The organism is Mesorhizobium sp. UC74_2, from assembly GCF_042701485.1.
GTDB lineage: Bacteria > Pseudomonadota > Alphaproteobacteria > Rhizobiales > Rhizobiaceae > Mesorhizobium.
Window position 1 is genome coordinate 2,710,855 of sequence record NZ_CP170562.1, and the last position, 54,744, is coordinate 2,765,598.

56 protein-coding genes, 1 tRNA gene and 3 pseudogenes (2 of these 60 cut by a window edge) are annotated in these 54,744 nt (G+C 60.4%); 15 read left to right on the forward strand and 45 right to left on the reverse strand.

Going from position 1 to position 54,744, the window contains the following annotated elements; genetic code table 11:
• Window positions 1-761, forward strand: the 3' portion of a protein-coding gene (glnA, locus tag ACFJIU_RS13100; protein ID WP_379072101.1) for a type I glutamate--ammonia ligase. 649 nt of this gene lie to the left of the window's left edge; 761 of the gene's 1,410 nt are visible here — the last part of the coding sequence; its start codon lies off the left edge, out of view; its stop codon occupies window positions 759-761.
• A gap of 259 nt (window positions 762-1,020) precedes the next feature.
• Here the strand turns inward: glnA and ACFJIU_RS13105 are convergent, their stop codons facing one another.
• Both ACFJIU_RS13105 and ACFJIU_RS13110 read right to left on the reverse strand, forming a co-directional pair.
• Window positions 1,021-1,860, reverse strand: coding sequence for an APC family permease (locus tag ACFJIU_RS13105; RefSeq protein WP_379073085.1), 840 nt, complete (start codon window positions 1,858-1,860; stop codon window positions 1,021-1,023).
• Window positions 1,812-2,426 (reverse strand): APC family permease, encoded by a 615-nt coding sequence (locus ACFJIU_RS13110; RefSeq protein WP_379072103.1) that lies wholly within the window; start codon window positions 2,424-2,426, stop codon window positions 1,812-1,814. The genes ACFJIU_RS13105 and ACFJIU_RS13110 overlap by 49 nt, the downstream gene beginning before the upstream one ends.
• 145 nt (window positions 2,427-2,571) lie before the next feature.
• Between ACFJIU_RS13110 and ACFJIU_RS13115 the strand changes: the two genes are divergently transcribed.
• The 4 genes from ACFJIU_RS13115 (at window position 2,572) to ACFJIU_RS13130 (ending at window position 7,475) form a co-directional block, all read left to right on the forward strand.
• A complete protein-coding gene (locus ACFJIU_RS13115; protein ID WP_379072106.1) occupies window positions 2,572-3,174 on the forward strand; it encodes a TetR/AcrR family transcriptional regulator in 603 nt (200 codons plus the stop codon).
• A 36-nt stretch (window positions 3,175-3,210) separates the two neighbouring features.
• The gene (locus tag ACFJIU_RS13120; RefSeq protein WP_379072109.1) at window positions 3,211-4,371 is read left to right on the forward strand and encodes a P1 family peptidase; all 1,161 of its coding nucleotides are present in this window, start codon (window positions 3,211-3,213) and stop codon (window positions 4,369-4,371) included.
• Window positions 4,372-4,587: 216 nt separating this feature from the next.
• Window positions 4,588-6,126 carry an undecaprenyl-phosphate glucose phosphotransferase gene (locus ACFJIU_RS13125; RefSeq protein WP_379072112.1) on the forward strand — a complete coding sequence of 513 codons (1,539 nt, stop codon included), beginning with the start codon at window positions 4,588-4,590 and terminating at the stop codon, window positions 6,124-6,126.
• Window positions 6,123-7,475, forward strand: a complete 1,353-nt coding sequence (locus ACFJIU_RS13130; RefSeq protein WP_379072115.1) for an O-antigen ligase family protein — start codon at window positions 6,123-6,125, stop codon at window positions 7,473-7,475. The genes ACFJIU_RS13125 and ACFJIU_RS13130 overlap by 4 nt, the downstream gene beginning before the upstream one ends.
• Before the next feature lie 190 nt (window positions 7,476-7,665).
• Here ACFJIU_RS13130 and ACFJIU_RS13135 read toward each other — a convergent pair.
• The 3 genes from ACFJIU_RS13135 to ACFJIU_RS13145 form a co-directional block, all read right to left on the reverse strand.
• A tRNA-Pro gene (locus tag ACFJIU_RS13135) sits at window positions 7,666-7,742 on the reverse strand.
• A 72-nt stretch (window positions 7,743-7,814) separates the two neighbouring features.
• On the reverse strand, window positions 7,815-8,129 hold the full coding sequence (locus tag ACFJIU_RS13140) for a hypothetical protein (RefSeq protein WP_379072117.1): 315 nt from the start codon (window positions 8,127-8,129) through the stop codon (window positions 7,815-7,817).
• A gap of 92 nt (window positions 8,130-8,221) precedes the next feature.
• Window positions 8,222-8,980, reverse strand: a complete 759-nt coding sequence (locus tag ACFJIU_RS13145; RefSeq protein WP_379072120.1) for a hypothetical protein — start codon at window positions 8,978-8,980, stop codon at window positions 8,222-8,224.
• Between the two features lie 783 nt (window positions 8,981-9,763).
• Here ACFJIU_RS13145 and ACFJIU_RS13150 point away from each other — a divergent pair.
• Window positions 9,764-10,051, forward strand: coding sequence for a hypothetical protein (locus ACFJIU_RS13150; protein ID WP_379072123.1), 288 nt, complete (start codon window positions 9,764-9,766; stop codon window positions 10,049-10,051).
• Window positions 10,052-10,325: 274 nt separating this feature from the next.
• Window positions 10,326-11,267, forward strand: coding sequence for a hypothetical protein (locus ACFJIU_RS13155; protein ID WP_379072126.1), 942 nt, complete (start codon window positions 10,326-10,328; stop codon window positions 11,265-11,267).
• 899 nt (window positions 11,268-12,166) lie between these two features.
• On the opposite strand, the gene ACFJIU_RS13160 is transcribed toward ACFJIU_RS13155, so the two are convergent.
• The 6 genes and pseudogenes from ACFJIU_RS13160 to ACFJIU_RS13185 all read right to left on the reverse strand — a co-directional run bounded on the left by ACFJIU_RS13160 (window position 12,167) and on the right by ACFJIU_RS13185 (window position 16,585).
• Complete coding sequence (locus ACFJIU_RS13160) at window positions 12,167-12,706, reverse strand: MerR family transcriptional regulator (RefSeq protein ID WP_379072128.1); 540 nt, start codon at window positions 12,704-12,706, stop codon at window positions 12,167-12,169.
• Window positions 12,707-12,901: 195 nt separating this feature from the next.
• Entirely contained in the window at window positions 12,902-13,225 is a 324-nt protein-coding gene (locus tag ACFJIU_RS13165; protein WP_054311518.1) for an integration host factor subunit alpha, read from the reverse strand.
• A 102-nt stretch (window positions 13,226-13,327) separates the two neighbouring features.
• Window positions 13,328-14,300, reverse strand: a pseudogene (locus tag ACFJIU_RS13170) (beta-ketoacyl-ACP synthase III).
• Between the two features lie 6 nt (window positions 14,301-14,306).
• Complete coding sequence (gene plsX, locus ACFJIU_RS13175) at window positions 14,307-15,377, reverse strand: phosphate acyltransferase PlsX (RefSeq protein ID WP_379072132.1); 1,071 nt, start codon at window positions 15,375-15,377, stop codon at window positions 14,307-14,309.
• A gap of 104 nt (window positions 15,378-15,481) precedes the next feature.
• Window positions 15,482-16,033 (reverse strand): YceD family protein, encoded by a 552-nt coding sequence (locus tag ACFJIU_RS13180; protein WP_379072135.1) that lies wholly within the window; start codon window positions 16,031-16,033, stop codon window positions 15,482-15,484.
• Between the two features lie 12 nt (window positions 16,034-16,045).
• Window positions 16,046-16,585, reverse strand: a complete 540-nt coding sequence (locus tag ACFJIU_RS13185; RefSeq protein WP_379072138.1) for a ubiquinol-cytochrome C chaperone family protein — start codon at window positions 16,583-16,585, stop codon at window positions 16,046-16,048.
• Window positions 16,586-16,707: 122 nt separating this feature from the next.
• Between ACFJIU_RS13185 and ACFJIU_RS13190 the strand changes: the two genes are divergently transcribed.
• Window positions 16,708-17,217, forward strand: coding sequence for an outer membrane protein assembly factor BamE (locus ACFJIU_RS13190; protein WP_379072141.1), 510 nt, complete (start codon window positions 16,708-16,710; stop codon window positions 17,215-17,217).
• Between the two features lie 105 nt (window positions 17,218-17,322).
• On the opposite strand, the gene ACFJIU_RS13195 is transcribed toward ACFJIU_RS13190, so the two are convergent.
• Entirely contained in the window at window positions 17,323-19,461 is a 2,139-nt protein-coding gene (locus ACFJIU_RS13195; protein WP_379072143.1) for a sodium-translocating pyrophosphatase, read from the reverse strand.
• Between the two features lie 241 nt (window positions 19,462-19,702).
• Entirely contained in the window at window positions 19,703-20,200 is a 498-nt protein-coding gene (locus ACFJIU_RS13200; RefSeq protein ID WP_379072146.1) for a DUF2165 family protein, read from the reverse strand.
• A gap of 73 nt (window positions 20,201-20,273) precedes the next feature.
• Here ACFJIU_RS13200 and ACFJIU_RS13205 point away from each other — a divergent pair, with 73 nt between their 5' ends.
• Entirely contained in the window at window positions 20,274-20,510 is a 237-nt protein-coding gene (locus ACFJIU_RS13205; RefSeq protein WP_379072148.1) for a hypothetical protein, read from the forward strand.
• A gap of 24 nt (window positions 20,511-20,534) precedes the next feature.
• Here ACFJIU_RS13205 and ACFJIU_RS13210 read toward each other — a convergent pair whose 3' ends face one another.
• The 12 genes from ACFJIU_RS13210 to ACFJIU_RS13265 form a co-directional block, all read right to left on the reverse strand.
• The gene (locus ACFJIU_RS13210; RefSeq protein ID WP_379072151.1) at window positions 20,535-21,284 is read right to left on the reverse strand and encodes an ABC transporter permease; all 750 of its coding nucleotides are present in this window, start codon (window positions 21,282-21,284) and stop codon (window positions 20,535-20,537) included.
• Window positions 21,281-22,219, reverse strand: coding sequence for an ABC transporter ATP-binding protein (locus tag ACFJIU_RS13215; protein ID WP_379072153.1), 939 nt, complete (start codon window positions 22,217-22,219; stop codon window positions 21,281-21,283). The genes ACFJIU_RS13210 and ACFJIU_RS13215 overlap by 4 nt, the downstream gene beginning before the upstream one ends.
• Window positions 22,216-23,382, reverse strand: a complete 1,167-nt coding sequence (locus ACFJIU_RS13220) for an ABC transporter permease (protein WP_379072156.1) — start codon at window positions 23,380-23,382, stop codon at window positions 22,216-22,218. The genes ACFJIU_RS13215 and ACFJIU_RS13220 overlap by 4 nt, the downstream gene beginning before the upstream one ends.
• A 67-nt stretch (window positions 23,383-23,449) precedes the next feature.
• The gene (locus ACFJIU_RS13225) at window positions 23,450-24,364 is read right to left on the reverse strand and encodes an ABC transporter substrate-binding protein (RefSeq protein WP_379072159.1); all 915 of its coding nucleotides are present in this window, start codon (window positions 24,362-24,364) and stop codon (window positions 23,450-23,452) included.
• 227 nt (window positions 24,365-24,591) lie between these two features.
• A complete protein-coding gene (locus tag ACFJIU_RS13230) occupies window positions 24,592-25,557 on the reverse strand; it encodes a DMT family transporter (protein WP_379072162.1) in 966 nt (321 codons plus the stop codon).
• A gap of 148 nt (window positions 25,558-25,705) precedes the next feature.
• Window positions 25,706-26,143: a DUF411 domain-containing protein gene (locus ACFJIU_RS13235; protein ID WP_379072165.1), complete on the reverse strand. Its 438-nt coding sequence runs from the start codon at window positions 26,141-26,143 to the stop codon at window positions 25,706-25,708.
• Window positions 26,144-26,217: 74 nt separating this feature from the next.
• Complete coding sequence (locus tag ACFJIU_RS13240; protein ID WP_379072167.1) at window positions 26,218-26,499, reverse strand: copper-binding protein; 282 nt, start codon at window positions 26,497-26,499, stop codon at window positions 26,218-26,220.
• A 50-nt stretch (window positions 26,500-26,549) separates the two neighbouring features.
• Window positions 26,550-27,014 carry a plastocyanin/azurin family copper-binding protein gene (locus tag ACFJIU_RS13245; protein ID WP_379072170.1) on the reverse strand — a complete coding sequence of 155 codons (465 nt, stop codon included), beginning with the start codon at window positions 27,012-27,014 and terminating at the stop codon, window positions 26,550-26,552.
• Window positions 27,015-27,027: 13 nt separating this feature from the next.
• The gene (locus ACFJIU_RS13250; protein WP_379073087.1) at window positions 27,028-28,437 is read right to left on the reverse strand and encodes a multicopper oxidase family protein; all 1,410 of its coding nucleotides are present in this window, start codon (window positions 28,435-28,437) and stop codon (window positions 27,028-27,030) included.
• A gap of 19 nt (window positions 28,438-28,456) precedes the next feature.
• The gene (locus tag ACFJIU_RS13255; RefSeq protein ID WP_379072173.1) at window positions 28,457-29,899 is read right to left on the reverse strand and encodes a TolC family protein; all 1,443 of its coding nucleotides are present in this window, start codon (window positions 29,897-29,899) and stop codon (window positions 28,457-28,459) included.
• Window positions 29,896-30,114 (reverse strand): hypothetical protein, encoded by a 219-nt coding sequence (locus tag ACFJIU_RS13260; protein ID WP_379072176.1) that lies wholly within the window; start codon window positions 30,112-30,114, stop codon window positions 29,896-29,898. The genes ACFJIU_RS13255 and ACFJIU_RS13260 overlap by 4 nt, the downstream gene beginning before the upstream one ends.
• Before the next feature lie 263 nt (window positions 30,115-30,377).
• Window positions 30,378-30,851, reverse strand: a complete 474-nt coding sequence (locus tag ACFJIU_RS13265; protein WP_379072179.1) for a hypothetical protein — start codon at window positions 30,849-30,851, stop codon at window positions 30,378-30,380.
• A gap of 392 nt (window positions 30,852-31,243) precedes the next feature.
• On the opposite strand from ACFJIU_RS13265, the gene ACFJIU_RS13270 reads away from it, so the two are divergent.
• The 4 genes from ACFJIU_RS13270 to ACFJIU_RS13285 all read left to right on the forward strand — a co-directional run bounded on the left by ACFJIU_RS13270 (window position 31,244) and on the right by ACFJIU_RS13285 (window position 35,534).
• Window positions 31,244-31,525, forward strand: a complete 282-nt coding sequence (locus tag ACFJIU_RS13270) for a hypothetical protein (RefSeq protein WP_379072182.1) — start codon at window positions 31,244-31,246, stop codon at window positions 31,523-31,525.
• Between the two features lie 521 nt (window positions 31,526-32,046).
• Complete coding sequence (locus ACFJIU_RS13275; RefSeq protein WP_379072184.1) at window positions 32,047-32,724, forward strand: response regulator; 678 nt, start codon at window positions 32,047-32,049, stop codon at window positions 32,722-32,724.
• Complete coding sequence (locus tag ACFJIU_RS13280) at window positions 32,711-34,069, forward strand: ATP-binding protein (RefSeq protein ID WP_379072187.1); 1,359 nt, start codon at window positions 32,711-32,713, stop codon at window positions 34,067-34,069. Before ACFJIU_RS13275 ends, ACFJIU_RS13280 begins: the two co-directional genes overlap by 14 nt.
• Before the next feature lie 397 nt (window positions 34,070-34,466).
• Window positions 34,467-35,534 (forward strand): porin, encoded by a 1,068-nt coding sequence (locus ACFJIU_RS13285; protein ID WP_379072189.1) that lies wholly within the window; start codon window positions 34,467-34,469, stop codon window positions 35,532-35,534.
• 43 nt (window positions 35,535-35,577) lie between these two features.
• Here ACFJIU_RS13285 and ACFJIU_RS13290 read toward each other — a convergent pair whose 3' ends face one another.
• From ACFJIU_RS13290 to ACFJIU_RS13310, 5 genes are read right to left on the reverse strand one after another with little or no spacing between them, the layout of a single operon-like run.
• Complete coding sequence (locus tag ACFJIU_RS13290) at window positions 35,578-36,351, reverse strand: amino acid ABC transporter ATP-binding protein (RefSeq protein ID WP_129416420.1); 774 nt, start codon at window positions 36,349-36,351, stop codon at window positions 35,578-35,580.
• A 26-nt stretch (window positions 36,352-36,377) separates the two neighbouring features.
• On the reverse strand, window positions 36,378-37,469 hold the full coding sequence (locus tag ACFJIU_RS13295; protein WP_379072191.1) for an amino acid ABC transporter permease: 1,092 nt from the start codon (window positions 37,467-37,469) through the stop codon (window positions 36,378-36,380).
• A 3-nt stretch (window positions 37,470-37,472) separates the two neighbouring features.
• The gene (locus ACFJIU_RS13300; RefSeq protein WP_379072193.1) at window positions 37,473-38,588 is read right to left on the reverse strand and encodes an amino acid ABC transporter permease; all 1,116 of its coding nucleotides are present in this window, start codon (window positions 38,586-38,588) and stop codon (window positions 37,473-37,475) included.
• 56 nt (window positions 38,589-38,644) lie between these two features.
• Window positions 38,645-39,679 (reverse strand): transporter substrate-binding domain-containing protein, encoded by a 1,035-nt coding sequence (locus tag ACFJIU_RS13305; protein WP_379072195.1) that lies wholly within the window; start codon window positions 39,677-39,679, stop codon window positions 38,645-38,647.
• Window positions 39,680-39,705: 26 nt separating this feature from the next.
• Complete coding sequence (locus tag ACFJIU_RS13310) at window positions 39,706-40,923, reverse strand: trans-sulfuration enzyme family protein (protein ID WP_379072196.1); 1,218 nt, start codon at window positions 40,921-40,923, stop codon at window positions 39,706-39,708.
• A gap of 79 nt (window positions 40,924-41,002) precedes the next feature.
• On the opposite strand from ACFJIU_RS13310, the gene ACFJIU_RS13315 reads away from it, so the two are divergent.
• The gene (locus tag ACFJIU_RS13315) at window positions 41,003-41,893 is read left to right on the forward strand and encodes a LysR substrate-binding domain-containing protein (protein WP_379072198.1); all 891 of its coding nucleotides are present in this window, start codon (window positions 41,003-41,005) and stop codon (window positions 41,891-41,893) included.
• Between the two features lie 70 nt (window positions 41,894-41,963).
• Here ACFJIU_RS13315 and ACFJIU_RS13320 read toward each other — a convergent pair whose 3' ends face one another.
• Genes ACFJIU_RS13320 through ribH form a run of 3 tightly spaced genes read right to left on the reverse strand, consistent with a single transcriptional unit; the run spans window position 41,964 to window position 44,151 of the window.
• Entirely contained in the window at window positions 41,964-43,172 is a 1,209-nt protein-coding gene (locus ACFJIU_RS13320) for an MFS transporter (RefSeq protein ID WP_379072199.1), read from the reverse strand.
• Window positions 43,169-43,660, reverse strand: coding sequence for a transcription antitermination factor NusB (gene nusB / locus ACFJIU_RS13325; RefSeq protein WP_054311506.1), 492 nt, complete (start codon window positions 43,658-43,660; stop codon window positions 43,169-43,171). The genes ACFJIU_RS13320 and nusB overlap by 4 nt, the downstream gene beginning before the upstream one ends.
• Window positions 43,657-44,151, reverse strand: coding sequence for a 6,7-dimethyl-8-ribityllumazine synthase (gene ribH, locus ACFJIU_RS13330; RefSeq protein WP_379072201.1), 495 nt, complete (start codon window positions 44,149-44,151; stop codon window positions 43,657-43,659). Before ribH ends, nusB begins: the two co-directional genes overlap by 4 nt.
• 285 nt (window positions 44,152-44,436) lie before the next feature.
• Here ribH and ACFJIU_RS13335 point away from each other — a divergent pair.
• Window positions 44,437-45,334: pseudogene (locus ACFJIU_RS13335) on the forward strand (pyridoxal-phosphate dependent enzyme).
• Window positions 45,335-45,401: 67 nt separating this feature from the next.
• Here ACFJIU_RS13335 and ACFJIU_RS13340 read toward each other — a convergent pair.
• The 12 genes and pseudogenes from ACFJIU_RS13340 to rplO all read right to left on the reverse strand — a co-directional run.
• Window positions 45,402-45,701 carry a DUF1905 domain-containing protein gene (locus ACFJIU_RS13340; protein WP_379072203.1) on the reverse strand — a complete coding sequence of 100 codons (300 nt, stop codon included), beginning with the start codon at window positions 45,699-45,701 and terminating at the stop codon, window positions 45,402-45,404.
• A gap of 29 nt (window positions 45,702-45,730) precedes the next feature.
• Window positions 45,731-46,348 (reverse strand): riboflavin synthase, encoded by a 618-nt coding sequence (locus ACFJIU_RS13345; RefSeq protein ID WP_379072205.1) that lies wholly within the window; start codon window positions 46,346-46,348, stop codon window positions 45,731-45,733.
• Window positions 46,348-47,427: a bifunctional diaminohydroxyphosphoribosylaminopyrimidine deaminase/5-amino-6-(5-phosphoribosylamino)uracil reductase RibD gene (ribD, locus tag ACFJIU_RS13350; RefSeq protein WP_379073089.1), complete on the reverse strand. Its 1,080-nt coding sequence runs from the start codon at window positions 47,425-47,427 to the stop codon at window positions 46,348-46,350. Before ribD ends, ACFJIU_RS13345 begins: the two co-directional genes overlap by 1 nt.
• A gap of 51 nt (window positions 47,428-47,478) precedes the next feature.
• Complete coding sequence (gene nrdR / locus ACFJIU_RS13355) at window positions 47,479-47,943, reverse strand: transcriptional regulator NrdR (protein ID WP_326895264.1); 465 nt, start codon at window positions 47,941-47,943, stop codon at window positions 47,479-47,481.
• A gap of 341 nt (window positions 47,944-48,284) precedes the next feature.
• Window positions 48,285-49,718, reverse strand: coding sequence for an alkaline phosphatase (gene phoA, locus ACFJIU_RS13360; RefSeq protein WP_379072208.1), 1,434 nt, complete (start codon window positions 49,716-49,718; stop codon window positions 48,285-48,287).
• Window positions 49,719-49,951: 233 nt separating this feature from the next.
• Window positions 49,952-50,377, reverse strand: a complete 426-nt coding sequence (rplQ, locus tag ACFJIU_RS13365; protein ID WP_129415647.1) for a 50S ribosomal protein L17 — start codon at window positions 50,375-50,377, stop codon at window positions 49,952-49,954.
• Window positions 50,378-50,480: 103 nt separating this feature from the next.
• Window positions 50,481-51,491, reverse strand: a complete 1,011-nt coding sequence (locus tag ACFJIU_RS13370; protein WP_379072212.1) for a DNA-directed RNA polymerase subunit alpha — start codon at window positions 51,489-51,491, stop codon at window positions 50,481-50,483.
• A gap of 100 nt (window positions 51,492-51,591) precedes the next feature.
• Complete coding sequence (gene rpsK, locus ACFJIU_RS13375) at window positions 51,592-51,981, reverse strand: 30S ribosomal protein S11 (protein ID WP_024924781.1); 390 nt, start codon at window positions 51,979-51,981, stop codon at window positions 51,592-51,594.
• 126 nt (window positions 51,982-52,107) lie between these two features.
• On the reverse strand, window positions 52,108-52,476 hold the full coding sequence (rpsM, locus tag ACFJIU_RS13380; protein ID WP_024924780.1) for a 30S ribosomal protein S13: 369 nt from the start codon (window positions 52,474-52,476) through the stop codon (window positions 52,108-52,110).
• Between the two features lie 197 nt (window positions 52,477-52,673).
• A complete protein-coding gene (locus tag ACFJIU_RS13385) occupies window positions 52,674-53,267 on the reverse strand; it encodes an adenylate kinase (RefSeq protein WP_379072216.1) in 594 nt (197 codons plus the stop codon).
• Window positions 53,264-54,603 (reverse strand): annotated as a pseudogene (gene secY / locus ACFJIU_RS13390) (preprotein translocase subunit SecY). The gene ACFJIU_RS13385 and the pseudogene secY overlap by 4 nt, the downstream one beginning before the upstream one ends.
• Before the next feature lie 128 nt (window positions 54,604-54,731).
• A protein-coding gene (gene rplO, locus ACFJIU_RS13395) for a 50S ribosomal protein L15 (protein ID WP_129415651.1) crosses the window boundary here: on the reverse strand, window positions 54,732-54,744 show its end. Its footprint extends 461 nt past the window's final position; 13 of the gene's 474 nt are visible here — the last part of the coding sequence; its start codon lies beyond the right edge, outside the window — the gene reads right to left on this strand; the stop codon is at window positions 54,732-54,734.

Genomic DNA, 54,744 nt, shown 5'->3' on the forward strand with positions numbered 1-54,744 from the left:
CCGCCCAGCACGAACTCGGCATCAAGTTCGACACCCTTGTGCGCAACGCCGACAAGATGCTGCTGTACAAGTACGTCGTGCACCAGGTTGCCAATGCCTATGGCAAGACGGCCACCTTCATGCCGAAGCCGATTTTCGGCGACAACGGCTCGGGCATGCATGTGCACATGTCGATCTGGAAGAACGGCAAGCCGACTTTCGCTGGCAATGAATATGCCGGCCTGTCGGAGAACTGCCTGTACTTCATCGGCGGCGTCATCAAGCACGCCAAGGCAGTGAACGCTTTCACCAACCCGCTCACCAACTCCTACAAGCGTCTGGTGCCGGGCTATGAGGCTCCGGTGCTGCTCGCCTATTCGGCTCGCAACCGCTCGGCATCTTGCCGCATTCCATTCGGCAATTCGCCGAAGGCCAAGCGCGTCGAGGTCCGCTTCCCCGATCCGGGCGCAAACCCGTATCTCGGCTTCGCGGCGCTGCTGATGGCCGGTCTCGACGGCATCAAGAACAAGATCCATCCCGGCCAGCCGATGGACAAGGATCTGTACGACCTGCCGCCGAAGGAACTGAAGAAGATCCCGACCGTCTGCGGCAGCCTGCGCGAGGCCCTGCAGAGCCTTGACAAGGATCGCGGCTTCCTGAAGGCCGGCGGCGTCTTCGACGACGACCAGATCGACGCCTTCATCGAACTGAAGATGGCCGAGGTGATGCGTTTCGAAATGACCCCGCATCCGGTCGAATTCGACATGTATTACTCGATCTAAGCTTCCCTATCCGCCTGACAAGAAGAACCCCGGTCGCAAGACCGGGGTTCTTTGCTTTTGACACACGGTCATACGGAAGCGCCAGCAGGCGCGGGTTGATCAGCCGCTTCGCTGGCATCGACCAGCCCGGGTCGCTGCCGCCTCAGGATCAACGACGCCTTCCCGCCTTGTAACAGCGAGGCCGAGGACGGGTGGTGGGCAAAAAAAAGACCCCGGCCTCGCGGCCGGGGTATTGCTGGATTTGTCGAAGGAGGACGACTTACCCGGCAATCTCTTCGATCTCTTCAGGTGCATGCATCGTCCAATCGGCACGACGCGCCAGGAACACCACATAGTAGACTGCCGCCACGGCCACGATCGCGAGCGTCGCGAGCAGGCTCGGCCTGCCGAAGGCGACGTCCAGCCAGTTCTGATAAGCGACATAGACAAGCGCAACGAAAGCAAGGATCGGCGGCAGCGGGAAAAGCGGCATGCGATAATGCCCCTCCGAGGTTGTGCCGTTGCGGCGCCCGGCAACAGCCGCCAGGCAGAGCAGCGCATAGATGACGACCAGCGACGTGCCGGACACCACCAGAAGCAGGCTGAGATCGATGAAACAGGCTGCGGCTGCGGCAATCGACACCACAATGGTCGCGACCCAGGGCGATGCATAGGTACCATGCACCGACGCGACCGCATTGTTGATCGGTCCGAACCGGGTTTTGTCACGGCCGGACGAAAACAGGAGACGAGACGCCTGCAGCACGATGGCGATCACCGCGTTGAAGATCGCAATCGCGATGGCAAGGCTGACGACCACCGTCAGCGCGTGCCCGCCCCGTGCCTCGAGGAAATATTCAATCTTCGCTGGTGCGGCGAGCAAGGCGGTGAGATCGGGCGAGCCGAGCAGGACAGCGGTCAGCGGGATCAGTTCCGCGGCGACCGTGATGACGAGCGCCCACAGCACGACCTTGCCGATGCTGCGCTTGGCGTCCTGTGTTTCTTCACCGAAATAGGCTGCGGCACCGTAGCCATTGTAGGCAAAGATGGCGACGGCGGTGGCGGCCAGGATCAGACCCGTTGAAGCCGGAACCAGCGAATTGGTTGCAGCGTCGAGAATTGTGGTGAGGTAAACAGGCTGGAAAGCGGCCGTTCGATGTTGATGAAACCGAGCGCAACCAGGACCAGCAGAGCCAGCATCTCGATGCCGAGGAAGATGCCGGTGACAAAAGCATTAAGCTTGATCCGCAATGCCGCGACGATGCCGGCCAGGATGATCGTTGCCACCCCGACCCACTGCGCATTGAGGTTGGGCAGAAGCACTCCAAGATAGGTGCCTACGCCTAGCGCCACCACCGCGATGATCAGCACGATGGAAATGAAGACGAGAACCAGCGTCACAAAACCCCAGAAACGGCCGAGCGTGCGACCGATCATGGTGTATTCGCCACCGGCTGTCGGGTACGCCGATGACAGCTCCGCATAAACGAACGCCATGAACAGGCCGATGATCGCGGCAAAGAGAAATGACAGGAACGAACCTGTGCCGGCCAGTGCGATAACACCGGGCACGATGATGAAAACCGATGACGCCGGCGTCACCGCCGACAGCACGATCATCAATGTGCCCAGTCCGTTGAGCGCGCGATCAAGCCCCCCGCTCGATGGCGTTTCCTGTGATGGCATCAAGCCCTCCCATTTTGATATTATTAAAATAATGCTCCCATCAAAACGCTACGCCCGACTCAGCAATTCGTCAATGAACTTCGGCTAAAATCGCTTGCAATGCTCACAGCATCGATTTTAATTTGAACATCATTCAGGAGAAAATATGAGCAGACCTGCTGCCCAGGCCGAACGTCGCCTCACCTTGATCAGCGCCGCCGAGACGATGATCGCCAAGCACGGCCTCGCTGGCGTGACCTTGCGTGCCGTCGCCAATGAGGCAGGCATGAGTTCGAGCGCCGCGCTCTATTACTATCCGGGCCTGAAAGACCTTCTGGACGACGTGCAGAAACAAGCTGTCGAGCGTTTCTGCACGGTAAGGGCCATGGCGATTGCGCAGATTTCGGACCCGCGCGAACGCCTGAAGGCGATGATCCGCTCCGGCATACCTGATGACCCCAGCGACCGGCTTTGCCGACTGCTGATGGAACTTGGTGCCTATGCCCGCTCCGATGCCGCCTATGCGGCGCGTCACATCACGCTGTTCGAGCGGCAGGTCGCCATCTATGTCGGCATCCTCGAGGCAGGCGCCATCACCGGCACGTTCAAACTTTCCGATACCAGCGACACGCTGGCTCGCAGCCTTGTCATTCTGGAAGACGGTCTCGGCCTTCACCTTCTCAACGTCGTACCCGCCGTCGACCATCCAACCGCGCTCCGCATCCTTACTGCCTACGCCGAGACTGCGACCGGCTGCCGCCTCTCCTGACCATTTCTCCAACCGTCAACCTTCAAGGAAGAACGTATGAGTGAGACCTCGCATGTCACGCCCGCAGGCAAACCGCGCGCCCGGGCGCTAGGCATTCCCTTCACCGGCAATCCAGGTCGATTGAACGCGATCACCGACGTGCCTGGGGTCGAGGTCGGCTACACTACGCTGATATCGGGCGACGGCGGCATGGAAATCGGCAAGGGGCCGGTGCGCACGGGCGTCACCGCGATCCTGCCGCTCGGCCGGGAAGGTGCCGGCCAGGCGATCGCCGCCGGCTATCATTCGTTCAACGGCAATGGCGAGATGACCGGCGTGTCATGGCTGGAAGAATCCGGCGCGCTCAACATGCCGATCCTCATTTCCAACACGCACGCGGTCGGTCCCTGCCATCGCGGCACCATAGACTGGATGGTGCGAAACAAGCCGGAAGTTGCCAACCAGTGGATGCTGCCGGTGGCAGCGGAGACCTGGGACGGCTATTTGAACGACATCAACGGACCGCATGTGACGAGCGCCCATGCCGTCGCGGCGCTCGACGCCGCAAGGAGCGGCGCGATCGAGGAAGGTTCAGTCGGTGGTGGCACCGGCATGAACTGCTATGCCTTCAAGGGCGGCAACGGCACTGCTTCGCGTGTCGTCGACTACGGCCATCGCAGCTATACGGTCGGCGTCTTTCTGCAGACCAATTTCGGTTCCCGCAACGAGCTCACCATTGCTGGAGTGCCGCTTGGCGCGGAACTCTCCGACGACAACCCGATGGAGGCCTTTGCAGCCAGCCTGCCCGCCGGGGCCGGCTCCTGCATCGGCATCGTTGCCACCGACGCCCCTCTCCTGCCCGGCCAGTGCAAGGCGCTCGCCAGGCGCGTACCCCTTGGACTTGCGCGCACGGGAACTGCAGGTTCGCATTTCTCCGGCGACATCTTTCTCGCCTTCTCGACCGGCAATCGGGATGCATTAAGCGGCCGTTTTCCGAGAGGCGAACCTGATGCCAGCGCCTACGGCCATATGGATTTCATCCCGTGGGGCCGCATGGACGATTTCTATACCGCGGTGGTGCAGGCCACCGAGGAAGCAGTGGTCAACGCGCTGGTCGCCAATGCGGAGATGATTGGCCGCGATGGCCATCGCAGTCCCGCGCTGCCGCACGATCGTGTCGTAGAGGCCCTCAAGGCACGCGGTGCCATCGCAGGCTGACAGCCGATCCCCGTCCCCACGACAGCGCGTCGGCCTTCGTCGACGCGCCAGTCAGTCCCGCGTAATCCCGAACCGATGTTGGCTTTCGCGACAAGCCCACGGCATTCTGCTAGCATGCCTGGAGCAACACCCCGCTTTAAAGTTTGAACTTAAAGGTTCCAGGAAGAGAATATTAGCTCTCCTGTGATAGGGTGAAGCCAGCTTGGGGACTATTCCATGAACAAGAGCGATCCGGGCAGCCGCTTTTCAGCAGATGCGGTGCGCAAGTTCGAAGATCCGGACGCAGACAAGACGTCTTCCGCCGGCTTGAGCGAGCTTGCCCGCCAGGTGGCTGCGCAGTATCGCAGCGATACGATGTCGCCCGTGATGGTCATCGGCACGTTGCGGCTGATCGAATTTTCGCTGCTGTTCGTGTCCGGCCTTGCTCTCTACGTCATCTACGAAGGCTTCTTCCAGAACCTCGCCTGGCAATACACGCTGACTTTTGCATCCGCCTCGTTGCTTGCAATTATCCTTCTCGAGGTGGCCGACTGCTATCAGGTCCCGCGACTGCTCAGGCCTGTCGCCAATTTAGGCCGCCTCCTGTCAGTCTGGGCAGGCACGTTCGCGGCGCTTGCCGTCGCCGCCTTCTTCCTCAAGATCTCCGAGGATTATTCGCGACTTCTGTTCGGCACATGGTTCATCGTCGGCTTCGTCCTCACTTTCCTGATGCGGCTGGTCACCGCACGCCTGCTGCGCCGCTGGGCGCGGGACGGACGCATGGAGCGCCGTGCCGTCATCGTCGGCGGCGGCAAGGCGGCGGAGACGCTTATCCGCTCGATCGAAAAGCAGCCGGACAACGATATCCGCATCTGCGGTATCTTCGACGACCGTGACGACAGTCGTTCGCCGCCCGTGGTTGCGGGTTATCCTAAGCTCGGCACCATTGCGGAGCTGCTCGAATTCGCCCGCGTCGCCCGCATCGACATGCTGATCGTGTCATTGCCGATTTCGGCGGAGGCGCGCGTGCTGCAGCTTTTGAAGAAGCTGTGGGTGCTGCCGGTGGACATCCGCCTTTCCGCGCACAGCAACCAGTTGCAGTTCAGGCCACGCTCCTACTCCTACATCGGCTCAGTGCCGATGCTCGACATATTCGACAAGCCGATCAACGACTGGGATTCGGTCGCCAAGCGAGCCTTCGACATCATTTTCTCGATCCTCTTCATCGTCGCATTCTCGCCGATCATGCTGGCGACAGCGATTGCCATCAAGCTGGACAGCAAGGGGCCTGTGCTCTTCAAGCAGAAGCGGCACGGTTTCAACAACGAGGAGATCGTGGTCTACAAGTTCCGTTCCATGTACACGGACAAGTCAGATCCCAGCGCCAAGCAAACCGTCACCAAGAACGATCCGCGCGTGACCCGCGTCGGGCGCTTCATCCGCAAGACCTCGCTCGACGAGCTGCCGCAGTTCTTCAATTCGCTGTTCGGCACGCTTTCGCTCGTCGGCCCGAGACCGCACGCTGTCGCGGCGCAGTCCCACAACCTTCTTTATAATGAAGTGGTCGACGGCTATTTCGCCCGCCACCGCGTCAAGCCGGGAGTGACCGGCTGGGCGCAGATCAATGGCTGGCGCGGCGAGATGGACACCAATGACAAGATCCGCATGCGTACCGAGTATGATCTTTATTATATCGAAAACTGGTCGATGCTGTTCGACCTGAAGATCCTGCTGTTGACGCCGGTACGCCTGCTCAACACGGAAAATGCCTATTGAGCACGCTGACACATGAGCTGCCTTCGAGCGCAGTCAATGCCAAGCTGATCGCGCTGCTGTCATCAAGCGCCATCATTTTCGGCATCCTGCTTTCGGGCTTCGTCATCGAGGAACCCGCCCCGTACGAGCTTTACATGGCAGCGCTGATCGGCGTGTGGGCGCTTTTCGGCCTGCACATTTCGCGGCCGGTCGTGCCACTGCTCATCCTGCTGGTGTCAATGAACATTGGCGGCATGATTGCCATGACGCAAATGGCGGACCTTTCGTGGACGCCGCTTTATCTGGCCGTCTCGCTGTTTCTGGCCTTCACCGCTGTTTTCTTCGCTTCCGTGCTCGAGCGGAAGCCGGATCTCTACAGGCTCATCTTCCTGGCCTATGTGACCACTGCGGTCTTCACCTCGATCCTCGGCATTGCCGGCTATTTCAGGCTGTTTCCAGGGGCCGAAATCTTCACCAAGTATGAGCGCGCCGCCGGCGCCTTCCAGGATCCGAACGTCTTTGGCCCGTTCCTCGTCCTGCCCGGCATCTACCTGTTCTACAGACTGCTGACCGGGCCTGTGCAGCGAATGCCGTTCCTGGCAATACCGTTGCTGATCGTGGTCGGCGGTATCTTTCTGTCCTTTTCGCGTGGCGCCTGGGGCCTGTTTGGCGTGGCTGTCATCCTGCTGACCGGGCTGGTGTTCCTTGAGAACACCAGCGGCCGATTCCGGCTGCGCGTTGTGATCATGACCATTGCAGCACTGGTGCTGCTGGTGGTTGCAATGCTCGTGGTGCTGCAGATACCGGGCGTGTCGGAGATGCTGACCACGCGCGCGAGGCTAGCGCAAGACTACGATTCGGCGCGTCTCGGCCGGTTTGCCCGCTATGGCATCGGCTTCATGCTGGCCCTGGAAAAGCCGTTCGGCATCGGTGCGCTGGTGTTCGGCAAGATCTACGGCGAAGACACCCATAACATATGGCTGAAGACGCTGATGGATTATGGCTGGCTGGGTTTTGTGTCTTACCTGACGCTGACGATCTGGACGATCGCCGCCGGCTTCCGCCTGCTGCTGCGCAACAGGCCATGGCAACCCTATGTTCTATGCGCTTATGTCGTCTATGTCGGCCATATCGGGCTTGGCAGCGTCATCGATATCGACCACTGGCGCCATTTCTACCTGCTGCTTGGCCTTGTCTGGGGTGGCATCGCGCTGGAATACCGTTATCAGCGTGGATTGATTGCCTTGGCCGAGCCCGTCCCTACACAACCAAGCCGCCGGCAGAGCGTCGGTCCGGCTGTCCCCAGCGGGCAAGAGACCCAGTTCGCCGTCCGCTCCGTATCATTGTTGTCCCTGGCGCCCGCGAACTAGAGCGGTTCCGTTTTTCACGGAAACGCGGAAATGCTCTAAGCTTTTGTTTTCACCGCATTTTTGCAACGCCAAGCGATTCCACTTGGCTAAAATGCTCTAGGTTTCGGAACGAAAGCCAGGTCCAGCCCTTGCGGGCACGGGTAATTGCCGGGTGAACCGGCAATGGGGTCAAGTCAATCTGTCTGAAAAATGGTCGGAGTGGCCGGATTCGAACCGACGACCCCTTGACCCCCAGTCAAGTGCGCTACCGGGCTGCGCTACACTCCGAGCCGCGCAAAGCCTTATGAGATGCAGGGTTTTGGCGCAAGCCCCGAACTGTGGAAAAAGAACAGAAGCCGATCATTGTGGGTGATTCTGGGTAAAGGCAGACAGAAATCCCCACGGAAAATCCCACGGATGTTCTGCCTTGTTTCTAGGCGATGAAAGATGGCCATTTCGACCCATGATTTGATCCCCGAAATTAGGAGGCGGAGTTCCCCTTTTGCCGGTTTCACAGATAGCTGTCATATGTGCGACTTCGATTTCGGCTGTAGAATACGCCATCAACGGCAAGCCTAAAGAAGGAGCCTGGGATTTCGCTGGAGTTCCGGCCATCATAGCTGCGATAGGCGCGGCGCTGTACTTCGTCGTGTGGCCGGCTTTGGCCCAGATCATGCTTATTCTCGCCGCATTGACCGGCTTCGTGTGAAGGAATCCTGATGCCGCGCTGCGCACCCGTGAAGACGCACTCCTTAGGATTGAAAAACTCATCGTAGGCGACAGAGACGCAGGATCGAGGCGTATAGAGGTACTATGATCCTCGAAATGCCGAAGGTACCGAACTTGCAACGTTCTGGATATGAGCCCGGCGATCCAATCAGCGACAGAATGTTTCCGGTAAAGTTGGACGTAGCATAGTAAATATCTATGTCGAGCTGGCGGAAACCACGAGATCCGTTCCCATATGCCTCGATTCCAAAGGTCGCCGATGTTCCGGTCACAAGGATCGTTGTTGCCGCTCTTGCGAACGTTGTCTTGCCGCCACATCCTTGCCCCTGCCATGTGAGGTTGATGTCCTGGGTGATGCGGATCGCGCCTGAGGTGACGTTGAAGATGCCGCGTCCGAAATGCAGGATACCCGACGTGTAGGCAGTGATGATCTTGTTAGTAAGACCGTCGTTGAGCGTATCTCCGTTGCTACGAAGGAATTCGATGGCATCCAGAATGGCGGTCGTGCTGTTTGCAGCCCCGGTCGCGAGCGCCGCAGCGTCCGTCTTGTGGCCAACCGCACCAAACATCTCCGCGTAGATAGGCTGTCCGCTCGCTAACTCGTACCAGACAGTTCCACCTCCACCGCTAAGGGTGATTGAGAATTTGCCTGCATGCGACGGTTGCGAAAGGATCTTTTCATAAAGCGCACCACCACCGTCCCCTGCCGACGCATGGCCTGCTGTAATCATGAAACTCGGAGCAACTGACGGCGCGTAGGCCTGCGCCTCGGCTAGGTTCGCAAAAATTTCGGGCATGATCTTTTCCTTCAAACAAACCAATCACGAAGGCGCGCCACAATGACGGGCAGCGTTGGTGGGTTGAATGATGATCCCGCCCCTCAGGATGACAATCGATTGGAGGTCGCACATTTACAGGCTTCGGCTGCGACGCCCAACATTCACAGGTATCCATCATCGAGTCGGTGGCTGTCAGTGACAGTTTAGCTGGCCCTTAACGAGCGGATTTGGATCAGCTATGAGTGTCGAAGCACAGCGTGAAATGGCGACCCGTCGACGTGAAGCAGCTGTTGAAGATGCGCGCCGGGGATCAGCAACGGTTTGCAACCGGGTCGGCTACGCCGTTATCTGTGGGTTAAATCAGCTCCAAGAGGAACGCTCATAGCAGGCGGTTGTCGCTCCACGGGATGCGTTCGTCATACTGATGTGTCCTTTCAAAGATTACAAAGAGATCTGCCGCCAGCTTCCTCGCTTCAGCGGTTTTCGTTTTGACGGCTGCGAAAGTCCGATGCTGCGGATCAAGTACTAGGTCACCTCCCTCATTTGGGGGAGGAACAAGCGCAAAAACTTAGTTAAATGGCTCGCTACTTAAAATTGAGTCGGGGCTACATGCGACTATTTTTGCAACTTCTAATAGTAGCAATTACGTATGTCACTTATGTTGTATTATATCCGGCATATGCTATCAGCCAACCGCTCTTCACGATCCCATCGCTCCGCAGCGATTGCTATCTTAAGACCATCACACCAAGCGAATTCAGAAGTTGTATCGACCAAAAAGTAGGAATCGTCGCGCGTGACATGAAGGACAACATGACGTGCTCGATGGAGTCGTGCCTGGTGTACCTGCCTTGCGATCGAGACAAGTGGTGCGCTGACAAGGACTATTTCGTCCACTTCAAGCCCGCGCGAGATGGCTTCGACATTGATGTCACATTGGCCGAGGGTCAAACTGGAAGATATTTCCTGTGCGGCAACTGCAATCTTTTGGTGCCCAACGCTGACAACGATCTGCTGGTCGAAATCCTCAGAGGAGACAAGGCGGTCATTCTAGAGTTTCCCTCGTCGATGGCGCCGGGACGGAGGTAGCGAAAAAGCCGGACGTGCGTTAGCGCAATGTCGCGTAGAAACGCAGACGGTCCATTGATTGTCCTTTTTGGGATGGATTGCGGAGTTAAGAGGAGAGCGGTAAAATCAGACTACTGAGCAAGCCAAAGGTTGCCCCCCAAAAGCTTACCAGTAGAGCCCGACCTGTTGTTGCCTCTAAACAAGGGCAGTCACAGGTCAGACTTTACCACCCCTCCATTGCCAGCGAACTTGACTCGCGCTATTCTGCGCGCGCTTGTTTGGGGGAGCAAATACAATGTCCAGATTTAACGCCATTCTGGCGTTCACTGCATTTATGGCGAGTGCTTTTCTATCTGTTCCTTACGCGTCAGCCCAAGCAACACGCTCCTGGGTTTCTGGTGTGGGAGATGACGCAAATCCTTGTAGTCGCACGGCTCCATGCAAAACATTTGCTGGAGCTATTTCAAAGACTGCGGCAGGCGGGGAAATCAACTGCCTTGATCCTGCTGGCTACGGGACAGTCACGATCACAAAATCCATGACTATTGACTGCACCGGAACGCTAGGAAGCGTACTTTCCTCCTCGACAACGGGCGTGATCGTCAACGGCGCGGACATTGATGTGACACTGCGAGCAATATCGCTTAACGGGGCACCTCCAGCCAGCCCCGGAGTAAACGGTATTCGCTTCCTGCAAGGGGCATCCTTGACCGTCGAAAACTGCCTCATTCAAAATTTCGCGCTGAATGCCGGCGGCGCGGGTAACGGAATCCTCGTCAATCCGAGCGGCGGGAACCTTCGATTGGCCGTCAATGGTACGCGGATATTCAGGAACGGCGCACCGAATGTTGGTCATGGGATTCTATTCTTGCCAAGCGGCTCAGCGCGCATCAGGGCCTTGATTACAAATTCCTCGATAGATAACAACGATTTGGGCATCAACGCCTTGAATGATGGAACCGGCGCTATTGATCTCGTGATCGCCTATTCCTCAATATCCAACAATGCCAGACATGGGATTGTTGCCAGTGGCGTGACAACCGTCGATATAAAGGATTCTGTTCTTTCAGAAAACGATACGGGCGTTCAGGCAGTTTCACCCGCCGTTGCAAGAATTGGCAGCTCGCTGATCGCCAGAAACTCTAATGGAGTGACGGGAACAATCTTGAGTTTCGGCAACAATCAACTGATTGGCAACAACTTGAATGGAAATCCCACTATCATACCACCGGGCTGATATGAAAATCGCTCTTAAAGCGGGAATAGCTCCCCCGATGCGAGCTTGAATACCAGCATCCGTTAGCCTATTGGAATGTCGTGGAAATTCTTCGCGAAAATCTCGAAAGCAGCTGCAATGCTCACGCGTCTCTGGGATCAACTGCGTGATGTAATTTCATCTCCGACTTGGCAATCTCATCTGCCACAGAAGGACGTCATCGATGTTGGCGGGAGTATCCTTCCAAGCGGATTCTGGTGCTACCGTCGACGCGCACCTGGTGGGTGGCAGTATCGCTATATGAACGACAATGAACAACAAGAATTGGCTTGGTTCGACGCGATCAAATAGCAGAGATGCGGCGGTGCACTGCCCAGATAGAGCCGAGACCTTTGCCCCCGAACCCCGACTACAATACCTCCGTCAGTTCAACGAAACTGCCTGCAAACACATAGGTATTGTCCCCTGTCGCAGTTGTTTGGCTCCAACTGAATGAAAATGGCGCATCAGACGATGTCGGCGTGACTATCAGGTCGAATTCAACCACGAAAAAATCCGTCGCCACCTGTGATTGGGACAACCTGACCGGTCGGATAGCCAGCAGAGTCGATGAGATCATTGCGAGTGCCTGATGCATCGCGCGTCATATAGTTGCGGGTGCCACCAATGAGCGTTGCGGCGGGACCCTCAAGCGCCCATTTGAAATCAGCGGGAGCAGAAGTGCTGCCCCAATTTTTTCCCGCTAATATTGTAGGTTTAGCCAGACCTTAGAGAAAGTTTGAGTTCCTTGTCAGCAGCCGGAATTGCTGTGTTTGTGCGCGATTCCGTAATTCGCTTCACGACCGTCTGCCACGGTGTGGCATCACGTCCTTGGGAAAAGCCAGCAAGAGCCGCGAGCGCTGCAGTCGATCCAGCAACCGCTACCGCACCTGATCGAGCAGGCGCTTGCACTCCAGCAAGTCGAACAGCGCCTCCTGCAGCAATGCGCGATTGTCGCGCGAAAGCTTACCGGAACCGGGCTGCACGGGGCCCTCATCGTCGGCCTTCCCGAGACCAAAGAAACGGCGATTTGGCTTGGCTGTCGGCTGACCGACCAGCATCTCGTCGTCGGTGCGCGGTTGCGCGGCCGGTGTCAGCGGCACTTCTTCGGCTTGGCGGCGCTGCGCAATCGCCTCGACGGCTGCGACATCACCATGACCAACGGCGATCAGGAACTGGTTGCCGTTCTCCCGCAGCAGCTTCTGCACACCCTTGATGGTGTAGCCCTGGTCGTAGAGCATGTGGCGGATGCCCTTGATCAGCTCGACATCCTGCGGCCGGTAATAACGACGGCCGCCGCCGCGTTTCATCGGCTTGATCTGATTGAAACGCGTCTCCCAGAACCGCAACACATGCTGTGGCAGATCAAGGTCTTCGGCGACCTCGGAAATGGTGCGGAAGGCGTCGGGGCTCTTGTCCATGGGTGGATCCTCGCGCTGGGCATCGGATCGGACGCGTCGTCACGTGCGTTGGTCAATCCAATGCGCAAAGAACAGACGAACCGAAGATTCGGCACTACCCTGTCGAATCGCAGTCTATTTCAGCGATTTATCACCCGACATTCAAGCCCGGCATAAAGCCGAAGCTGGTTTTCAACCGCAGAGTGAGACTTTCGCCTATTTGCCTGATTTTGTCTTGCCGGCCTGATGAGAGCGCAGGATGCGGCTCTTCAGCACGTTCGAGGCCTTGAAGGTCATCACCCGGCGAGGCAGGATCGGCACCTCCTCGCCTGTCTTGGGATTGCGCCCGATACGCTCGTTCTTGGAGCGGACGTGGAAGGTGGCGAAGGATGACAGCTTCACCGTCTCGCCACGAACGATGGCCTCGCATATCTCGTCAAGCACCGCTTCGACCAGCTCAGCCGACTCTGTACGCGACAAACCGACCTTGCGATAAACGGCCTCAGCAAGGTCAGCACGTGTCAGTGTCTTTCCCCCCATCAGAGACCGTCCTATCAGCTTGTGCTCAAATGTATCGACTAAACGAGGCGGAGCCTAAGTAATTGACTCGACAAGGTCAAGAACCGAACCGTCCGGTTCGCTTCACCATCTGATGAGGACCGCACCCCAGGTGAATCCTCCCCCCCATCGCCTCCAGAAGCACGAGGTCGCCACGCTTGATGCGGCCATCGGCGGCTGCGATCGAAAGCGCCAGCGGCACCGAGGCTGCGGATGTGTTGCCATGCTTGTCGACGGTGATCACCACCTTCTCCTCAGCGATGCCGAGTTTCTTGGCAGAAGCGTCGATGATGCGTTTGTTGGCCTGGTGCGGCACAAACCAGTCGAGGTCGTCCGCCGTGATTCCAGCCTGCGAGAACGTCGCCTCGATCACGTCGGTGATCATGCCAACGGCGTGCTTGAACACCTCGCGCCCTTCCATCCTGAGATGACCGACTGTTCCGGTGGTCGACGGACCGCCGTCGACATAGAGCTTCTCCTTGTGCGAGCCATCGGAACGCAGGCTGGCGGCCAGAACACCCCGGTCAGCGATGGTACCCGCCGCTTCCGCGGCCTCCAGCACCAGCGCGCCGGCGCCGTCGCCGAACAGGACGCAGGTCGAGCGGTCGTTCCAATCGAGAATCCGGGAGAAAGTCTCCGAGCCGATCACCAGCACGCGCTTGGCAAGTCCGGCGCGAATGTAGGCATCGGCCGTGGTAACCGCATAGACGAAACCGGAACACACTGCCTGCATATCGAAGGCATAGCCATGACGCATTCCCAGTCGCTGCTGAATCTCGACAGCCGTGGCAGGGAACGTGTTGTTCGGTGTCGAAGTCGCCAGAACGATGAGGTCGATATCGTCCGGCCTAAGACCGGCATCGGCCAGCGCCGCACGTGCAGCCCCTTCGCCAAGCGAAGCCGTGGTCTCGTCATCGGACGCGATATGGCGCTGACGAATGCCGGTACGCTGGGCGATCCATTCGTCCGATGTTTCGACCATGCCCTCGAAATCGGCATTCTTCATGATACGGCGGGGCAACGCCTGGCCCGTGCCGCGCACGACTGATCTGATCAAGCTGTTTTATCCTTCTTCGTCGACCGCGACGTCAGACTTTCTGGGTGCCGGAGACTGCGGGTTGCGGGCATGGAACAGATCGAGATCCGCTTCGATGCGATCCAGCAAACGATTGCGCACCATGTCGTAGGCCAGTTCCACCGCAGCGGCAAACCCCGCCGAATCGGCGCCACCATGGCTTTTTACCACGACGCCGTCCAATCCGAGGAAGACACCGCCGTTGGAACGGCTGACATCCATCTTTTCGCGCAGCAAGTCGAAAGCGCCTTTCGCGAACAGATAGCCTATACGTGCCATCAGCGTCCGCCCCATGGCCGCACGCAGGTAACCGCCGATCTGGCGCGCCGTGCCTTCGGCGGTTTTCAACGCGATGTTGCCGGCGAAACCTTCCGTCACCACGACATCGACGGTGCCCTTGCCGATATCATCGCCCTCAACGAAGCCGTGATAGACAAGCGAGTTCATATTGGCCTCGCGCAGCATGCGTCCAGCCTCCTTGACCACTTCCTGGCCCTTGATCTCCTCGACGCCGACATTGAGCAGGCCGACGGTCGGCCGTTCCACGCCGAAGACCGCGCGGGCCATGCCGGTGCCAAGAATAGCGAAGTCGACCAGCTGATGAGCGTCGGCGCCGATGGTGGCGCCGACATCCAGCACCACGCTTTCGCCACGCATGGTCGGCCAGATCGCGGCAATTGCCGGCCGATCGATGGTCGCCATCGTGCGCAGGCAGAATTTCGACATCGCCATCAGCGCGCCGGTATTGCCTGCGGACACGCAGGCATCGGCTGTATTGGCCTTTACCGCCTCGATCGCCTTCCACATCGACGATTTCCAGCGACCATGGCGCAATGCCTGGCTCGGCTTGTCGTCCATGCGGACGGCAACCTCACAGTGGAAGAACTCGCTCTTCTCGGCAAGGCCGGGAAACTTGGCCAATTCGGGCCGCACCACGTCTTCGCGGCCATAGATAATGAAACGGATGTCCGGGCGACGGGTGGCGACTGTCTGGAGCGCCGGAATGACCACACCGGGACCGTGGTCACCGCCCATGGCATCAATGGAGATTTTTATCACGCGTTGTTCATCTCGTGGGTTGGCTTGGGACCATCGTGACTTTCCGGCGAAAATAGCGGTTTTGAGTCACCGCACAACCGGCTTTTGTCGTCGATCCATGGCTTTCAGGATTTTCCGAGCAGGGATTTCAGCTTTTTCTGGAATTCGCTTTCGGGTTCGGCATCATCCGGCCCAGCCTCCAGAGATACACCGGCCTTGCGCGGATAGGGATCAATCGCCAGGCCGAAGAACTGCTCGGCCAGAGCGCCGACATCGATCGTATCGCCGGTGAAGGTTTCCGGGCCATCGGGGCCTTCGGCGTCGAGCAGGATCTCGCCGCCGCCCTCGAAACCCTGGCGACCCAGCTTCGAATCCTCGGGCAGGAACAGGCCCTCGACTTCTTCGTCGATATGAGCCGTCAGCGGCTCCAGCGTCACCACGCAGGCCTGGGTGATGTCACCCTCGACACGGCCTGTAACCTTCACGCCGTGGCGTTTCCAGGGTGTCACCACGAGATTGGCGGCATAGTGCTCGACGGAGACCAGCCCATGCGCCCTGGCGAGAGCCTCGCGTTGAGCAGCATCGGCCTCGATGAGCACCGGCATGCCTTTTTGCGGCAGGCGCGAGACATGCGCCACGAACGAGACGGCGCTGCTTGATTCTTCTTGATGTTTCATTGCGGTCATCCTTCAGGCTGCGGCGGCCGGAAAGACCAGCTCGCCAAGGCAGATCGCATCCGACGATTGGGTGGCAAGCGCCTCCCTGGCCCGCAGCACATAAGCCGCCATATCCGATGCCTCCGGCCAATCCGCGACATCGGGGCGGACATTGCGGGACAGAGCAGCGGCGAGATCAGCCTTGTCGTCACGGGCCAGCGCGTCGGCATAGGCGGCGGTACGGCCATAATACATCTTCGCCAGCTTCTTCATGCGCTTCGGGACGCCGACATCGCTTATGCCGAGTTCGCGCAGCGAATGGTCGACATCGGTGAAGAACTCGTCAATGAGGGTCTGCGCCAGCTCAGCCGGCACGCCACTCTCGCCATGCAGCCTGTGCTGGAACAGGAACATATGCAGCGACAACATCTCGAAACGGCCAAGCGGCGTATCGGGCACATTCCAGTGCGAATAAAAGAAAGTTTGCCGCGCCGCCGCCACGATTTGTGCGTACAGCGCCTCGACAATAGCGCGGTTGGCATGGCGTTCACGGCCGAACAGGCGCTGAAACATTGGGGACGGTCTCCCGGGGACCTGTTTGTTAAGGCAGAATTGTTGCATCGGCGGCTAAGCTGGTTTACCGGTTTTGCCGCCTCGCGCAAGCCGGTGCCCGAGAGCGGACTATGGAGTTGTCGTTGCGCGCATTGAAATTCAAGTCGACCGCCTTGGCAGGTCCTGCGTCCGTCGCCTCGATGCTTGTCATCGCAACGGCGCTGACCGGCTGCAACTCGTCGAAGATGTTCGGGGATCTGACGCCTGGCGAGACACTCACTCAGGGCTACATCGTCGACCAGCAGACGCTGGATTCGGTTCCCGTTGGTTCCAGCCGCGAGCAGGTGCTGCTTGCGCTCGGTACGCCATCCACCACAGCGACCTTCGACAACGAGGTCTTCTACTACATCTCGCAGACGCGCCGTCGTTCGGTTGCCTTCGCCAATCCGAGCGTTGTCGACCAGAAGGTACTGGCCGTCTATTTCGGCCAGGATGGCCGTGTCGCCCGCCTGGCAAACTACGGAATGAAGGATGGCCGGGTGTTTGACTTCATTTCACGCACGACGCCGACCGGCGGCAAGGACCAGAACTTCCTCGGCCAGATCATCTCCGGCGCCGGCAAGCTCAAGCCCAATCCGGCTGCCGGGCTCTGATCCCGCTGCAGGTCGGCACGGACGACCTGCCGACAGATATTCCAAAAGCAAAACCCGCGGGATCGCTCCCGCGGGTTTTTTCTTTCTGCCGGACAGATGCCGTTGTCAGCTGTGCGCCAGCACGGCGAGCAACAGCAGGGCCACGATGTTGGTGATCTTGATGGCCGGGTTCACGGCCGGACCGGCTGTGTCCTTGTAGGGATCGCCAACCGTGTCGCCGGTGACGGAAGCCTTGTGCGCCTCCGAACCCTTCAGGTGCTTGACGCCATCCTTGTCGGTGAAGCCGTCTTCGAACGACTTCTTGGCGTTGTCCCAGGCGCCGCCGCCGGAGGTCATCGAAATGGCCACGAACAGACCGTTGACGATGACGCCGAGCAGCGAGGCGCCGAGCGCCGCGAAAGCCGAGGCCTTGGAGCCCGAGATCAGCAGCACACCATAGTAGACGACCAGCGGCGCCAGTACTGGCAGCAGCGATGGAATGATCATTTCCTTGATCGCAGCCTTGGTCAAAAGGTCGACCGCCCGCGCATAGTTGGGCTTGGACGTGCCCTTCATGATGCCTGGGTCCTCGCGGAACTGGCGGCGCACCTCCTCCACGATCGAACCCGCGGCGCGCCCGACCGCGGTCATGGCGATGCCGCCGAACAGATACGGAATCAGACCACCGAAGATCAGGCCCGCGACGACATAAGGATTCGACAGGTCGAAGGAGACCGTGCCGAGATCGGCGAAGTAAGGATATTGCGCGCCGTTGGCGGCGAAATACTGCAGGTCGTTCGAATATGCCGCGAACAGCACCAGCGCGCCGAGGCCTGCCGAACCGATGGCGTAACCCTTGGTGACGGCCTTGGTGGTGTTGCCGACAGCATCAAGCGCGTCGGTGGAATGACGCACTTCCTTGGGCAGGCCGGACATCTCAGCGATGCCGCCGGCATTGTCGGTGACCGGGCCGAAGGCATCGAGCGCCACGATCATGCCGGCAAGGCCAAGCATGGTGGTGACGGCGATCGCGGTACCGAACAGGCCCGCCAGCTGGAAGGTGGCGATGATGCCGCCGACAATGACGATCGCCGGCAGCGCGGTCGATTCCAGTGAAACCGCGAGGCCCTGGATGACATTTGTGCCATGGCCGGTGACCGAGGCCTGGGCAATCGAATTGACCGGACGCTTGTCGGTGCCGGTATAGTATTCGGTGATCACCACGATCAGCGCCGTCACCAGCAGGCCAATCAGACCGCAGATGAACAGATTCGTTCCGGTCACGACATGCGCGCCGGCCCCGACCGGGCCCCAGCCGATGGTCATCGACGTGGCGGCACCCAAACCGACGATCGACAGGATGCCCGTGACGATCAGGCCCTTGTAGAGGGCGCCCATGATCGAACCATTGGCCCCGAGCTTCACGAAGAAGGTGCCGATGATGGAAGTGACGATACAGGCACCGCAGATGACCAGCGGATAGAGCATCATGCTGGACAGCACGTCAGTGCCGGCAAAGAAGATCGCGGCCAGCACCATGGTTGCGACCACGGTCACGGCATAGGTCTCGAACAGGTCGGCAGCCATGCCGGCGCAGTCACCGACATTGTCACCGACGTTGTCTGCGATGGTGGCGGGGTTGCGTGGGTCATCCTCCGGGATGCCGGCTTCCACCTTGCCGACGAGATCGCCGCCAACGTCAGCTCCCTTGGTGAAGATGCCGCCGCCGAGACGCGCGAAGATCGAGATCAGTGACGCGCCGAAGCCAAGCGCCACCAGCGAGTCGATCACGGTACGATCGCCGGGCGCCAGGCCCAGCGGGCCGGTCAGCACCCAGTAGTAGACGGAGACGCCAAGCAGTGCCAAGCCGGCAACCAGCATGCCGGTAATGGCACCCGACTTGAAGGCGATGTCGAGGCCGGCAGACAGACTGTTCGATGCGGCCTGCGCCGTGCGCACATTGGCGCGCACCGAAACGTGCATGCCTATGAAGCCTGCCGCGCCCGAAAGCACGGCACCGATCAGGAAGCCGATGGCGGCGGTACCCGACAGCAGCCACCAGGCCAGCAGGAACACGACGACCCCGACGATGGCGATGGTGGTGTATTGGCGTGCCAGATAGGCCTGCGCGCCCTCGCGGATTGCCGCGGCGATTTCCTGCATGCGTGCGTTGCCCTGGTCGGACGCCAGCACGGACTGTGTAGCCCAGATGGCGTAGACGATCGAAAGCACGCCGCAGAGGATGACGACATAAAGCATGGTCATTTGCGGATTATTCCTCGATCTGTGGCCCGGCAGACCTCCTCCCCGGACCTTGGAACCGAACCGGGATTCCCGAGCGGAATCCCGACCCCTCGATCGATTTATGCAAAGCCGCGGTCTCGACCGTCAAGCCGGCGTGCGACATTTGCCCGCATTTCGCTGCGACAGTTTACCGCGCCCGATGTGCCGGCGAGCCCAAATGCTTGCGCGCGCTTCACCCTGGAGCGGTGGTTGCGGCCCGACGCTACCGCTGTAAGTCGCGGTCCGGTTGCATGACGAAGATCAGCACCGCGAGCATGGTCATATAAAACTTGAAGGCGGCTTCCTGGCCGTTCCAGGTTTTCGACTGCCACATCGCAAACCATTCTCCGCCGATGACCATGAAGCCGAAATACCAGACCAGAAAGCCCATGGTTGTGGCGATAATGGCGAATTTCTTGGCATTGTTGAACGTTTCGCCACTCCCCTTGCGGGCGCTCCACAAATTCCAGGCGGCGATCAGGAAGAGTACGCAGGTCAGTGCTTCACCGACGATGATCAGCCAGTAGCCCACGGTCCAGAGCGTTGGGCTGGTGATCGAACGATACATCAGGGCATTGCCCGGAAAGGTTGTGTCCATGGACAGCACATGCTGGACAAAGGCGAAGTTGGAGCCATAGTCGGTGATGTTGCCAAAGGCGACGAGGAAGGCGAAGGCCGCCAGACACAGGCACATGGTGATCTTGGAAAGACGTGACGTCATGGCAAAAGCCCCTTCTGCTTTCGATGATTCTGGTCACGGCAAAGCAGGATCACCGAGTCCCGGCGAACACGCAATGAGTGTCGCTTCGATTGTCCTTACTGCAAGCGCGGAGCGCCACGCCGGGAAGCACCAGCTGACGACGATGCTGCTGTCGTTGCGACTGCCGGCAAGCTGCACGACTGGAGATCTGGTATCGCTGGAGACGGGCAACGCAGGGCGCCATGATTTTTCGATCATCCAGCGCCGATGGGTCATCGCAGGAAATGCCGCGGAACTGGAAATAACCCTCGACCATCCGGCAAGGCGTTAGACGACGGCCCCAGTCGGCTGCGCACTACTGGACAGCCTGCCCCATCCGGCGTGCCGCGACACGTTCGAGAGCCATCAGTCCGTCGTAGATGAACACCGCAAGCCCGGCAACGATGAGGCCACCCTGGACGACGAAGGCCAGGTTGTTGGAAATCAATCCGGCAATGATGACCTCGCCCAGCGTCTTGGCCGCGACAGTGGATCCAATGGTGGCGGTGGCCAGGCTGATCACCACCGACAGCCGGATGCCTGCCAGGATCACCGGCAGGCTGAGCGGAAGTTCGACCCGGAATAGTTTCTGGCGATCGGTCATGCCGGCACCGCGAGCCGCCTCAACGACATTGGCCGGCAGCGTGGTAAGTCCGGTCAGCGCGTTCTCGAAGATCGGCAGCAGGCCGTAGAGGAAGAGCGCGATCAAGGTCGGCTTCTCGCCGAAACCGACCGCAGGCACGGCGAGCGCCAGCACCGCGACCGGCGGGAAGGTCTGGCCTATATTGACCAGCGATCGCGACAGCGGCAGGAATTCGGCGCCGAAGGGCCGTGTCACCAGGATGGCAAGGCCGATAGCGACAATGATCGCGGCGGTCGTAGCCACGGCCACGGTGCCCAGATGCTGCAAGGTCAGTGACAGCAGGCTGCCCTGGTTGTAGATCGCCGGCGCATTGTTTTCCGTAAGCGGCTTGAACAGTGGCTCGAACCAGCCCGGATTGACGATGAACGCCACCAGGAGCACCAGCAGTACGACACGCAATGCTGCTGGCAGGAAAACCTTCATGCCGGCCTCGCCGCGAGCTTCACCAGGCCGTCGACGGTGACACGGCCCAGCGCCTTGCCATCCGCCCCTTTGACCGGCAGCGCCGGTTTGCCGGTCCAAAGCAGTTCCGCCAGTGCATCGCGCTGGCTGGCGTCGGCGGGTATTGCTTCGCCTTCCGCGCTGCCCTTCTCCACCGCATCGCCGACACGGCCAAGCGACAGCAGCCGGAACGGCCGCTCGGACGAGCCGACCAGCGTCTCGACAAAGGAACTGGCGGGCTTCGCCAGAATTTCGGCGGGGCCGGCGTATTGAACCAGCTTGCCACCATCCATGACCGCGATCTTGTGGCCCAGATGCACCGCCTCCTCCATGTCATGGGTAACCAGGATGATGGTGGTGCCGAAATGTTTCTGGATGGCGAGCAGGTCTTCCTGCGCCTTGGTGCGGATGATCGGGTCGAGCGCGCCGAATGGCTCGTCCATCAACAGCACATTGGGTTTGGCGGCGAGCGCGCGCGCCACGCCGACACGCTGCTGCTGGCCGCCTGACAATTCGTGCGGATAGCGTGGGCCGAAAGCTGCGGGATCGAGCTGGAAGAGCTTCAGCAGCTCATCGACACGCTCGTCGATGCGTTCCTTTTCCCAGCCGAGCAGCAGCGGCACCGTTGCGATGTTCTGCGCCACGGTGCGATGCGGAAACAGGCCATGGCCCTGGATGGCGTAACCGATCGAGCGGCGCAACTCGTAGTCCGGCAGCGAATGGTTATCGACGCCGTCCAGCTTGATCGTGCCGGAAGTTGGTTCGACCAGCCGGTTGATCATACGCAACAGCGTGGTCTTGCCGGAACCGGACGTGCCGACGATGGCCGCGATGGTGCGCGGTTCGATCACCATCGACACCTCTTCGACCACGGTCTGCTTGTCGTAGCGCTTGGTGATGTTTTCGATTTCGATCATGCGACCGCTTCCTTGCGCTTGGCTGTTGCGGTGAGTTCGATGACGGCATCGAGCACGATGCCCGCCGCGAAGGCCAGTGCCACCGTCGGCACCGCACCGAGCAAAACCAGATCCATCGCCGTCTGTCCGACGCCCTGAAAGACAAAGACGCCGAAGCCGCCGCCGCCGATCAGGGCGGCGATGGTGGCAAGGCCGATGTTCTGCACCAGAACGATGCGGATCCCGGTCAGGATCACCGGGAAGGCAAGCGGGAACTCCACGCTGAACAACCGCTGCCTGTCCGTCATACCCATGCCGCGCGCGGCCTCATTGGCCGCCTTCGGCACGCCGGCCAGTCCCACCACCGTGTTCGCCACCACCGGCAGCAAAGAATAGAGGAACAGCGCCACGAAGGCCGGCGCGGTGCCGATGCCGCGAATGCCAAGCGCGGCGGCTCCCGGCACGTGCAGCGCCACCCAGCCGAGCGGCCCGATCAACATGCCAAACAGCGCGATCGACGGGATGGTCTGGATGATGTTGAGCACGTTGAGGACCCCCGCCCGCAGCACTTCGACCCTGTGGCAGAGAATGCCGAGCGGCAGGCCAACCGCGACGGCGGCGGCCAGCGAACCCAGCGCCAAAGCGACATGCTTGCGTGCCTCGGCCCAGAAACTACCGGCCCTGTTGGCATATTCCTTGAGGATGGAGAGGCTGTCCCAGCTGCCAGATGCCAAGAGGGCGGCAATCGCCACTGAAGCGACGAAGAGAATAACGATGCGCATAAATGGCGACAGTTCCAGGCGCGTCAGCACGTCGGCCAGCAGCAGGGTAAAGGCGAAGAGCAGCAACCAGAAGCCGGACGCCGGCGACACGCGCGCGAAGGTGTTGCCGGGCGGCGTCAGAAAGCTGCCCGCCATGCCGATGGCCAACGCAAGCGCGACCAACAGAACGACACTTGCAACAAGCCGCCAGGCCAATGGTGTCTTCAGCAGTGCGACGATGATGGCGGCGATGACCAGCGCCAGAAGCAAAGGCCCGCTGACAGCAGGAAGCGCGTCAAGGATGGACCGCCCTTCCCCCGGCACGATGCGGTTGGCACGGAAGGTGGCGAATGGTGCAAGGAAAGCCGCATAGGCAGCAATCGCGGCAATCACCACGCCCAGCTTGTCAAAGCGAATGCCCACGATCCCCGGTCCTTCAGGTCCGGCGCGCCCAGTCGTTTCGATCCAGCCGGCGCGCCGGAACCGCTTCCTACTTGAGGAAGCCGTTCTTCTTCAGGAAGTCCTCGGCGACCGCCTTGGCGGGCTCACCACCGACCTGCACACGGCCGTTCAACTCCTGCAGCGTGACAAGGTCGAGCTTCTCGAAAACCGGCTTCAGCACTTCCTCGATCTTGGGGTTTTCTTTCAGCACCGCCTCGCGGATGATCGGGGTCGGCTGATAGACCGGCTGGACGTTCTTGTCGTCGGTGAGAACCACGAGGCCGGACGGCGCGATGCCACCGTCGGTGCCGTAAACCATGGCAGCATTGGCGCCATTGGTCTGATTGGCGGCAGCACCGATGGTGGCGGCGGTATCACCGCCCGAAAGCGTGATCAGCTGATCCGGCTTCAGGGTGAAGCCGTAAGTCGTCTGGAAAGCTGGCAGGGCAGCAGCCGAATTGACGAATTCGGCTGAAGCCGCCAGCACCACCTTACCACCGCCCGAGACGTATTTGCCGAAGTCGGAGAGCGTGGCCAGCTTGTTGGCGTCGGTGACATCCTTGCGCAACGCGATCGCCCAGGTGTTGTTAGCCGGCGATGGTGTCAGCCAGACGAGCTTGTTGGCGTCGTAGTCGAGCTTCTTTGCTTCGGCATAACCCTTGGCGGCATCCTTCCAGATCGGGTCGTCAGCCTTCTCGAAGAAGAAGGCGGCGTTGCCGGTGTATTCGGGATAGATGTCGATCTCGCCCGCAATGATCGCCTTGCGCACCACAGGCGTGGCGCCAAGCTGAATACGGTCGACGGTCTTGATGCCGTTCGCATTCAGAACCGACTGGATGATGTTGCCAAGAACCCCGCCCTCGGTGTCGATCTTGGAAGAGACGACGACGTCGGCAGCGTTGGCGGAGGCGACGGAGAGGCCGAGCGCCACAAGCGCACCGGCTAAAAATCTGGTTGAAGACATGGCGGCAAATCCCTCTGATAAAACCGATGACGATGCCTGCTATCGCACGACCCAGTCGGGCAGTCGGGGCATACGGTTTCATAAGATGGAGGGTAAGCGCAATATTTTTATCCGCAATGGGCGTTCGGCCCATGCTTATCCCGACAGCGTTCTGTCAGTTGGCTTGGCGCTTTGTCCGTTTGACTGCCGGCCGGAACTTCCCGCGCCAACATGCCAACGTTGTAAGCTCACTGTCCCGCTTCATATGGCGTCGCGATATGGGCGCGCGAACCCGCATACAGCAAACCCGTCAATCCAAGGATGACAAGGCCCAGAACGATGATCTGGAGTCCGGTGATGGTTTCATTGAAAAACAAGGCCGACAGGACCATCGTCACAACCGGCGCCGGCACGGTGATGGAACTGGCCACCGAAACGTCGATATGGCGGACGGCATAGAACCAGACGATCAGTTCCACATAGTAGGCAAGGCCCATGGCAACCGCGAAGATCTGGAACTGAAAATCCAGCCCTAACAATGGGATGGCCTCAAAACCCTCGAGTACGACAGCAAGCCCGAGCAGAAATATCGTGGACACGATCAAACGCGAAGTGGTGACCTGGCTCGGGGTGATCGGGGTCGACAACAATGCCTGCCTGACGATGATGTGGGCAACGCTCCAGACCAGTGGGACCGCGAGCGCCATCAGGAACCAGGACGACAGCCCGGCCAGCTGCCAGGTGCCCTGTGTGGCGAGATAATAGAGCGCAACAACCACCAAAAGCATGAAGCCTAGCTCGAGCGCATTCTTGCGGCGACGCAGGAACACCGCCTCGAGCGCGGCTGCAAAGAGCGGGTAGGCCTGCAGGGCAATGGCCGCATTGACCGCTCCCGCCTTCTCGAACGCCAGAACGTACATCCAGGTGGACAGGCTGAAGAGCCCACCGGTGAACAGCGTGACGCCAAGCACACGCCATCGTTCTGATCGAGGCAGACGGTCACCGAACAGCCCATGCTCGCCCGAATGCCACTCGAGTGCCAGCAGCGGCAGCGAGAACAGAAGTTGCCAGACCGACAGCCACAGCGCGAAGGAAAGCGCACTGGAACCAGCTGGGCGGCCGATTGCGATAATCGGCATCAGGCCAAGCACGATGAGGCAAATGAAGGCGAGTGTGATGCCGGTGCCGCGCCGCGGACTGAAAGGCTGGTCCATGTAGAACTCCGGATGCCGGCATCACCGAGAGGCTGGCACCACTCATCAATACAGAGACACCTACGGCCGGCCATAGAGGCAGCCCGTGATGGATCCTGCTCCAATCAACGCGTCATGGCCCTGCGTTGGGATGCGATGACCGGTTCGCCTAAAATCGCATGAAGACAGTGCCGACAGGGCCAAATGTCACGACATCGTAGGCTTCGGGCTCAACGCCCGGCATCTCCATGCCTGGCGAGCCGACGGGCATGCCTGCAACCGCAAGGCCCTTGATGGCCGGCCGCTCGGCAAGCAGCTTCCCGACCGCCTTGGCTGGCACATGCCCTTCGAGCACATACCCGGCGACCAGGGCGGTATGGCATGACTGCAGAGCCGACGGTATCCCGTTCTCCGCCTTGAGTTTCTCCAGCGTTGAGCTCTCCACGACCTTCACTGCGTAACCCGCCTTCGCCATGTGATCGGCCCACGCCCCGCAGCAACCGCACGAAGGGTCCTTGTAGACCGTCACCAGCGGCCGGTCAGCGGCGAAGGCCGACGTGCCTGCAAGCAAGACCGCTGTCGCGACGAGAAAAGTCCTGCGTTTCATCACCATCTCCTTTGGTGCGAACAGCACGGAGCCAGATCGGCTCCGTGCTGTCTTCGTTGAGTTTACGATTAGGTTTACTTGGCTTTTTCGATCTTGGTCACGGTGAGGCGGCCATTGACACGATCGGCTTCGAACTTGACCTTGTCGCCGACCTTGACGGCCTTGAGCGCAGCCGGATCCGCAACCACGAACACCATCGTCATGGCGTCCATCTCCAGATTGGTGATCGGGCCATGCTTCAGCGTGACCTTATTCTGCGCCGTGTCGATCTTGGTGATCTGGCCGTCCACGGGCGCAGCGCGAGCAGAGGTGGCAAGAGCCAGAGCAAAAGCGGCGGCGGTTACGATCTTACGCATTGGGTTCTCCTTCAGTTGCGTTGGGTAGTCCGGTTGGGATTGCGCCGTCTTCACTTGACGACGATGGTGCCTGTCATGCCGGCTTCACGATGACCGGGGATGAGGCAGGAGAAGTCGAACTCGCCGGCCTTGGTGAACTTCCAGACGATCTCGCCGTTTTTCTTCGGCGCCAGGCGCTTAGCGTTCGGATCGTCGTGTTCCATGTCGGGGTTCTTCTGCATCTGCTCGCCGTGCTTGAGATTCTCGGCAAGCGTGCCGAGCACCAGCTCGTGGTCGAGCTCGCCATTGTTGCGCAGCATGAGCTTCACCTGCTCGCCCTTCTTGATCTCGACGCGATTGGGCAGGAATTCCATCCTGCCGTCGGCTTCGCGCATGACGACCTGCACCACGCGCGCCGGCTTCTTCGGGTTGCCGGGCTCGCCATAGGCGCGCTCGCCGTCGTGGCCGGGGTCGGCGATGGCGGCCACAGGCCACGCCAACACAGCCAAGACGGCAATGAGAGTTCGGGATTTCATGTCGTGTCTATCCTTAGTGATTGTTGTGGGAGTTCTTGGGAGAGGATTGCCCGCCGGGCTTCACCACGGTGACTTCGGCGGTTTTTGACCTGTCGAAGGCGGGCGTTTCCTGACGCGCCGCTTGGCCGGTCTGTCCGGTCCATTCATAGGAGACCGTACCCGACGGGTGCTGATACCAGCCGGGATCCTTGTAATCCCCGGCGGCCAACCCCTCGCGGACCTTGACCACCGAGAACATGCCACCCATCTCGATCGGTCCGAACGGACCGAAACCTGTCATCATTGGCAGGGTGTTTTCGGGCAACGGCATTTCCATTTCGCCCATGTCGGCCATGCCGGCAGTGCCCATCGGCATGTAGTCCGGCACGAGGCGCTTGATCTTCCTGGCGACCTCCTTCTTGTCTGCGCCGATGAAGGTGGCGAGCTCGTGCCCCATGGCGTTCATGGTGTGATGCGATTTGTGACAGTGGATCGCCCAGTCGCCGGGATTATCGGCCACGAAGTCGAAGGCACGCATCTGGCCGACCGCGCAGTCGACGGTCACTTCCGGCCAGGCCGCCGCTTCCGGCACCCAGCCGCCATCCGTGCACGAGACCTTGAAGTCGTAGCCGTGCATGTGGATGGGATGGTTGGTCATGGTGAGATTGCCGAAGCGCACACGCACCTTGTCGCCCTTGCCTACCACCAGCGGGTCGATTCCCGGGAAGACACGGCTGTTCCAGGTCCACATGTTGAAGTCGGTCATTTCCGCCACGCGCGGCACATAGGCGCCCGGCTCGATGTCGTAGGACGACATCAGGAAGACGAAGTCGCGGTCGACGCGGCGGAAGGCCGGATCCTTCGGATGCACCACGAAGAAGCCCATCATGCCCATCGCCATCTGCACCATCTCGTCGGCATGGGGGTGGTACATGAAGGTACCGCTCTTCTGCAGCTGGAACTCGTAGACGAAGGTTTTGCCGACCGGGATATGCGGTTGCGTGAGACCGCCGACGCCGTCCATGCCGCTGGGCAACAGCTGACCGTGCCAGTGGATAGTGGTGTGCTCCGGCAGCCTGTTGGTGACGAAGATACGCACCTTGTCGCCCTCGACCGCCTCGATGGTCGGTCCCGGCGACTGGCCGTTGTAGCCCCACAGATGACCGACCATGCCTGGCGAAAACTCGCGCACCACCGGCTCGGCGACGAGATGGAATTCCTTCCAGTCGCCGTTCATGCGCCACGGCAAGGTCCAACCGTTCAAGGTGACGACAGGGTTGTAGTCCGGCCCGGTTTTCGGCACGAGCGGCGGCTGCATCACAGCCTCCGTCATGGTCGGTGCCTCGGGCACCGAGGCGAACGCGGTGCGCCCCGATACCGTACCGGCACCCAGCAAGGTCATGGCACCGGTGGCACCAAGGAAGTTTCGGCGGGAAACCGTCATGTTTCTTTTCTCCTTGGGATCACTCATCGCCGCCTCCCGCACCACCGCCGATGATGGCGCTCTGGTAGTCGACACCGGCGAGCAAGGCGTCGCGCTGTGCCTCGATGGCGGCGACATTGGTCTCGATGCCTTCGCGGGTGGTGGTCAGCAGCTCGAATACGTCGATCAGCATGCCGTTGTATTGAAGCTGAGCTTCCTCCGAGATCACCCTGCGCAGCGGGATGATGCTGGCTCGGTACTGGCGGGCGATGTCCGTGGCGGCACGGTAGGCAAGAAGTGCCGCGCGGGCTTCGGAGCGGATGTTCACGGCTTTTGCCGCAAAGCGGTTGACCGCCTGCATATAGGTCTCGGCATTGCGCCGCCTGGTGGTCTCGCCCAAATCGAAGATCGGTATCTCCAGTTCGAGGTCGAGCACACCTCCCTTGGGATAGTCCTTCTCGACCTCGCCGTGATCGTTCTTGCTGCGCTCGAAATTGGCAAAGCCGGCGAGCTGGAAGGCCGAGACATACCGGGTCGCGTTGTCGAGTTTGAGCGAACGCGCCAGGGCGTCGAGTTCGAGCCGTGCCGCAATCAGATCGACGCGTTTGCGAACGGCCTCCGTCTCGGCTTGATCCGACGTCTGCAGTTTCTTTGGCAGGGACGGCAACCTGTCCGGGATCTTGTAGCCGGCATCCGAGCCCCACAAGCCAAGCTCGCGCGTCAGCGCCTCGCGTGTGACCCCTGCTTCAAGCCTTGCGGCGGCGAGTTGGCTGGAGGTTTCGGCATTGAAGGCACCCGCACGCGCCTGATCCAGCTTGGTGGCTGCGCCAGTTTCGCCGAGCTTGCGAGTAAGGTCAGCGGCTGCGTCCGTCGAGGCTCTCGCCTGCTCGAGATAGGTCACCCGGTGACGGGCGGCCACGGCTCGATAGTATGCCTTGCGCGCAGCTGCCGCCTGACGAAATGTTGCCTCCATGGCGCGATATCGCGCTGCCTCGAATTCCCTCTCGGCAATCGCCTTGCGTGCAGGCAAGGTGAGCAGCGACAGCAGCGAACCGACCAGCCGGCGTTCGATCTCCAGCGATCCTCCCTGCAAGGTCCCGCCAAGCGAAATGCTTGGATTGGGCGGCAGGCTGGCCTCCACGAAGGCCGCTTCCGAAACGCCGAGCGCATTGTACTCGGCCTGCAGGTTCCTGTTGCTCAGCAATGCAACCTGGACGGCACTGTCAGCGTTCAATGGCTTGGCCAAAAGCGTCTTCACACGCGAAGACCCCGCCGCCGCGTCGGCCTTCGAGGCAATCTTCACCACGTTGGCGCCGATGGCCGACGACACCTGCGCGCCCACCGGCAACATGCCGCCATCCTTGGTGAAGGAGGCACAGCCGGCAAGCGTAAGCGCAAGCAGGCTGACACCCCCGAGTTTGATGAACTTGCCGTTCCGGGTGGCCGGCAAGACGGAAACAGCAAAGGAGATGATCGGCATCATTTGCCCTTCTCCTTCGGCGCCACTTGACGGTTGCTGTCGATCCAGGATTTGGGCGCTACGGGCCGATAGTCGACTGTGCCGGCAAGTACCGGCGCGTACCGTGCAGGTGGCACGGCAACGGCAGGGTCCGCGGCCGACGGCCCTGTGCCGATATCAGGCAAGGCCGTGCAAGCGGAAAGGATGATGGCGGGCGCCATCACGAAAGGAGACCTCATGAATGATCCTCAACGACGGAAATGAACGGAGAAACGCGGGCCTGACGAAGAGAAACCTCCGGGCAAGGCCATGCGACGATTGGTGATAGCCGCCGTGCCGGATCCCCACAGAATCCCGGGCACTGACGCTCAGTCGGCGCGCACGATCTCCCCCGGCGTGTCGCCGGGCCGATCGTCAAGGTCGATCAGAAACAGGAATTGAGTGCGTCAGTCGAGCGGGGAATTCCGCCAGCTACGCAACAATCCAACCTTACGCCAACGTTTCAGGCGTGGAGTGGACGAGGAGGACGTTCAAGGCGGAGGGTAGTGGAGCCCTCCAGCACGTCGGCCCATTGGCGGTGCTTGACCTGCCAGGTCAGGAAGCTGACCGGCGCAACACAATCGACGGAAAGAATGGCGGTGTGGCAGGCCATGGCGCAGCAGGTTTGCGCCAAGTCCTGTGGTTGATGGTGCGAGCTGCCGCAGTTTCCACCCTTGCAGGCTGTCGAACTGTTTGCCGGTTTACCGCCATGATCGTGGTTTCCGGCGCTCTGATGATCCACCGTTGAGGTTTCACCAGTCACGACGTCACTGGTTGCTGGCAAGACCGCGGTTGCGGCCCAGCCCGTGCTGCTTATCGCCACCGCCATCATGACAAGCACAACCGACAGCGTTCTGCCCGTGCATATAAATACAGGCAAAAGGCAGGCCGTGACGCTTGCTATGGCTTGGCGAACAGTCATCAGGCGCAGTTCCAACGACCTTGGTTTCTTACATCGACGCCGAAGTTCCGACGCGGATCAGACAACGGCTACCGGATGATGGTATTGCCGGGATCTCGGAGGGCCAACAAGTTTTTTTATACATATTTGTATTCGTCTCTCGTTGACCGGCATGATGCACGGTCGGTCGCCCGACACCGCGAGAATCATCAACCCGAGAGCGGGTTGCGGGCGCAGCTTTTGTGACGGTGGTCCAGCGGCACGTCAAGCTGCAGATGACGCCTAGTGCAGAACCGTCACGACGTTTCATGCCCGCGAAGGCTAGAATCACAAAATTGTAAATCGTGCGGAAAGTGACGGTGAAGTCGCACGCCTAGCCTCGGATCGTCGGGCTCCCAAGACGCCCGCGTTCGACAAGAGGAACAGTCATGAACAAGACCATAGGATATGCTTTGATCATCGTGGCCGCCACGGCGACCGGCGCTTTTGCCAACAGCGGTTCCAATCCAACAAATTCCGGGCTCGACAGGATCTTGCAGGGCCATGGATCAGTTGGCGAGGCGGCCGGATCGGTGTCGAATCCGGACATCTCCTACAGGGTTCTTGCCAACGGAGACGTTGAAAAGACCAACACGCGCTACAACCGCGTCGAGATCGTGAAGCCCTCCTGGTCGCAAGGCCAGCGTGCCAGTTGGGCGGGACGGAGGTAGCCGTCGACACCGTCCCTCCCGCGGAACGATTTGACGCAAGGAGCGATCCGACCGACGGATCGCTCCTGAAGCCGCTCACCTCTTGCCCCGGCTCATGGCTTCGTTTGTCGACCAATGTGGCCAAGCTCACGACTGCGTTGGGCGAAGTTGCAACTTCATCGGCCGTCACCAATCCGTGATCGCAGTTCCACAATCTGCCCGGCTGAAGACCCAGATCGAACACAGTTGTTGCAGATGCCGATAGCCACCACCGGAATCGAACCAGCTTCAGCAGAGCGACCCCGAGGATACGAGTTTGGCGGAGATACGAGAACCTGCGCGACCCAACGAAACTTATATCAGCCGCCAATCTCCCCCATGGCACAGGGCAGTCCTGAGCCGATGCGATCATAACAGGCGTCGAGCGGGAATACCCGCCGTTCAACAATTCATTGAGACATGGTTCGTGCAGGAAATGGACGAACCGCCCCCCTCGAGGTCGTCAACGCTTGGGCAACCAAGTCAGATGAGAGCCATTCGTCATGAGAATTCTTCTGGTCGAAGATGATGAACAGATCAGCCAATACATCCAGAACGGACTGAAATCGTCCGGCCATGTCGTCGACATCCTGAGTGACGGACGCGACGCCCTATCGGTAGGACTGCGAGAGCCTTTCGATGTCGCAATCGTCGACCGGATGATCCCGGGGCTTGACGGTTTGTCGCTCGTGCGGGGCCTGCGCGGCGCCGGCGGCAAGGTTCCGATCATCTTCCTGACCTCGATGGGCGGGGTCAACGATCGGGTCGAGGGCTTGGAAGCCGGCGCCGACGACTACCTGGTCAAGCCGTTTGCATTTTCAGAACTCCTGGCAAGGGTGAATGCCTTGTTGCGCCGGCCGCCGATCACCGCAGGAAAAGCCAAGCTGCGCGTGGCAGACCTGGAGCTGGATCTGTTCAGCCGATTGGCCAGCAGGGGTGGCACCAGTATCGAACTGTTGCCGCGCGAATTCGCCTTGCTTGAACTGCTGATGCGCAACGAAGGCCGCATTCTGACAAAGACGATGTTGCTGGAACGTATCTGGAACTTCAATTTCGATCCGCAAAGCACTGTCGTGGAGACCCATATCAGCCGCCTCCGTGCCAAGATCGACAAACCCTTCGACGTGCCGCTGCTGCACAATACGCGCAACACCGGCTACAGCATTCATGGTCAACGCTAGCATAACGCGCAGTACATCACTCCGCCTCGCCGGCTTCTACATCTCGCTGTTCCTGCTTTCGTTTCTGGGCGCCAACGCGGTGGGCTACAATATGGTCGCCTCCTATCTTTATGAGCGCCTGGACTCGAACGTCATGGAGCGCTTCAGGGAGATCGAGACTGCCTATATCAAGAACGGGATTGATGGCGCCGCTGCGATGATCCGAAGCCATGGCCCGGCGATACGCGGTCAGGAAACGCTCTATACCCTCAAGGATGCAGATGACACCGTCCTTGTCGGAAACATCGATGCGGCCAACGCGCCGCCGGGCTTCTCGACACGGGCGCCCACGAGCCATGATAAGCCCCCGACCAATTATCGCCTCTATCGAAGGAACCTCGACCGGTACGATCTGACCGTTGGCGTCAGCTACGACGACACCAACCGTCTGCGCTGGATCGCACTTGTGAGTTTCGGATGGGCGACGGCCATCGTCCTTGCGGCCGGGCTAGGTGGCGGTGCGATATTCGCATTCCGCACTCGTCGCCGGATAGCCAGGTTCTCGAAGGCCATGAAGGCTGTCGGAGCCGGCGCACTTGCCACCCGACTGCCGGTTTCGAAGCGCCATGACGACATCGACGCCTTGGCAATCGAGGTCAACGACGCGCTAGGGCAATTGCAGGCAAACGTCGCGGCCATGACCCAGGTCACCACCGATATCGCCCACGATCTCAAAACGCCCATCGGCCGGCTGTATCTGACGCTTGAGGCAGCTTCCGAAAGCCCGGACCAGGCATCGGCGCTTCCGCTTATCGAACGAGCGATGAATGAAGTCGCGCGCATCACTGCGACGTTCGAGGGACTGCTGCGCATCTCCCAGATTGAATCCGGCGCACGCCGGTCGCGATTTGCCAAAATCGACCTGATGGCGCTGGTCCGCGATATCGACGACATCTATCGTGATATAGTCGAGGACAGTGGGCGTTCGCTCCGCTTTTCAGACGACAGGCGCAACACCTCCGCTTTCGTGTGGGGCGATGCGGATCTTTTAAAGCAGATGTGCGTCAACCTGATCGTCAACGCGATGCGTCACACACAGCCAGGCGCACGCATTGTTATCGGCGTCAGAGTTCGGGGCGGCTCGTGCGTGGTCATTGTTGCCGACAACGGGCCTGGCATCCCCGAGCATGAACGCCAGAGGGTATTCAAGCGCTTCTATCGGCTGGAGAAGAGCCGTACGACGGAAGGCACGGGGCTGGGGCTCAGTCTCGTCAAGGCGATAGCCGATGTCCACGGCGCCAACATCTTCCTGAATGATAACAACCCAGGCCTGATCGTTTCGATTTTCTTCCCGACGGTTCACTAGAAGCGCAGAACCCTGCGCACTTTTCCTGGAATTGCTCCAGAAAGAAAATCTCCGCCCGTGGAGGTCAGACGCACGGGCGGATAGTCAGATCTGCGTTCGTCATTGAGACCCTCCTTTCATAAGACGCCGCCTTTGAGCCCGTTTGAGCCGGGATATACAAATCTGTAATTCGGTGTTCGGCGCTCACGGTGCTCGTCATTTCCCTGAGTGCGCCACCGGCCAGAAGCCGGCAAATGTGATGTGGCGTCACGGCAACAGTTTCGGTCCTCCGCGGCACCGGGCGCCGCTCTTACAGATATGTAAGCCTCGTGTTCGGCACCGGAAAAACTCGTGCCCGCAGATCAATTCGACCGCACCGACGACCGGTACGGCGTTACTCGAATTGAAAAGGTGGGAAATGAGAAAATCTCTTCTGTCGGCCGTACTCGTCATGCCGGCACTCGGTTTCAACGGTGCCTATGCCGCCGATCCGGCGGTTGTTGCCGAACCGGAACCAGCCGAATTCGTCAAGATTTGCGATGTCTATGGCACCGGCTTTTTTTACATCCCCGGGACCGAAACCTGTCTGAGGATCGGCGGATACGTTCGCTACGACATCGGCTTCGGCGAAAACCTCGGTTCGGATGTCGATGGCGATGGGCTCGGCGACACCTACTACAAGCGCGCGCGCTTCTCGCTGCAGACCGATGCGCGAAGCCAGACCGAGCTCGGTACCTTGCGCGCCTATGCCAAGATCAATTTCGACCGCGACACCAATGGTTCGATCTGGAATTACAACTCGTTCGGATCGCCTGTGGCCGACAACATCTACCTCAACGAGATCTATATGGAGCTTGGCGGCTTCCGGATCGGCATGACCGATTCCGTCTTCAGCACGCTGACAGATTATGCCGGCAACGTCATCAACGATTGGCTCCTGGGCTACGGACCGTTTCGTACCAACCAGGTCTCCTATACCTACACCGGCGGCAACGGCTTTGCGGCCACCGTTGCTTTGGAACAAGGAGCAGGCTCCTACACCATCGACAACTATGTTCCTCACGTCGTCTTCGGCGGCTCTTACACCCAAGGCTGGGGTAAAGTGTCGGCGGTTGGCGCTTATGACAGCGTCAACGAGGTCTGGGCCGGCAAGGCAAGATTGGACATCAAGGCAACGGATACCATCACGCTGTTCGTGATGGCAGGCTACAAATCCGACAGGAACATCCAGAATTACTATGGCAACTGGGGTGGCTCATGGGCCGTCTGGGGCGGTGGTACGGCACAGGTGAACGACAAGACCAGCCTCAATCTGCAAGTCGCCTATGACGACAGCAAGGCTTTTGCGGCGGTTGCCAATGTCTCCTACGCGGTTGTGCCAGGTTTCTACGTGACGCCCGAGGTCGTCTATACGAGCAAGCTCGACTACATAACCAATGGCAAGGGTTCTCTCGGCGGCTTCCTCCGCTTCGAACGGAACTTCTAGGTCAATCGGCCTGCTGCCCCAAGAAGGACAGCAGGCCCTTCCGTTACCCGAGAATCTGGCTGAGGAAGAGCTTGGTGCGCTCGTGGCGCGGATGATCGAAGAACTCGACCGGCGTGTTCTCTTCCACGATCTGGCCCTGATCCATGAAGATCACGCGGTTGGCCACCTTGCGCGCGAAGCCCATCTCGTGCGTCACGCACAGCATCGTCATGCCCTCTTCGGCAAGGCCGACCATCGTCTCCAGAACCTCCTTGATCATTTCCGGATCCAGCGCCGACGTCGGCTCATCGAACAGCATGATGCGCGGGTTCATGCACAGCGAACGTGCGATCGCAACGCGCTGCTGCTGGCCACCCGACAGCTGGCCCGGATATTTGTGCGCCTGCTCGGGGATCTTGACGCGCTTGAGGAAGTGCATGGCGGTCTCCTCCGCCTGCTTCTTCGGGATCTTGCGCACCCAGATCGGCGCCAGCGTGCAGTTCTCCAGGATGGTCAGGTGCGGGAACAGGTTGAAGTGCTGGAACACCATGCCGACCTCGCGGCGCACCTCGTCGATCTTCTTCAGATCGTTGGTCAGTTCCTTGCCGTCGACGATGATCTTGCCCTTCTGGTGTTCTTCCAGACGGTTGATGCAACGGATCATCGTCGATTTGCCCGAGCCAGAAGGACCGCAGATGACGATGCGCTCGCCGCGCATCACCTTCAGGTTGATGTCCTTCAGCACATGGAACTCGCCATACCACTTGTGCATGCCGACGATTTCGCATGCGACCGAACTGTCGGAGATCGGCGGGAGCGAGGTCTGGTCGGTCGTCATATCCGTAAATGCCGTCATGAGGATGCTCAATGGGAAACCGGGCCGCGTCTCTCCAGGAAGTCGGCGAAACGGGCGAAGGAGAAAGACAGCGCAAAGAAGATCGCGCCGATGAAGAGGAAGGTTTCGGCGGCTGGCGAAGGCCATTCCGGGTCGGCGAGTGCCGCCTTGCCGGAGCTGATCAGGTCGAACAATCCCACCACCAGGACAAGGCTGGTGTTCTTGATCATCACGATGATGGTGTTGGCAAGGGCCAGGATCACTACCCTGATCGCTTGCGGCAGGATGACGAGGTACTGCGTTCGCCAGAAAGGCAGACCGAGTGCAGCAGCCGCCTCGTATTGGCCTTTCGGTATAGCCTGAAGACCACCGCGGATGACCTCGGCGAGATAAGCCGCGGCAAAGATGGTCAGCGCAACCAGCGCACGCACGAACTTGTCGGGCAGGAGCGCCTCGGGCAGGAACAGCGGCATCATGATCGAGGCAACGAACAGGATCGAGAGCAGTGGCAGGCCACGCACGGATTCGATCAGCGCGACAGCGCCAATCCTCACCATCGGCATTGCCGAGCGCCTTGCCAGGGCAAGGAGGATGCCGATCGGGAAGGCAGTGCCTATAGCAACGACAGTCAGTATCAATGTTACCGGAAGACCACCCCAGGAAGAGGTTGGCACCTCGACAAGACCGAAGCCACCTCCCATCAGCCAGACGATCAGAGCGAATGCAGCAACCCACAGCATAAGCAACCGAGATGTCCAACTCGCCGGCCGAACAGACCAGCCCAGCAGGGCCACGATCAGCAAACAGACGATCGCAGGGCGCCAGCGTTCGTCGACCGGGTAGATGCCGAAGAGCAACTGTCCGGACTTCGCGTAGACAAAGCTCCAGCAGGCCCCCGTGGCTGTACGGCAGGCGTTGGGATCTGGATCGAACCACACCGCATCGATCACCAGCCAACGCAGCATCGGCGGCACTGTAACGATGAGCAAGGCGCTGAACATCAGCGTGAGAGCGGCGTTGAGCGGCGAGCCCAACAGAAGCCTGGCGAGGCGCTGCAGGGCGCCAAAGCGCAAATTCCGCGGCAAGGTTTCGGGTGGCATGGGAAGGGATACTGTCTTCATGGCTTATCGCTCCACGATGGCGATGCGGCGATTGTACCAATTGGCCGCGCTCGACAGGGTGAGATTCAGAGCGAGATAGACGCCAAGGATGATGAAGACGCCTTCGATCGAATGGCTGGATTTGCTGATAATGGTGTTCATGACGGCGAGGAAATCCGGGTAGCCGACAGCAATGGCCAGGGTCGAGTTCTTGACGACGTTGATGTATTGGCTGTTGAGCGGTGGCACGATTACCCGCAGCATTTGCGGCACGACGATCAGGCGCAATATCTTGCCACGCGGCAGACCGAGCGAGTTGCCGGCATCCCATTGCCCGCGACCAACCGACAAGATGCCGCCGCGGACGATCTCCGCTACAAAGCCTGTGGTGTAGATGGTCAATCCGACGAGGATCGTGCTGAGCTCGGGCGTCAATTCCTTACCTCCTTCGAAGTTCGAGCCGGCAAAGGTTGGCCAGTCGACCACAAAGCGCACATCGGCAAGCCAGAGCCCCGTCAATCCTGCGACCAGAGCAGCAGGCACCATCCATGACCGTGACCTGCCTTTGCCCGTCGCCACCCAGGCCGTGACCAGCAGTAGAGGGGCCGCCAGCACAATGATCAGGCCAGTCGTGCCGGCATCGAAGCCAATGGCGGGCACCACGAAACCGCGCATGGATGCGTAAACGCCCGGCAGCGGGTTGAGCGCTTCGCCAACTGGCGGCAGCACTTTCCACCACAGGGAGTAGAGAAAGATCAGCAGCACGATCGGTGGCGAATTGCGTGCCAGCTCAACCCAGACACGACAAGTCCCCGCGGCCAGAGGGTTGCTGCTCAATCGGGTGATGCCGACGATGAGACCGAGCACGGACGAAAAGAGAATGACCAGGACGGAAATGAACACCGTGTTGGCCAACCCGACCACAATGGCCCAGTAGTAAGGATCGCGCGACTTGTAGGTGAGGATCGCCTCTGAAATGACGATCCTCGATGGCGTCGTCAGAAAATCGAAGCCAATCGGAATCCCCCTCGCCTTCAGATTGTCGAAGGTCGTATCCACCAGCAAGGCAACGAAGGCAACGAAAGCCAGAACCAGAATAGCCTGGATGATGATTGATCGGGTCTTGGCGTCGCTCAGCATTCCGGCCTCGCAGGTTCACAGCGTTCGGAGGTCAAAGGGGGTGTCTTTGTATGGGCTCACTCCCAGGGATAAGGGTAATTGAGACCGCCATCCTTCCAGAGCTTGTTGAGACCGCGATCGACCTTCAACGGGCTGTCCTTGCCGAGATTTCTGTCCCAGATCTCGGCGTAGTTCCCGACCTGCTTGATGACGTTGTAGGCCCACTTGTCGTCCAGCCCGAGCGGCTTGCCAAAACCGGCCTCACCTCCAAGGACGCGCTTGATATCCGGCCCGCCGGAAGCGAGCTTTTCATCGATGTTCTGCGATGTGATGCCGTTGAATTCCGCCCAGAACAGCGCATTCACCGTCCAGCGTACAACGTCGAAGAGCTGATCGTCGCCACGTGCCACGGCAACGCCGTTGGGCTCGGCGCCATGGCCTGCCTTGATGATGTCGTAGTCGTCCGGGTTCTTGGCGACGGAGGCGCGCTGGCCGGCCGCGGCGGTTCCGTCGGTAACGTAGGTGTCGCAGCGACCACCGAAGAAGGCGTCGCGGGCCTGGATGGTCGAGTCGTAGTAGACCTTCTTCATGGTGATGCCATATTCCTCCTCGGTCTCCTCGATGGCCTTTTCGGTCAGCGAACCGCCGCTCTGCAGGCATACCGTCTTGCCGTCCAGTTGCTTGGCATCGGTGATGTTGTCTGACTTACGCACCAGAACGCCATCGGTGTCGTAGAGCGTGATCCACACGAAGCGCACGACCGAGTCGCGGCTGTAGGTGATCGTGGAAGTGCGTGACAGCACGTCGATCTCGCCGGTCTGCAGTGCCGGGAAGCGCTGGCCGGCATTCAGCGGCACGTAGCGGATCTTTTCCTTGTCGCCGAGGATTGCCGTGGCGAAGGCGCGGCAGATGTCGGAATCGAAGCCACGATAGTAACCCTTCTCGTCCGGCCGGGAGAGGCCGGGCACGCCTTGACTTGCTCCGCAGCTCAGATAGTCGCGCTGCTTGATCTTGCCGACCACGCTCTGCGCGCTGGCAGCGTCTGCGCCGGCCACGAGCCCAGCCAGGCCAAACGCCATCACGGCAAACCGTTTGAAGTTTCTCGCAGACATGTCCATTTCCCCTTGTTCTTGTGTTGTCATTGTTCTTCGGCAGCGCTGTCTTGGCTCAGAGCCAAGGCAGGTTGTTTTTTCGCGAACAGCTCGAAAGCCCGCGTAAGGTCGGCCAGAAGATCGCTTGCCGCTTCAAGACCGATCGACAGTCGCCAGACCGGACCGGGCTTCAGCCAGTCGAGACTGCTTCGCCCCCTGCGCGGGTCGTTGACCGCGACCAGCGAGTGCACGCCGCCCCAGCTGGCGCCAAGCTTGAACAGACGCAAGCGGTCGAGCGCTTCGGCCTGAAACGGCGCCAGGTCGGGTCGCAGAACGACCGAAAAAACACCCGCCGCACCCGCGAAATCCCGTTTCCAGACCTCATGCCCCGGATGTGCTGGCTGGGACGGGTGCAATATCTGAACGACTTCGGGGCGGGACGCCAACCAGGCCAGGATTTCTCGCGCCGTGGCGTCGGCCTGTCGCATGCGTACCGGCATGGTCATCAGCCCACGCTCGCACAGCGCGCAGTCGTCCGGTGAAACTCCGTAGCCAAGGAAACGCGCGGTATCTTTCAGGCGCCTGAACAGCGCATCATCACGAACCGCGACGGAACCCATCAACAGGTCGCCATGACCGCCGGCATGTTTGGAGAGAGCCTGCATGGAGATGTCGACGCCATGGTCGAGAGGCCGGAACAGAAGATGCGAGGCCCACGTGTTGTCGGCAGCGACGAGCGCGCCGGCTTTGTGGACCGCAGCGACAATGGCCGGCACATCCTGCACCTCGAAAGTGGCGGAGCCTGGTGACTCTACCCAAACCAGCCGCGTCCTTTCGTCGATGAGCCCAATAAGATCTGCGTCAAGCCGTGGATCGTAGGAAACGGCATCGATCCCCAATGGCCCAAGGAAACGCAAAGCCATGTCGCGCGCCGGTGCGTAGAGGGTCTCCGGCACGAGTACACGCTCCCCTCCCTTGCATGTCGCCATGGTCGCCAAGGTAATGGCCGCCATGCCGGAAGGCACGACGAGCGCGCGACTGCCGCCTTCCAGCGCGGCAATGTGATCCTCCAGCTGGCGGCTCGTCGGCGTGCCGTAAAGTCCGTAGCTGAAACCGTCGTACAGGCGTTCGGTGCGGGTCTGAAAGGCCTCTAGATTGTCGAAGACCACAGTCGACGCGCGCTCGACCGACATGGCCAGCGCCTGGAAAGGCTCCCGCGAGCGCAGCGGAGGATGAATGTGTGCGGTGTCGTCCTGTCGGGTCATGGAGAAACTCTAGTCGACTCACCCATTGCCATCTATGGCCACTTCGATAGAGTCCATCCACTTTTGATATAGGTTTCCCATGAACCTGCGGGATGTCGACGTCTTCAATGCAATCATGATCACAGGAGGTGCCGGGGCAGCCGCAACACTGCTCGACACCTCGCAACCAGCGATCAGCCGCTCGCTCGCCAAGCTGGAGGGCGAACTCGATTTTCGCCTGTTCGACCGCATTCGCGGCAGGCTCGTCCCGACGCGGGAGGGCGAGCTTTTCCATGCCGAAGTCAAAGCCAACCTGGTCGGGCTTGATCGACTGAAGCTGCGTGCCGCCCAGATCAAGGAAGTCGGCACGGGTACGATCCGCGTGGCCAGCCTATCGGCATTGGGGCATGGGCTGGTGCCACGCGCCATCGTTGCTTTCTCGAAGAAGCACCCGCAGGTGCGCATCAGCTATCAGGTCCGCACCTCCCACGTCGTCCGCGATCTTGTGGCGTCCGGCAGTTTCGACATCGGGCTCGCTGCAGACGAAGTGGATACCACAGGCGTTTTGCACAGCGTCTTCACCACGCCACGCGCAGTCTGTGTCATGCCGAAGAACCACCGACTATCTGGCAAATCTGTCGTCACGCCCGCCGATCTCGCGGATGAGGGCTTCCTGGCTCTGTCGCCGGAAGACACGGTGCGGCTGGCAATGGACAAGATCTTCGTCGAACACGGCGTGCGGCCACGCGTCCTCATCGAGACGCCCTATGGCCTCACCATCGCCATCCTCGCCGCGAAGGGCATGGGGGTGGGACTGGTCAATCCCTCCGTCATAGCCGACGGGATGATCGCAGGTATCGTCGCCAGGCCATTCGAGCCGGCTGTCCATTTCCGCGCGCTGATCCTGCGCCCACCGGATGGCATCAATTCGGCGCTTGTCACCGATTTCACCGCGGAACTCTACGCCGCACGCAATGCACTGGGAGACTAGACGCCCGGTCGTTGCCCGACTCTCGACAGCAAGCCACCTTCGACTTCCCGAAAGAGACGAAAGGCACGCTTCAGGCCTGACGCATCGCCGTGCTGCGCAGCGCCCCAAGTGCCACGAGGCAGAGGATCGAGACCGGAAAGACGATCCATGCGAGCATCGACCAACCCCAGGCGTTGTAGACTGCACCGGACATCAGCGAGGCAAACGCCACGGAGCCGAACAGGATCAGGTCGTGGAAGCCCTGGATCGTACCCTTCTCCTCAGGCCGATAGCTTTCCGTCACCATGGCGGTTGCGCCGATGAAGCCGAAATTCCAGCCCAAGCCTAGCAGGATCAGCGTGGTCCAGAATTGCCAGAGCTGGATGCCCGACAAAGCGATCATCGCGCATCCGATCAAGAGCACGAAGCCGACGGCAACGATGCTTGGGGCGCCGAAACGATGGATAAGCCGACCAGTGAAGAAGCTTGGCCCGAACATTGCCATCACGTGCCAGGAGATGCCGAGCGTCGCTTCATCGGAGGAAAAGCCGCAACCGACCATGGCAAGAGGTGCGCCGGTCATGACGAAGGTCATCATCGTGTAGGAGCCGACGGCACAAAAGAGCGCGATGAAGAAGCGCGGCTGGCTGATGATCTCGGCGAGAGACCTGCCGCCATGGGCCGCCGCCTGCTCGGCTTGCGACGGCTTTGGCGTGTTGAGGAAAAACAGGATCGCGCCGCCCACCACCGACAGGACGAGGATCGACGCAAAGGCGCCGGCAAAAGGCACCGGCGCCAGCAGGTCCTTGGTGAAGATCACCACCTGCGGGCCGAGAATTGCCGTGATGATACCGCCCGCCAACACGAAGGAAATGGCACGTGCCTTGAATTCCTGCGGGGCATTGTCGGCAGCGGCAAAGCGGAACTGCTGCACGAAGGCGGCTCCCACCCCTATCACCAGCAGCCCGAACACAAAAATCCAGAAACTCGACTGGAACAGCGCCAGGGTGGCGATCAGTCCGCCCAGCGCGGTGACGACAGTACCGAGGAGAAAGCCGTCGCGATGGCCCAATCGGCGGATCAGCGCGGCCGAAGGCAGCGCACCCACCGCCAGGCCGACCGAGAACCCGGTGAGTGGTGCCGTGGCAAGTGACTTGTCGGGCCCGAGCAGGAATTCGCCAGCCAGCGCGCCGAGCGCGAAGCAGATCGGACCGGCCGATCCCAGCACTGCCTGGGCAGCGGAGAGGATGAAGGCGGTACGGCGCGCCTCGTTTTCAGCGGCGGCCGTCACGGCGCTCATCGCGCGTCCTTTCCCCTGCCCTCGCCGCGCACACGACGCGCCACACGGTCGAGCACCGCATTGACCAGCTTGGGCTCTTCTTCGGAGTAGAAAGCCTTTGCGATGTCAACATATTCCGAGACGATCACCGCAACCGGCACGTCCTCGCGCTTCATCAACTCGTAGACGCCGGCGCGCAGGATGGCGCGCAGCGTGGAATCCAGCCGGGACAGCGGCCAATCTTCGGTCAAGGACTGACGGATAACCGGATCGACCGTCTTCTGGTTCTCGACCACACCGGCCAGGATGGCACGAAACCACTGTGCGTCTGCCTCACGGTACAGGGCGCCGTCGACTTCCTTGCCGAGCCGAAACGCTTCGTATTCAGCGGTGATCTCCAGCAAGCCTGAGCCGGCGACATCCATCTGGTAGAGCGCCTGCACAGCCGCGAGGCGCGCGGCACCCCGCTTGTTGGCCTGGCGCGGAGCAGAATCGGACGGTTCTGTCACGCTGACGCTCCCAGTTTTTCCTTGAGCGCGATCATGGTCAGCGCCGCGCGCGCGGCGAACCCGCCTTTGTCGCCTTCGCTCTTCTTGGCGCGCACCCAAGCCTGTTCCTCGTTTTCGGTGGTCAGGATACCGTTGCCGATCGCAATCGACTCCTGCACCGAAAGGTCCATCAGCGCACGACTCGACTCGTTCGCCACAATGTCGAAATGATAGGTGTCTCCGCGGATGACGGTGCCGAGCGCCACGAAGCCGTCATAGATCTTGCCGCCCTCAGCCATACCGTCGAGCGCGAATGCGATGACGCCCGGGATTTCGAGCGAGCCAGGAACGGTCACCACGTCATAGGTCGCGCCGGCTTCGCCAAGGGCGCTCGCGGCGCCGTCAAGCAACGCGTCCGCGAGATCGTCGTGGAACCGCGCCTCGATGATGAGAAGGTGGGCGTTCTTCCTTGGCCTGATGAACGCCTTGCCGTGTTGAGATGTGCCAGCCATGAAGATCTCCGGAATTGTCGGTGACTTAGGCCGAAGCGGCGGCGGGCGCAAGCGACGTTTGAGCATGCCTGCCATCACATGCATTCCCCGACAACCGCGCGTCGATGTCAGCCCCTATTCGGGACACTCCTTTATTGTTTTAGGGATAAAATATAATCTCGTGCCAGAATTGATGACGGACGAAGGTATCCCATGGAAACGGGCGCAGAAAGCTCCGATACCGCAAGGCCACGACGTCCGCGCCTCGATGAGATCGAGACAGCGCGGACGTGGCTGGCGGCCTACATGCCCCGCACGCCGTTGATTCAGCTCGATCTTGGGCTGCCGGATCGGCGCATATTCCTCAAGCTGGAAACACTGTCCCCCATCGGGGCTTTCAAGCTGCGGCCGGCACTGAATGCATTGCTGTCGCGCGACATCAAGACCTTGCGTAGTGGCGTTGCAACGGCAAGCTCGGGTAACATGGCCTATGGCATGGCCTGGGCCGCGCACAGGCTCGGCGTCCCGATGGCCGCCTATATGTATTCAGGAGCACCGCGGGCCAAGATCGACGGCGTCCGCAAACTCGGCGGTGAAGTCCGCTTCATCTCCATGGAAACCTGGTGGCGCTACATCATCGACGCCGAACGTCCCGAGCTCGATGAGCTTCTCATCAATCCGGTGACGGATCAGGCCGTGCTGATCGGCAACGGCACGATCGGCCTGGAAATCGTCGAGGATCTACCGGAGGTCGATGTCGTGGTGACACCCTTCGGCGGCGGCAGCCTGACGACGGGCGTTGCCAGTGCGGTCAAGGCGTTGTGCCCAGAGGCGAAGATCATTGCAGCCGAAGATGAACAGGCGGCGCCCGTCACCGCGGCTCTTGCTGCCGGGGGCATTGTGGAGATCGAGACCGTCTTTCGTGAAGAGCATCGGCGGCCCGTCGCTCGTGCCGCAGTTGTGGCCGGTCGTGAACCCGCTGATCGACGGAGCGGTTGCCGTCAGTCTCAACCAGATCGCCGATGCGATGCGGCTCCTGTTCTCGAAAGGCAAGGTTGTGGCGGAGGGCGCGGGCGCTGCTTCTCTGGCGGTCGCCCTTGCCAGCGACCGCATCAAAGGCAACGTGGTGTGCGTCATATCGGGCGGCAACGTCGACGCGGCGGCTTATTCGCAGGTGCTTGCTGGCGCCATTCCGGAGCCGTGAACTGTGAACCACCAGAATGGCTGGGCAACCTGACAGAATGCGATGAGTCATCTCGGTTCTGGACGACTTAGCGCTGTGCCGACCGAACTGACATTACGACTGAAATCGTGTCGCCTGCAGTCAGATCGAGTTTTCGCCTTACCTTGTCCTTCAATGGCAGAAGGTAACCCTCGTTCTTTGGGAACAATGACGAGGAAAACATGAAACCACGGATCGTGGCCTCGACAGGGATCATCCCCCAACCATACGTCACGAACTTCGAGATTTGCCGTATCTCTTCGCCGCAGTGGGGAGGTACCGGCGCAAAGAAAAACGGAGACGGCCCCCGCCAGTGAATTATCTGGGCTTCGAATTGAAACTCAGACATGGCGTTCCCTTTTTTGGGGCCGGAGCCCCTCAAAGCCCCTCTTTTGCAGCCTCGGCCAGTCGCGCCGCGTAGCGCGCCATGGTATCGATCTCGATGTTGATACGATCGCCCACCTGCTGATCCGCCCAGGTCGTCACCTGCAACGAATGATGGATCAAAAGCACGTCGAAGTGCGTGCCTTCCACCTTGTTGACGGTCAGCGAGGTACCATCCAGCGCCACCGAACCCTTGGGCGCAATGAATTTGGCCAGTTCGCGCGGCGCCTCGAGCGTGAAACGCACGGCATCGCCCTCGTCCTCACGTGCCACGACCAGTGCGGTACCATCGACGTGGCCGGACACGATATGGCCGCCCAATTCGTCGCCGATCTTCAATGCCCGCTCCAGATTGATGCGGGTGCCCGCCTTCCAGTCGGACGCGGTGGTGAGCCTCAGCGCCTCTTCCCAGGCCTCGACCTCGAACCAGCGTGCGTTGGACCCCTGTTCCGGCAACGCCGTCACGGTCAGGCACACGCCGCCACAGGAGATCGAGGCACCGATGTCGATGGTCGCTGGGTCGTAGCTGGTATCGATGCGCAGACCGACGCCTTCCTTGCGCGGAGCAACCGCAGCCACAGTGCCAATATCGGTGACTATGCCGGTGAACATCAGAGACTATCCCTTATCCATTCTGCGCAGCGATCCTCGCCGAAGCTCGTCTCGCGCAATTTACGGAATTCGGCCGGAATGCCAGTCGCGTCGATGGGCGAGGCGATTCCATCGGCGCCGATCAACGCCGGCCCGGTGAACAGGATGATCCGATCAACCAGCCCCTCGTCCAGGAAAGCCCTGGCGATCTCCGCGCCACCTTCAACCAGCACGCTCGCCATGCCGAGCGCTGCCAGGTCCTCCATCAGTTCTGGCAATGCGATACGGCCATCGACGGTTTCGGTGCCGATAAAGCGCACTCCGCGCCGTTCCAGTGCTGCCTTGCGCTGAGGATCTGCTTCGGCACAGGCGGCGATGTAGAGCGGTACACGGTCCACCTCGGCCAGCAGCTTGGCTGTTTCCGGCAAACGGATGTGACGATCAAGCAGCACCCGCGCCGGCGAACGCCCCTCCAACCCGGGCAGGCGAACGGTCAAGGCAGGATCGTCCTCGAGTGCCGTGCCGATCCCGATCAGAACCGCGTCCGCTTCCGCACGGATCAGATGCACCTCGCGGCGCGCGGCATCACCGGTGATGGAGATTTGGCCCGCGCCCTTGCGGCCGATCATGCCGTCTGCCGAAAGGGCAAGTTTCAGAATCACTTCCGGACGCTTCCTGAGAGAGCGCATCAGGTAGCCGGCCATCTGCTCGCCGGCCTCTGCGGCCAGTACATGCTCAATCACTTCGACGCCGGCATCACGCAGGATGGCGTAACCCTTGCCTGATACGCGCGGATCCGGATCGCTCGCCGAACCAACCACCCGCTTGATGCCTGCGGCAACCAGTGCGTTGGCACAGGGCGGCGTGCGGCCATGATGGGCGCAAGGTTCGAGCGTCACATAGGCGGTGGCACCTTTGGCGAGCGAGCCCGCCTCGGCCAGAGCCTCGGTTTCGGCATGTGGACGTCCACCAATGGCAGTCACACCGGTGCCAACGATCATCGGACCAGCACCATCGTCCCGCACGATGATGGTGCCAACGGAAGGATTGGTGGCAGTGCGGCCGAGGTTGCGCCGTGACAGCCTGATCGCTGCGGCCATGAACCGGCGGTCGAGAGCCTGCTGTTCTGGGCTGTTATGCGACGTCACGACCTATCCAGCATCCTCGTCGCCCTTCAGTTCGCCAAGCACCTCGTGGAAGTCCTTGGCTTCGCGGAAATTGCGATAGACCGAGGCAAAACGGACATAGGCAACATCGTCCAGCGACTTCAGCGCGTCCATCACCAGGCGGCCAACCTCCGCCGACGGGATTTCGGTCTCGCCCGAGCTTTCCAGCTGACGCACGATACCAGTGACCGCACGGTCGATCCGATCGGGATCGACATTGCGTTTGCGCACCGCGGTCTCGACCGAACGCGCAAGCTTGTCGCGATCGAATGGTACCTTGCGGCCGGATTTCTTGACGACGACGAGGTCACGCAGTTGCACCCGCTCGAACGTGGTGAAGCGACCGCCGCAATCGGGGCAGACGCGGCGGCGGCGGATGGCGGCGCCATCCTCGGCGGGACGCGAATCCTTCACCTGCGTGTCTTCTGACTGGCAATAGGGACAACGCATGGCGGGCCTTGGCTAACGATTCTGATTGGGCGCGAGGCTAGAGTGTTTCCAACAAAGTAGGAAGCGCGGAAGCGGAATCCAACAGCATCCTCATCCGCTAATTTCCCACCCCGAGAAAAGCCGCACGCACGCGCGCATTTCCTTTTGAAGAACTCGCCAATCCCATTCGCGCCTAATGGAGAACATGACAAAACTGGCGGTTCTCATCATGAAAACCGCCAGTTTCTGGAACCGGAATAACTACGTTCTAAAATTTGCGCAGGTGCAATCGCATACGTCCCGGTCGCCTCCGTCGCGATCAGGCGGATGCCCTTCCCCAAGAGGAGGAAGGGCCGAGGTCATCAATCAGCCAGCTTCAGCGCATCGCGGATGGTGAAGAACATATCGGTCTGGTCCGTCAGGCCGGCAAAATTGGCTGCATGCGGACCAAAGGCCGCGACGCGGAGCTGCGCGCCGGTATGTTCCTGGTCGTTTTCATCTTCCGACGTGCCGTAGTTGATGGTGAGGACGGTACCATCCTTGGTGTTCAGAGCCTGAGTGAGACCAGTGGACTTGGTCTCGTTCGGGATGATCTGGCTGGTGTGGGCGTGGTCGGCAGTGACGATGACCAGCGTCTTGCCGTCGGCCTTGGCGAAGTCGAGCGCAACCTGCACGGCTTCGTCGAGATCAACCGTCTCGCCGATCTGGCCGCAAGGATTGGCAGCATGATCCTGCTTGTCGATCGAAGCACCCTCGACCTGCAGGAAGAAGCCCTTTTCATTGGTCTTGAGCAACTCGAGCGCCTTGGTGGTCATCGCAGCCAGCGTCGGCACGGTAGCCGCGCGTTCACTGTTCGGTTCGCAGGTCACCGCGGGCTGATCAATGTTGCCATGGTGAGTGGCCTTCGGGCCCTTCCAGCGCACAGGCATGTTGCCCTCCGAGAACAGGCCAAGCACCGGCTTATCGTTGTTGGCGGCAGTCAGAGCCTTGAGCTCGTCAGCATTGGTCACGATCTGGAAACCGCGCTCCTTAGCCTGGTCGAGCAAGGTCTTGTCCTTCCAGTCCCCGGCCTTGGCGGTCTCGCCGAAGCTCTTTGCGCCACCACCCAGCACGACATCCGCGCGCGTGTTCAGCAACTGCTCGGAAATCGAGCCGAGGCCGCCATTTTCCAGCGCGTTGGTCGGGCACTTTTCGGCAGTCGCGGTCGGGCCGTAGCATTTGCGCTGCGTGACGTGGGCAACCTGCACGGCGGGAGTAGCGTCCTGGATCTCGGCGGTCGAAACGTTGCCCGTGCCGATGCCCGCCGCTTTTGCGAGCTCAATGAGCGTCTTGTGCGGCTTCTCGTGGATATCGACGGAGATGGCGCCATTGTAGGTCTTGGTGCCCGTCGCCCAGGCCGAACCGGAGGCGGCGGAATCGGTGACATAGCTCGGCTTGCCGCTCTTCTTGTCGAGCGCATAGTGCGTGTACTGGCCAGTGACCGGCAGCGCGTCGATGCCCTTGAAGAAACCGCCGGCGCCTTCGGCAACGTTGCGTGCCACGGTGATCTCGGAATCGCCCATGCCGTCGCCGATGAGCAGGATGACGTTCTTCACGTCACCGCCCTGGATGTACTTCTGAAGTTCCGCAGTTGCTTCTCCGGTGAGGCGCCGCGCGCCGCCCTGCTGAGTGATGTCGCCCTTGGCGCCACGCTCAAGAAAAGCATCGGCGGCACCCTGCCCATAGACGGTGCCGGAAACGAGAAGTGCCGAAAACGCTGCCGTGGCCAGCAGCGAGCGCCTGATCAGATTGGTCATGGTCATCCATCCTTCAAAACGATGATAGGGTCCCCCGAGACCCGTCCCCTCACCCGTTTTGTTGGAAAGCCATGACCGGCGGATGACAGCCGGGCAACCGCTGGATGATCATCCCCTGCTCTGCGCTGAAAAGCCGATCCAGGCTGATGCGCAAACCGCAAGTGATGCGGGATCCAAAAACAAAAAGGGACCCACGAGGGGTCCCTGAATGTCTTTCAACAAGTCCGAAGGGCTTAGGCCGCCTCGGTCTCGGTCGCTTCGGCTTCGACACGAGCGCGGTCGGCAGCGCCCTTGGCCGAGGTATCACGGTCAACGAACTCGATGACCGCCATGGCGGCGTTGTCGCCCTTGCGGAAGCCTGCCTTCATGATGCGCAGATAACCGCCGTTGCGCTGCGCATAACGCGGTGCAATCGTGTCGAACAGGCGCTTCACGACCGGCTCATTGCCGATCTGGGCGATGACCTGACGACGGGCGTGCAGGTCGCCGCGCTTGCCGAGCGTGACGAGCTTCTCGACGATCGGACGCAGGTCCTTCGCCTTCGGCAGGGTGGTGACGATCTGCTCGTGCTCAATCAGAGACACGGCGAGGTTGGCGAACATCGACTTGCGGTGGCTTACGCTGCGGGCGAAGCGACGGCCTTTGAAACCGTGGCGCATGGCTCTTTTCCTTCTTCAGTTGTTCAAGAGGCCACGGCCTCTGATGGTTTTCCGCATGACCGTTGGATCAGCGGCTCACGCCGCCGATCCTCGGAATTCATGCTCAATATTGGTCTTCGTAACGCTTTGCGAGGTCTTCGATGTTTTCCGGCGGCCAGTCCGGCACTTCCATACCGAGGTGCAGGCCCATCGCTGCCAGAACTTCCTTGATCTCGTTCAGGGACTTGCGGCCGAAGTTCGGCGTGCGAAGCATTTCCGCTTCCGTCTTCTGGATGAGATCGCCGATGTAGACGATGTTGTCGTTCTTCAGGCAGTTGGCCGAACGCACCGACAGCTCCAGCTCGTCGACCTTCTTGAGGAGCGACGGGTTGAAAGCAAGTTCAGTGACGGCCTCGGCCGCGACTTCCTTCTGCGGCTCGTCGAAGTTGACGAACAGCGAAAGCTGGTCCTGCAGGATGCGAGCAGCGAAAGCCACCGCGTCCTCACCAGTGACCGAACCATCGGTCTCGATGGTCATGGTCAGCTTGTCCTTGTCGAGCTCCTCGCCGTGGCGGGTGTTCTCGACCCTATAGGAGACCTTCTTGACCGGCGAGTAGAGCGAGTCGACCGGGATGAGCCCGATCGGCGCGTCTTCGGCGCGGTTGCGCTCAGCCGGCACATAACCCTTGCCGGTGTCGACGGTGAACTCCATGCGGATCTCCGCGCCCTCGTCGAGGGTGCAGATGACGTGGTCGGGGTTCAGGATCTCGACGTCGCCAACGGTCTGGATGTCACCAGCCGTGACGGCACCCGGACCCTGCTTGCGCACGACCATGCGCTTGGGACCATCGCCTTCCATCTTGATGGCGATTTCCTTGATGTTCAGCACGATGTCGGTGACGTCCTCGCGCACACCGCCGATGGACGAGAATTCATGCAACACGCCATCGATCTGCACGGCGGTAACAGCCGCGCCACGCAGCGACGAAAGCAGCACGCGACGCAGCGCGTTGCCCAAGGTCAGACCGAAACCGCGTTCCAGCGGCTCTGCGATCAGCGTCGTCAGCGTCTTGCCCTTCGACGAGAAGTCGATCTTGTTGGGCTTGATCAGTTCCTGCCAGTTCTTCTGGATCATTTTCTACCCTTCCGTTTCCCCACCACCATCCAATCGTGGCGGGCGACCTGGAAACCATTCGGGAACGCACGAGGCGTTCCCGGTGGCATTCGAAAAGCTATTAGACGCGGCGCTTCTTGCGCGGACGGCAGCCGTTATGCGGGATCGGCGTCACGTCACGGATCGAGGTGATGGTGAAGCCGGCGGCCTGCAAAGCGCGGAGCGCCGACTCACGACCCGAACCTGGACCGCAAACCTCGACTTCGAGCATGCGCATGCCGTGTTCCTGCGCCTTCTTGGCGACGTCTTCGGCGGCCATCTGGGCAGCGAACGGGGTCGACTTGCGCGAACCCTTGAAGCCCTGGGCGCCAGCCGATGACCAGGCAATCGCATTGCCCTGTGCATCGGAAATGGTGATCATGGTGTTGTTGAAGGTCGAGTTGACGTGAGCGACACCCGACGAGATGTTCTTGCGTTCGCGGCGACGGACGCGTGCGGCTTCCTTGGCCATGGTAGTCCTTTCAGTTGATCTCTACACCGCCGTAATGCCAGCGGCTACACCTGGAGGCAGTCGGACGTCGGCAGTCGGCAGCCGTCTTATCCGACTGCCCATTGCCTACTGGCGACTGCCGCCAAATTACTTCTTCTTGCCGGCGATCGCCTTCGCCGGACCCTTGCGGGTGCGGGCGTTGGTGTGGGTACGCTGACCGCGCACCGGCAGCGAACGACGGTGACGCAGGCCGCGGTAGCAGCCGAGGTCCATCAGACGTTTGATGTTCATCGAGACTTCGCGACGCAGGTCACCTTCGACCTGATAGTCACGATCGATCGTCTCGCGGATCTGCAGCACTTCGGCATCGGTCAGCTGGTTGACGCGGCGCTCTGCAGGGATGCCGACCTTGTCGACGATTTCCTGGGCGAACTTCTTGCCAATGCCGTGGATGTACTGAAGCGCGATAACGACGCGCTTGTTGGTCGGAATATTAACGCCGGCTATACGAGCCATGACTTCTCTTTCTCCATTTGGGCCGGACGACAACGTCGAACCGGCGCTTTGCGTGAACCCGCGTCCGGTGGAGGCCGGCCCATGCGGGAGTTCCTGTTCAAAGCGGCTGCCTTGTCCTCACGGACAAGCAAAGCTCATGCCTGATAGGGAGACGGGCCGCCATACTCCAGCAGCCCGGCCCAGTCAAGCTTAATTGTTCATTTCTGGACAGCAGTTGCCAGAATGGTCTCGATCTGCCCGGTTACGGCATCGATGTCGGCCATGCCGTCGACGCCCTTCAGCATGCCTTTGGCATGATAATAACCGATGAGCGGCGCCGTCTTCTTGTAATACTCGCGCAGACGCTCCTCGAAGACTTCGGGATTGTCGTCCTTGCGCACCGGCTGCCCGGCTGCCGCCGCTTCCTGAGCGCGCTTGACGATTCGGCCAACCAGCACCTTGTCGTCAACGACGAGCTCGATGACCGCATCCAGCTTCAGCTTGCGCTCCGCTAGCATCGCCTCGACCGCGTCGGCCTGTGCCAGCGTGCGCGGATAACCGTCCAGGATGAAACCCCTGGCGCAATCGGCCTGGTCTATGCGCTCTGCAACGATGGCGTTGACGATAGCATCGGACACCAGTTCGCCGGCATCCATGACCGCCTTGGCCTTGAGGCCTACCGGTGTCTCCGCCTTGACGGCAGCACGCAGCATGTCTCCGGTGGAGAGCTGCGGAATGCCGTGTTTTTCAACCAGTCGCTGCGCCTGCGTCCCCTTGCCCGCACCTGGCGGGCCAAGCAATATCAACCTCATCTACCCCTCTTACCTCCGCGCAGCTTCGACTTCTTGATCAGACCCTCGTACTGATGCGCGATCAGATGACCCTGAATCTGCGCAACGGTGTCGAGCGTTACACTGACCACGATCAGAAGCGAAGTGCCACCAAGGTAGAACGGTACGCCAGTCGCCGAAATCAGGAATTCCGGCATCAAGCAGATGACAACCAGATAGATGGCGCCGATCACCGTGATGCGGGTAAGCACGTAGTCGATATACTCGGCAGTCCGCTCTCCCGGACGGTAACCGGGGATAAGCCGGAATGCTTCTTCAACTGGTCGGCCGTGTCCTTCGGATTGAAGACGATCGCCGTATAGAAGAACGCGAAGAACACGATCATGGCAGCATAGAACGCCATGTAGAGCGGCTGGCCGTGACCGAGCGACGCCAGAACGGTGTTCGCCCAGGCCGGCAGGTTGGTCGTGCTCGAGAAACCGGCAACGGTCGCCGGCAGAAGCAGCAGCGAGGACGCGAAGATCGGCGGGATAACGCCCGACGTGTTGAGCTTCAGCGGCAGGTGCGACGTATCGCCCTGGAACATGCGGTTGCCGACCTGGCGCTTCGGATACTGGATCAGGAGCCGGCGCTGGGCACGCTCGAAGAACACGATCAGCGCGATGACCACGACGGCCAGGATGATGATGGCAAGGATAAGCGGGGTCGACAACGCACCGGTGCGGCCGAGCTCCAGCGTGCCGGAAATCGCGCTTGGCAGGCCGGCGACGATACCAGCAAAGATGATCAGTGAAATGCCGTTGCCGATGCCCCGGGCGGTGATCTGCTCGCCCAGCCACATCAGGAACATGGTGCCGCCCACCAGAGTAATGACGGTGGAGATGCGGAAGAACATGCCCGGATCAGTGACGATGCCGTTACCGTTCTCAAGCCCTGCCGAGATGCCGTATGCCTGCACGATGGCGAGCAACACGGTGCCATAGCGGGTGTACTGATTGATGATCTTGCGGCCCTGCTCGCCTTCCTTCTTCAGCGCTTCGAGCGACGGAATGACCGACGTCATCAGCTGCATGATGATGGAAGCGGAGATGTAGGGCATGATGCCCAGCGCGAAGATCGCCATACGCTGCACAGCGCCGCCGGCGAACATGTTGAACATGCCCAGCACGCCCTTGGACTGCGACTGGAAAGCCTGCGAGAACGCGGCCGGATCGATGCCTGGAAGCGGGATGTAAGTGCCAAGGCGATACACGAGGAGAGCGCCGATCGTAAACCAGATGCGCTTCTTGAGATCCTCGGCCTTGGCGAAAGCCGCGAAATTGAGATTGGACGCCAGTTGTTCAGCAGCCGAAGCCATGGAAATTTCTCCGCCAGATGACGCGGGAGCGCCCGCTTCGGGCAGCGCCTATCACCGAGCACCGGACATAGGCTCGGCCATGCCAAGATGCAAGCGGCCGCGTCGAGCGCGGCCACTTGTCTAAGATATTATTCGGCAGAT

Bases quoted from the DNA above. Each gene is read 5' to 3' on its own strand.
- ACFJIU_RS13315 (WP_379072198.1), top strand. From the start codon at position 41,003: ATGAACCTGCGGGATGTCGACGTCTTCAATGCAATCATGATCACAGGA.
- ACFJIU_RS13245 (WP_379072170.1), bottom strand. From the start codon at position 27,014: ATGAAATCCCGAACTCTCATTGCCGTCTTGGCTGTGTTGGCGTGGCCT.
- ACFJIU_RS13205 (WP_379072148.1), top strand. From the start codon at position 20,274: ATGAGTGTCGCTTCGATTGTCCTTACTGCAAGCGCGGAGCGCCACGCC.
- phoA (WP_379072208.1), bottom strand. From the start codon at position 49,718: ATGACCAATCTGATCAGGCGCTCGCTGCTGGCCACGGCAGCGTTTTCG.
- ACFJIU_RS13275 (WP_379072184.1), top strand. From the start codon at position 32,047: ATGAGAATTCTTCTGGTCGAAGATGATGAACAGATCAGCCAATACATC.
- ribH (WP_379072201.1), bottom strand. From the start codon at position 44,151: ATGGCTGGCACATCTCAACACGGCAAGGCGTTCATCAGGCCAAGGAAG.
- nrdR (WP_326895264.1), bottom strand. From the start codon at position 47,943: ATGCGTTGTCCCTATTGCCAGTCAGAAGACACGCAGGTGAAGGATTCG.
- rplQ (WP_129415647.1), bottom strand. From the start codon at position 50,377: ATGCGCCACGGTTTCAAAGGCCGTCGCTTCGCCCGCAGCGTAAGCCAC.
- ACFJIU_RS13215 (WP_379072153.1), bottom strand. From the start codon at position 22,219: ATGATCGAAATCGAAAACATCACCAAGCGCTACGACAAGCAGACCGTG.
- ACFJIU_RS13320 (WP_379072199.1), bottom strand. From the start codon at position 43,172: ATGAGCGCCGTGACGGCCGCCGCTGAAAACGAGGCGCGCCGTACCGCC.
- ACFJIU_RS13370 (WP_379072212.1), bottom strand. From the start codon at position 51,491: ATGATCCAGAAGAACTGGCAGGAACTGATCAAGCCCAACAAGATCGAC.
- rpsM (WP_024924780.1), bottom strand. From the start codon at position 52,476: ATGGCTCGTATAGCCGGCGTTAATATTCCGACCAACAAGCGCGTCGTT.
- ACFJIU_RS13195 (WP_379072143.1), bottom strand. From the start codon at position 19,461: ATGACCATGCTTTATGTCGTCATCCTCTGCGGCGTGCTTTCGATCGTC.
- ACFJIU_RS13340 (WP_379072203.1), bottom strand. From the start codon at position 45,701: ATGTCTGAGTTTCAATTCGAAGCCCAGATAATTCACTGGCGGGGGCCG.
- ACFJIU_RS13180 (WP_379072135.1), bottom strand. From the start codon at position 16,033: ATGAAACATCAAGAAGAATCAAGCAGCGCCGTCTCGTTCGTGGCGCAT.
- ACFJIU_RS13285 (WP_379072189.1), top strand. From the start codon at position 34,467: ATGAGAAAATCTCTTCTGTCGGCCGTACTCGTCATGCCGGCACTCGGT.
- ACFJIU_RS13150 (WP_379072123.1), top strand. From the start codon at position 9,764: ATGAAGGACAACATGACGTGCTCGATGGAGTCGTGCCTGGTGTACCTG.
- ACFJIU_RS13200 (WP_379072146.1), bottom strand. From the start codon at position 20,200: ATGACGTCACGTCTTTCCAAGATCACCATGTGCCTGTGTCTGGCGGCC.
- ACFJIU_RS13145 (WP_379072120.1), bottom strand. From the start codon at position 8,980: ATGCCCGAAATTTTTGCGAACCTAGCCGAGGCGCAGGCCTACGCGCCG.
- ACFJIU_RS13235 (WP_379072165.1), bottom strand. From the start codon at position 26,143: ATGAAACGCAGGACTTTTCTCGTCGCGACAGCGGTCTTGCTTGCAGGC.
- ACFJIU_RS13305 (WP_379072195.1), bottom strand. From the start codon at position 39,679: ATGTCTGCGAGAAACTTCAAACGGTTTGCCGTGATGGCGTTTGGCCTG.
- ACFJIU_RS13270 (WP_379072182.1), top strand. From the start codon at position 31,244: ATGAACAAGACCATAGGATATGCTTTGATCATCGTGGCCGCCACGGCG.
- ACFJIU_RS13110 (WP_379072103.1), bottom strand. From the start codon at position 2,426: ATGCCATCACAGGAAACGCCATCGAGCGGGGGGCTTGATCGCGCGCTC.
- ACFJIU_RS13120 (WP_379072109.1), top strand. From the start codon at position 3,211: ATGAGTGAGACCTCGCATGTCACGCCCGCAGGCAAACCGCGCGCCCGG.
- ACFJIU_RS13155 (WP_379072126.1), top strand. From the start codon at position 10,326: ATGTCCAGATTTAACGCCATTCTGGCGTTCACTGCATTTATGGCGAGT.
- ACFJIU_RS13295 (WP_379072191.1), bottom strand. From the start codon at position 37,469: ATGAAGACAGTATCCCTTCCCATGCCACCCGAAACCTTGCCGCGGAAT.
- ACFJIU_RS13260 (WP_379072176.1), bottom strand. From the start codon at position 30,114: ATGAGGTCTCCTTTCGTGATGGCGCCCGCCATCATCCTTTCCGCTTGC.
- ACFJIU_RS13230 (WP_379072162.1), bottom strand. From the start codon at position 25,557: ATGGACCAGCCTTTCAGTCCGCGGCGCGGCACCGGCATCACACTCGCC.
- ACFJIU_RS13115 (WP_379072106.1), top strand. From the start codon at position 2,572: ATGAGCAGACCTGCTGCCCAGGCCGAACGTCGCCTCACCTTGATCAGC.
- ACFJIU_RS13125 (WP_379072112.1), top strand. From the start codon at position 4,588: ATGAACAAGAGCGATCCGGGCAGCCGCTTTTCAGCAGATGCGGTGCGC.
- ACFJIU_RS13280 (WP_379072187.1), top strand. From the start codon at position 32,711: ATGGTCAACGCTAGCATAACGCGCAGTACATCACTCCGCCTCGCCGGC.
- ACFJIU_RS13225 (WP_379072159.1), bottom strand. From the start codon at position 24,364: ATGTCTTCAACCAGATTTTTAGCCGGTGCGCTTGTGGCGCTCGGCCTC.
- ACFJIU_RS13140 (WP_379072117.1), bottom strand. From the start codon at position 8,129: ATGATCTGGGCCAAAGCCGGCCACACGACGAAGTACAGCGCCGCGCCT.
- ACFJIU_RS13210 (WP_379072151.1), bottom strand. From the start codon at position 21,284: ATGAAGGTTTTCCTGCCAGCAGCATTGCGTGTCGTACTGCTGGTGCTC.
- ACFJIU_RS13385 (WP_379072216.1), bottom strand. From the start codon at position 53,267: ATGAGGTTGATATTGCTTGGCCCGCCAGGTGCGGGCAAGGGGACGCAG.
- ACFJIU_RS13310 (WP_379072196.1), bottom strand. From the start codon at position 40,923: ATGACCCGACAGGACGACACCGCACACATTCATCCTCCGCTGCGCTCG.
- ACFJIU_RS13160 (WP_379072128.1), bottom strand. From the start codon at position 12,706: ATGGACAAGAGCCCCGACGCCTTCCGCACCATTTCCGAGGTCGCCGAA.
- ribD (WP_379073089.1), bottom strand. From the start codon at position 47,427: ATGGCCGCAGCGATCAGGCTGTCACGGCGCAACCTCGGCCGCACTGCC.
- ACFJIU_RS13250 (WP_379073087.1), bottom strand. From the start codon at position 28,437: ATGACGGTTTCCCGCCGAAACTTCCTTGGTGCCACCGGTGCCATGACC.
- ACFJIU_RS13165 (WP_054311518.1), bottom strand. From the start codon at position 13,225: ATGGGGGGAAAGACACTGACACGTGCTGACCTTGCTGAGGCCGTTTAT.
- ACFJIU_RS13290 (WP_129416420.1), bottom strand. From the start codon at position 36,351: ATGACGACCGACCAGACCTCGCTCCCGCCGATCTCCGACAGTTCGGTC.
- ACFJIU_RS13255 (WP_379072173.1), bottom strand. From the start codon at position 29,899: ATGATGCCGATCATCTCCTTTGCTGTTTCCGTCTTGCCGGCCACCCGG.
- rpsK (WP_024924781.1), bottom strand. From the start codon at position 51,981: ATGGCCAAGGAAGCCGCACGCGTCCGTCGCCGCGAACGCAAGAACATC.
- ACFJIU_RS13185 (WP_379072138.1), bottom strand. From the start codon at position 16,585: ATGTTTCAGCGCCTGTTCGGCCGTGAACGCCATGCCAACCGCGCTATT.
- ACFJIU_RS13345 (WP_379072205.1), bottom strand. From the start codon at position 46,348: ATGTTCACCGGCATAGTCACCGATATTGGCACTGTGGCTGCGGTTGCT.
- ACFJIU_RS13300 (WP_379072193.1), bottom strand. From the start codon at position 38,588: ATGCTGAGCGACGCCAAGACCCGATCAATCATCATCCAGGCTATTCTG.
- ACFJIU_RS13240 (WP_379072167.1), bottom strand. From the start codon at position 26,499: ATGCGTAAGATCGTAACCGCCGCCGCTTTTGCTCTGGCTCTTGCCACC.